General features: G+C 63.4%; 49 protein-coding genes, 1 tRNA gene and 2 riboswitches (1 of these 52 only partly in view). Of the genes, 28 read left to right on the top strand and 22 right to left on the bottom strand.

Annotated features, from left to right (window positions below; genetic code table 11):
* The 3 genes from M1D51_RS16995 to M1D51_RS16985 all read left to right on the top strand — a co-directional run.
* Positions 1-9, top strand: partial view of a cold-shock protein gene (locus M1D51_RS16995; protein WP_011773737.1) — the end only. It extends 195 nt beyond the left edge of the window; only the last 9 of its 204 coding nucleotides appear in the window; the start codon falls outside the window, past its left edge; it ends in the stop codon at positions 7-9.
* Positions 10-332: 323 nt separating this feature from the next.
* On the top strand, positions 333-1,958 hold the full coding sequence (gene groL / locus M1D51_RS16990; protein WP_172324129.1) for a chaperonin GroEL: 1,626 nt from the start codon (positions 333-335) through the stop codon (positions 1,956-1,958).
* 211 nt (positions 1,959-2,169) lie between these two features.
* The gene (locus M1D51_RS16985; protein ID WP_458107330.1) at positions 2,170-3,228 is read left to right on the top strand and encodes an RNase H family protein; all 1,059 of its coding nucleotides are present in this window, start codon (positions 2,170-2,172) and stop codon (positions 3,226-3,228) included.
* 221 nt (positions 3,229-3,449) lie between these two features.
* On the opposite strand, the gene M1D51_RS16980 is transcribed toward M1D51_RS16985, so the two are convergent.
* From M1D51_RS16980 to M1D51_RS16965, 4 genes are all read right to left on the bottom strand, one after another.
* A complete protein-coding gene (locus M1D51_RS16980) occupies positions 3,450-3,740 on the bottom strand; it encodes a WXG100 family type VII secretion target (RefSeq protein WP_458107329.1) in 291 nt (96 codons plus the stop codon).
* A 207-nt stretch (positions 3,741-3,947) separates the two neighbouring features.
* Positions 3,948-5,414, bottom strand: a complete 1,467-nt coding sequence (locus tag M1D51_RS16975) for an ATP-binding protein (RefSeq protein WP_458107328.1) — start codon at positions 5,412-5,414, stop codon at positions 3,948-3,950.
* 2 nt (positions 5,415-5,416) lie between these two features.
* The gene (locus tag M1D51_RS16970) at positions 5,417-6,127 is read right to left on the bottom strand and encodes a response regulator transcription factor (protein WP_026543233.1); all 711 of its coding nucleotides are present in this window, start codon (positions 6,125-6,127) and stop codon (positions 5,417-5,419) included.
* 87 nt (positions 6,128-6,214) lie between these two features.
* Positions 6,215-6,847 carry a LysE/ArgO family amino acid transporter gene (locus M1D51_RS16965; RefSeq protein WP_458107327.1) on the bottom strand — a complete coding sequence of 211 codons (633 nt, stop codon included), beginning with the start codon at positions 6,845-6,847 and terminating at the stop codon, positions 6,215-6,217.
* 69 nt (positions 6,848-6,916) lie between these two features.
* Here M1D51_RS16965 and M1D51_RS16960 point away from each other — a divergent pair, with 69 nt between their 5' ends.
* On the top strand, positions 6,917-7,840 hold the full coding sequence (locus M1D51_RS16960) for a LysR family transcriptional regulator ArgP (RefSeq protein WP_458107326.1): 924 nt from the start codon (positions 6,917-6,919) through the stop codon (positions 7,838-7,840).
* An 86-nt stretch (positions 7,841-7,926) separates the two neighbouring features.
* Complete coding sequence (locus M1D51_RS16955) at positions 7,927-8,151, top strand: hypothetical protein (protein WP_458107325.1); 225 nt, start codon at positions 7,927-7,929, stop codon at positions 8,149-8,151.
* A gap of 13 nt (positions 8,152-8,164) precedes the next feature.
* Here the strand turns inward: M1D51_RS16955 and M1D51_RS16950 are convergent, their stop codons facing one another.
* The 3 genes from M1D51_RS16950 to M1D51_RS16940 form a co-directional block, all read right to left on the bottom strand.
* Positions 8,165-9,823 (bottom strand): DNA repair helicase XPB, encoded by a 1,659-nt coding sequence (locus M1D51_RS16950; RefSeq protein ID WP_458107324.1) that lies wholly within the window; start codon positions 9,821-9,823, stop codon positions 8,165-8,167.
* A 13-nt stretch (positions 9,824-9,836) separates the two neighbouring features.
* The gene (locus M1D51_RS16945; RefSeq protein ID WP_458107323.1) at positions 9,837-12,302 is read right to left on the bottom strand and encodes a helicase-associated domain-containing protein; all 2,466 of its coding nucleotides are present in this window, start codon (positions 12,300-12,302) and stop codon (positions 9,837-9,839) included.
* A gap of 68 nt (positions 12,303-12,370) precedes the next feature.
* Positions 12,371-12,586 carry a hypothetical protein gene (locus tag M1D51_RS16940; protein WP_172323011.1) on the bottom strand — a complete coding sequence of 72 codons (216 nt, stop codon included), beginning with the start codon at positions 12,584-12,586 and terminating at the stop codon, positions 12,371-12,373.
* A gap of 216 nt (positions 12,587-12,802) precedes the next feature.
* On the opposite strand from M1D51_RS16940, the gene M1D51_RS16935 reads away from it, so the two are divergent.
* From M1D51_RS16935 to M1D51_RS16925, 3 genes are read left to right on the top strand one after another with little or no spacing between them, the layout of a single operon-like run.
* Positions 12,803-13,186: a cold-shock protein gene (locus M1D51_RS16935; RefSeq protein WP_026543217.1), complete on the top strand. Its 384-nt coding sequence runs from the start codon at positions 12,803-12,805 to the stop codon at positions 13,184-13,186.
* 8 nt (positions 13,187-13,194) lie between these two features.
* Entirely contained in the window at positions 13,195-13,833 is a 639-nt protein-coding gene (locus tag M1D51_RS16930; protein WP_458107322.1) for a DUF3027 domain-containing protein, read from the top strand.
* Between the two features lie 43 nt (positions 13,834-13,876).
* Positions 13,877-15,190, top strand: a complete 1,314-nt coding sequence (locus M1D51_RS16925; RefSeq protein ID WP_458107321.1) for an MFS transporter — start codon at positions 13,877-13,879, stop codon at positions 15,188-15,190.
* Between the two features lie 66 nt (positions 15,191-15,256).
* On the opposite strand, the gene serC is transcribed toward M1D51_RS16925, so the two are convergent.
* The gene (serC, locus tag M1D51_RS16920) at positions 15,257-16,387 is read right to left on the bottom strand and encodes a phosphoserine transaminase (RefSeq protein WP_172323008.1); all 1,131 of its coding nucleotides are present in this window, start codon (positions 16,385-16,387) and stop codon (positions 15,257-15,259) included.
* Between the two features lie 294 nt (positions 16,388-16,681).
* Here serC and M1D51_RS16915 point away from each other — a divergent pair, with 294 nt between their 5' ends.
* From M1D51_RS16915 to M1D51_RS16870, 10 genes are all read left to right on the top strand, one after another.
* Positions 16,682-17,377 (top strand): metal-dependent transcriptional regulator, encoded by a 696-nt coding sequence (locus tag M1D51_RS16915; protein WP_458107320.1) that lies wholly within the window; start codon positions 16,682-16,684, stop codon positions 17,375-17,377.
* 192 nt (positions 17,378-17,569) lie between these two features.
* Positions 17,570-17,799: riboswitch (cyclic di-AMP (ydaO/yuaA leader) on the top strand.
* Between the two features lie 6 nt (positions 17,800-17,805).
* Positions 17,806-18,636, top strand: a complete 831-nt coding sequence (locus tag M1D51_RS16910) for a M23 family metallopeptidase (RefSeq protein WP_172323006.1) — start codon at positions 17,806-17,808, stop codon at positions 18,634-18,636.
* 145 nt (positions 18,637-18,781) lie between these two features.
* Positions 18,782-18,943, top strand: a riboswitch (cyclic di-AMP (ydaO/yuaA leader).
* A 4-nt stretch (positions 18,944-18,947) separates the two neighbouring features.
* On the top strand, positions 18,948-19,694 hold the full coding sequence (locus tag M1D51_RS16905) for a C40 family peptidase (protein ID WP_458107319.1): 747 nt from the start codon (positions 18,948-18,950) through the stop codon (positions 19,692-19,694).
* Positions 19,695-19,792: 98 nt separating this feature from the next.
* Complete coding sequence (locus M1D51_RS16900) at positions 19,793-20,566, top strand: NlpC/P60 family protein (protein ID WP_458107318.1); 774 nt, start codon at positions 19,793-19,795, stop codon at positions 20,564-20,566.
* 252 nt (positions 20,567-20,818) lie between these two features.
* Positions 20,819-21,319 carry an HNH endonuclease gene (locus tag M1D51_RS16895; RefSeq protein ID WP_024819811.1) on the top strand — a complete coding sequence of 167 codons (501 nt, stop codon included), beginning with the start codon at positions 20,819-20,821 and terminating at the stop codon, positions 21,317-21,319.
* A 42-nt stretch (positions 21,320-21,361) separates the two neighbouring features.
* Positions 21,362-22,267, top strand: coding sequence for an NTP transferase domain-containing protein (locus M1D51_RS16890; RefSeq protein ID WP_458107317.1), 906 nt, complete (start codon positions 21,362-21,364; stop codon positions 22,265-22,267).
* Entirely contained in the window at positions 22,264-23,619 is a 1,356-nt protein-coding gene (locus tag M1D51_RS16885) for a molybdopterin molybdotransferase MoeA (RefSeq protein WP_458107316.1), read from the top strand. The genes M1D51_RS16890 and M1D51_RS16885 overlap by 4 nt, the downstream gene beginning before the upstream one ends.
* An 86-nt stretch (positions 23,620-23,705) precedes the next feature.
* Positions 23,706-26,012, top strand: a complete 2,307-nt coding sequence (locus M1D51_RS16880; protein WP_458107315.1) for an FdhF/YdeP family oxidoreductase — start codon at positions 23,706-23,708, stop codon at positions 26,010-26,012.
* Between the two features lies 1 nt (position 26,013).
* Entirely contained in the window at positions 26,014-26,925 is a 912-nt protein-coding gene (gene fdhD / locus M1D51_RS16875; RefSeq protein ID WP_458107314.1) for a formate dehydrogenase accessory sulfurtransferase FdhD, read from the top strand.
* Between the two features lie 123 nt (positions 26,926-27,048).
* Positions 27,049-30,078 carry an alpha-mannosidase gene (locus tag M1D51_RS16870; RefSeq protein WP_458107313.1) on the top strand — a complete coding sequence of 1,010 codons (3,030 nt, stop codon included), beginning with the start codon at positions 27,049-27,051 and terminating at the stop codon, positions 30,076-30,078.
* Between the two features lie 82 nt (positions 30,079-30,160).
* Here M1D51_RS16870 and M1D51_RS16865 read toward each other — a convergent pair whose 3' ends face one another.
* The 7 genes from M1D51_RS16865 to M1D51_RS16835 all read right to left on the bottom strand — a co-directional run bounded on the left by M1D51_RS16865 (position 30,161) and on the right by M1D51_RS16835 (position 36,058).
* Positions 30,161-31,213, bottom strand: coding sequence for a hypothetical protein (locus M1D51_RS16865; protein WP_458107312.1), 1,053 nt, complete (start codon positions 31,211-31,213; stop codon positions 30,161-30,163).
* Positions 31,214-31,216: 3 nt separating this feature from the next.
* A complete protein-coding gene (locus M1D51_RS16860; protein WP_458107311.1) occupies positions 31,217-32,125 on the bottom strand; it encodes a hypothetical protein in 909 nt (302 codons plus the stop codon).
* A gap of 14 nt (positions 32,126-32,139) precedes the next feature.
* On the bottom strand, positions 32,140-32,931 hold the full coding sequence (locus M1D51_RS16855) for an amino acid ABC transporter ATP-binding protein (protein WP_216659789.1): 792 nt from the start codon (positions 32,929-32,931) through the stop codon (positions 32,140-32,142).
* Positions 32,918-33,577, bottom strand: coding sequence for an amino acid ABC transporter permease (locus M1D51_RS16850; RefSeq protein WP_026548287.1), 660 nt, complete (start codon positions 33,575-33,577; stop codon positions 32,918-32,920). Before M1D51_RS16850 ends, M1D51_RS16855 begins: the two co-directional genes overlap by 14 nt.
* On the bottom strand, positions 33,578-34,393 hold the full coding sequence (locus M1D51_RS16845) for an amino acid ABC transporter substrate-binding protein (RefSeq protein WP_458107310.1): 816 nt from the start codon (positions 34,391-34,393) through the stop codon (positions 33,578-33,580).
* 238 nt (positions 34,394-34,631) lie between these two features.
* Positions 34,632-35,339: a hypothetical protein gene (locus tag M1D51_RS16840; protein ID WP_458107309.1), complete on the bottom strand. Its 708-nt coding sequence runs from the start codon at positions 35,337-35,339 to the stop codon at positions 34,632-34,634.
* On the bottom strand, positions 35,336-36,058 hold the full coding sequence (locus tag M1D51_RS16835) for a hypothetical protein (protein ID WP_458107308.1): 723 nt from the start codon (positions 36,056-36,058) through the stop codon (positions 35,336-35,338). Before M1D51_RS16835 ends, M1D51_RS16840 begins: the two co-directional genes overlap by 4 nt.
* A 210-nt stretch (positions 36,059-36,268) precedes the next feature.
* Between M1D51_RS16835 and M1D51_RS16830 the strand changes: the two genes are divergently transcribed.
* Positions 36,269-37,930 (top strand): ABC-F family ATP-binding cassette domain-containing protein, encoded by a 1,662-nt coding sequence (locus tag M1D51_RS16830; RefSeq protein ID WP_458107307.1) that lies wholly within the window; start codon positions 36,269-36,271, stop codon positions 37,928-37,930.
* A gap of 3 nt (positions 37,931-37,933) precedes the next feature.
* Positions 37,934-39,847, top strand: a complete 1,914-nt coding sequence (locus M1D51_RS16825) for an ABC transporter ATP-binding protein (RefSeq protein WP_458107306.1) — start codon at positions 37,934-37,936, stop codon at positions 39,845-39,847.
* Here the strand turns inward: M1D51_RS16825 and M1D51_RS16820 are convergent, their stop codons facing one another.
* The 3 genes from M1D51_RS16820 to M1D51_RS16810 all read right to left on the bottom strand — a co-directional run bounded on the left by M1D51_RS16820 (position 39,848) and on the right by M1D51_RS16810 (position 40,781).
* Positions 39,848-40,252, bottom strand: a complete 405-nt coding sequence (locus M1D51_RS16820; protein ID WP_172324630.1) for an NUDIX hydrolase — start codon at positions 40,250-40,252, stop codon at positions 39,848-39,850.
* Entirely contained in the window at positions 40,249-40,707 is a 459-nt protein-coding gene (locus tag M1D51_RS16815) for a DUF6314 family protein (RefSeq protein WP_458107305.1), read from the bottom strand. Before M1D51_RS16815 ends, M1D51_RS16820 begins: the two co-directional genes overlap by 4 nt.
* 1 nt (position 40,708) lies before the next feature.
* Positions 40,709-40,781 (bottom strand) — tRNA-Arg (locus M1D51_RS16810).
* Positions 40,782-40,890: 109 nt separating this feature from the next.
* On the opposite strand from M1D51_RS16810, the gene M1D51_RS16805 reads away from it, so the two are divergent.
* The gene (locus M1D51_RS16805; protein ID WP_458107304.1) at positions 40,891-41,718 is read left to right on the top strand and encodes a hypothetical protein; all 828 of its coding nucleotides are present in this window, start codon (positions 40,891-40,893) and stop codon (positions 41,716-41,718) included.
* Positions 41,719-42,174: 456 nt separating this feature from the next.
* Here the strand turns inward: M1D51_RS16805 and M1D51_RS16800 are convergent, their stop codons facing one another.
* On the bottom strand, positions 42,175-42,801 hold the full coding sequence (locus tag M1D51_RS16800; protein ID WP_458107303.1) for a hypothetical protein: 627 nt from the start codon (positions 42,799-42,801) through the stop codon (positions 42,175-42,177).
* A gap of 33 nt (positions 42,802-42,834) precedes the next feature.
* Here M1D51_RS16800 and M1D51_RS16795 point away from each other — a divergent pair, with 33 nt between their 5' ends.
* The 6 genes from M1D51_RS16795 (at position 42,835) to sucD (ending at position 50,946) form a co-directional block, all read left to right on the top strand.
* Entirely contained in the window at positions 42,835-43,680 is an 846-nt protein-coding gene (locus tag M1D51_RS16795; RefSeq protein ID WP_172324634.1) for an inositol monophosphatase family protein, read from the top strand.
* 95 nt (positions 43,681-43,775) lie between these two features.
* On the top strand, positions 43,776-46,319 hold the full coding sequence (pcrA, locus tag M1D51_RS16790) for a DNA helicase PcrA (RefSeq protein ID WP_458107302.1): 2,544 nt from the start codon (positions 43,776-43,778) through the stop codon (positions 46,317-46,319).
* A gap of 137 nt (positions 46,320-46,456) precedes the next feature.
* On the top strand, positions 46,457-47,896 hold the full coding sequence (locus M1D51_RS16785) for an Ig domain-containing protein (RefSeq protein WP_458107301.1): 1,440 nt from the start codon (positions 46,457-46,459) through the stop codon (positions 47,894-47,896).
* Positions 47,897-47,909: 13 nt separating this feature from the next.
* Positions 47,910-48,608, top strand: a complete 699-nt coding sequence (locus M1D51_RS16780; RefSeq protein WP_458107300.1) for a hypothetical protein — start codon at positions 47,910-47,912, stop codon at positions 48,606-48,608.
* Positions 48,609-48,861: 253 nt separating this feature from the next.
* Positions 48,862-50,031, top strand: a complete 1,170-nt coding sequence (gene sucC, locus M1D51_RS16775; protein WP_089593935.1) for an ADP-forming succinate--CoA ligase subunit beta — start codon at positions 48,862-48,864, stop codon at positions 50,029-50,031.
* 12 nt (positions 50,032-50,043) lie between these two features.
* On the top strand, positions 50,044-50,946 hold the full coding sequence (sucD, locus tag M1D51_RS16770; protein ID WP_105691564.1) for a succinate--CoA ligase subunit alpha: 903 nt from the start codon (positions 50,044-50,046) through the stop codon (positions 50,944-50,946).
* Between the two features lie 166 nt (positions 50,947-51,112).
* On the opposite strand, the gene M1D51_RS16765 is transcribed toward sucD, so the two are convergent.
* Both M1D51_RS16765 and M1D51_RS16760 read right to left on the bottom strand, forming a co-directional pair.
* Positions 51,113-54,034 carry a chitobiase/beta-hexosaminidase C-terminal domain-containing protein gene (locus M1D51_RS16765; RefSeq protein WP_458107299.1) on the bottom strand — a complete coding sequence of 974 codons (2,922 nt, stop codon included), beginning with the start codon at positions 54,032-54,034 and terminating at the stop codon, positions 51,113-51,115.
* Positions 54,035-54,155: 121 nt separating this feature from the next.
* Positions 54,156-54,947, bottom strand: coding sequence for a gamma-glutamyl-gamma-aminobutyrate hydrolase family protein (locus M1D51_RS16760; RefSeq protein WP_458107298.1), 792 nt, complete (start codon positions 54,945-54,947; stop codon positions 54,156-54,158).
* A gap of 74 nt (positions 54,948-55,021) precedes the next feature.
* On the opposite strand from M1D51_RS16760, the gene M1D51_RS16755 reads away from it, so the two are divergent.
* Complete coding sequence (locus M1D51_RS16755; protein WP_458107297.1) at positions 55,022-56,161, top strand: LOG family protein; 1,140 nt, start codon at positions 55,022-55,024, stop codon at positions 56,159-56,161.
* A 7-nt stretch (positions 56,162-56,168) separates the two neighbouring features.
* On the opposite strand, the gene M1D51_RS16750 is transcribed toward M1D51_RS16755, so the two are convergent.
* The gene (locus M1D51_RS16750) at positions 56,169-56,966 is read right to left on the bottom strand and encodes a matrixin family metalloprotease (protein ID WP_458107296.1); all 798 of its coding nucleotides are present in this window, start codon (positions 56,964-56,966) and stop codon (positions 56,169-56,171) included.
* Between the last annotated feature and the right edge of the window lie 144 nt (positions 56,967-57,110).

Genomic DNA, 57,110 nt, shown 5'->3' with positions numbered 1-57,110 from the left:
GTCGCCTAGCTCTTTGCCTGGTTTCGGTTCATCTCCGTCAGCCCTCGGCTGAAAGCCCTTTGTTTATAGAGCAAAGTGGCATCTCTGCTTGCACTCTCCCCGGTCGAGTGCTAATTATTGATTTAGCACTCCTATGGTTCGACTGCTAAGTCCGGCCCGGCTAAACCCGGCGGCGGATAGGTGGCGGACCGGCGGAGGATCAAGAAACACCTTGGTGGGGTGAGGTCCGGAGCGCGGGGCATACAGAGGCCGCACGCAAAGGACCGTCCGTCGCGGGCACCCTATCTGACAGGTACCTTCTTAACGACTGTCCCGAAAGGACTACCGCCGTTATGGCCAAGATCATTGCATTTGATGAAGAGGCACGCCGCGGCCTCGAGCGGGGCCTGAACATCCTCGCAGACGCCGTCAAGGTCACCCTCGGCCCGCGTGGACGCAACGTCGTCCTCGAAAAGAAGTGGGGCGCCCCCACGATCACCAACGATGGCGTTTCCATCGCCAAGGAGATCGAGCTGGACGATCCTTACGAGAAGATCGGTGCAGAACTGGTCAAGGAAGTTGCCAAGAAGACGGATGACGTCGCTGGCGACGGTACTACCACTGCAACCGTTCTCGCCCAGGCACTGGTGAAGGAAGGCCTGCGCAACGTTGCCGCCGGCGCCGACCCGCTGTCCCTCAAGCGCGGTATCGAGAAGGCTGTTGAGGCAGTCATCAACGAACTGCTGGCTTCCGCCAAGGAAATCGAAACCAAGGAAGAGATCGCAGCCACGGCTTCCATCTCCGCCGGTGACCCGGAAATCGGCAGCCTGATCGCCGAAGCCCTGGACAAGGTGGGCAAGGAAGGCGTCATCACGGTCGAGGAATCCAACACCTTCGGCCTGGAGCTCGAACTCACCGAAGGCATGCGCTTCGACAAGGGTTACATCTCCGCTTACTTCGTCACCGACGCTGAGCGCCAGGAAACGGTCCTCGAAGACCCGTACATCCTGATCGTGAACTCCAAGATCTCCAACGTGAAGGAACTCGTCACGGTTCTGGAGAAGGTCATGCAGTCCAACAAGCCGCTGCTGATCATCGCCGAAGACATCGAGGGCGAGGCCCTGGCCACCCTGATCGTCAACAAGATCCGTGGCACCTTCAAGTCCGTTGCCGTCAAGGCTCCGGGCTTCGGTGACCGCCGCAAGGCACAGCTGGCCGACATCGCCATCCTCACCGGTGGCCAGGTCATCTCCGAAGAAGTTGGCCTCAAGCTTGAAAACGCTGGTCTGGAACTCCTCGGCACCGCCCGTAAGGTTGTTGTCACCAAGGACGAGACCACCATTGTTGAAGGTGCCGGCGACGCCGAGCAGATCGCAGGCCGTGTGGCCCAGATCCGCGCCGAGATCGAGAACTCCGATTCCGACTACGACCGCGAGAAGCTGCAGGAGCGCCTGGCCAAGCTGGCCGGCGGCGTTGCAGTCATCAAGGCCGGTGCCGCAACCGAAGTTGAGCTCAAGGAACGCAAGCACCGCATTGAGGACGCAGTCCGCAACGCCAAGGCTGCTGTTGAAGAAGGCATCGTTGCCGGTGGTGGCGTTGCCCTCATCCAGGCCGGCGCCAAGGCATTCGCCAACCTCACCCTGCAGGGTGACGAGGCAACCGGTGCCAACATCGTCAAGGTCGCCATCGACGCACCGCTGAAGCAGATTGCCTTCAACGCCGGCCTCGAGCCGGGCGTCGTAGTGGACAAGGTTCGCGGCCTGCCTTCGGGCCACGGCCTGAACGCTGCCACGGGCGTCTACGAAGACCTTCTGGCTGCCGGCGTCAACGACCCCGTAAAGGTCACCCGCTCGGCTCTCCAGAACGCTGCTTCCATCGCTGGTCTCTTCCTGACCACCGAGGCTGTAGTTGCCGACAAGCCTGAGAAGAACGCTCCGGCTCCCGGCGGCGACGACATGGGCGGCATGGGCGGCTTCTAAGCCCCTTTGCTGTAGCGATACAGCGCCCAAGCATCACGCTTTAGAGCAAACGACGGCGGCCCTCACCTTTTGGTGGGGGTCGCCGTTTTGCTGTGCACACCCAAGTAGGTAGCAGCAGATGCCGTTATGAGAGCTCACAACGGCAGCTATTGCTACCTACCTGGGTACGATCACGGATTCAGTGTCGGTGGGGTCTGGCAGGATTAACGTCATGACGATTATTGCTTCCGCCGATGGGTCCGCCCTCGGCAATCCTGGGCCGGCCGGTTGGGCCTGGTACGTTGATGACTCCTGTTGGCGCGCAGGGGGCTGGCCGCACGGCACCAACAATCAGGGTGAGCTCATGGCTGTCCTGGATCTGTTCCGCTCCACGGCACATGTGCCGGACGAAGAACTCCTGATTCTTTGCGACAGCCAGTACGTCATAAATTGCATCAGCAAGTGGATGCCGGGATGGAAACGTAAAGGATGGCGCAAAGCCGACGGCAAGCCTGTGCTGAACGTGGACCTGCTCAAGGAGATTGACCAAGCAATAGTTGGCCGCAAATACACGTTCGAATGGGTCAAGGGGCACGCTGGCCACGACCTCAACGAGGCTGCCGATGAGCGGGCACGCGCTGCAGCAACGGCCTTCCAACAGGGCGTAGCCCACCGGAGTGGTCCGGGGTTCCCCGGCGCGTCCGGGCAGGACCGCGCGCTGGTGAACACCTCGTCCCAGGGCGGAACACAGAACCTCGCCCAGACCATCACGTTGGAACCGGTGCAAGCAGAGATTCCTGCGCCAGCGCAAGCTAGGGTTGCCGCCACCACCCCGTCCCGGATGGAACGAAGCTCCCGCCCGCATTTTGAACCCACCCTCTTTGGGGAGTCCGGGATCTTTGGTCAGCCTGATCTTTTCAGTGAACTCGAGGACGCTTCCACCCAGGAGCTCTCCGCCGAAGAGACAGTGCTTGCCCTGGAACGGGAGCTCCTCCGACCCGATGTTCGCGCTGACATCGGCAGGATCGGAGTGCTGCTCCACCCGGACTTCGCCGAGATTGGCAGCTCGGGACGGTTCTGGACCCGGGACGCCATGATGATGGCCTTGGAGGAAGATCCCGGCGAACCCACCGACCTTGAACTGCTGAGTGCTGACCGCCTCAGCGAGAACACCATCCTGCTCACATACCGCAGCTTCGGCCATGCAGGCTCGGCTCTGCGCAGTTCTGTGTGGATGCTGGACCGCGGCCAATGGCGGCTTCGGTTCCACCAAGGAACGCTGGAGAGCTAGGGCTAGAGGGAGAGCTAGAGCTAGGGCTAGAGCTAGGGGGCCTGACAACGGGGGCTCTGGAAGTTCAGGGCTCCGGAAGTTCCGAGTCTCTGGAAGTTCAGGGCTCTGTAAGGCCGAGTCTCCGGAAGTTCAGAGACTCCTGCCCTTTGACTCATGACCTGCAGGGCCGGCATGCACAGGGGGAAGACAGCCGGCCCCGCAGGAGTTCATGGGACGGGTACTCAGTAGGCGAAGCGCTGGGTGTTGCCCTGCTCCACCTCGGAGTAACTGGCTGCCGCCGAGGACAATGCCAGGTTGATGGAGGCGAGCGAGGCCTCCACCTTGCTCTGGGTCAGTGACCATTCGAGGATCAAGGATTGGAAATTGGTGGCGGCGGATCCGCGCCATGTTGCCTCAAGTTCTTCCAAGCCCCGTCGCATGGCCTGGACATCGGAACTGATCCGATCCACGGTTCCTTTGACGTTGGCTGACTTGAGTTGAAGCAGTTCGGTATCGACGGTGATGACGCTCATGGATGGTGCCTTTCGACGAAGCTGTTCCGCAGGTTGCGGTGGGATGCGTGGGCCACATCATTGAGCCTAGGCACCGCCCCCCGGCCCCGAAACACAGCTTCGCCGCTATGTGGACAACACAGCTATGTGGACAACCCGGCTAAGTGGACAACGCCGCTAAGTGGACAGCCCCGCTACCCGCAGAACCTCGCTGGGTAGGCAATGCCGCTAGCTGGATACCAGCTCGGCCGGTTCTTCACGGAATGGCAGGCTGACAATCATGGTGGCACCGCCGCCGTCGGTCTCCGTGACCCGGACTGTACCGCCGTGCGAACCCACAATGGCAGCAACAATGGCCAGTCCCAGTCCGCTCCCGCCGGTCTCCCGGGTCCTGGAGGTATCCGCGCGGTAGAAGCGCTCGAAGATCTTGTTGGTCTCTGACTCCGGAATGCCCGGCCCGTGATCGCGGATCTCGATCACGGAAACCCGACCCGCGGGAGTGTCCCGAACACCGACAGCGAGTTCCATGGGGCTTCCCTCGGGGGTGTACCGCAGTGCGTTGCCCACCAGGTTGCCAATGACCTGGCGTAGTTTGGCCTCGTCACCTTGGACGGGAGCTGCAGCGGGGGAGTCTCCGTCGAGTCCTGTGAGGGTGATGTTCCGGTCTGCCGTTGATGCCTTGGTATCAACTACGGCATCGTGGGCAAGGAGTTGGAGGTCCACGGGCTTGAGTTGAAGGGGACGCTGCTCGTCCAGGCGGGCCAGCATCAACAGGTCCTCCACCATGGAGCCCATGCGCTTGGCTTCGCTCTCGATCCTGCCCATGGCCATTGCGACGTCTTCCTCGCTGGTCAGCGCACCGTGGCGGTAGAGCTCCGAGAAACCGCGGATGGTTACCAAGGGCGTGCGAAGCTCGTGGGAGGCGTCGGCGGCGAAGCGGCGCATGCGCCCCTCGGAAGCAGCGCGGGCCGCAAAGGAGGCCTCGATGTGCGCGAGCATGGCATTCAAGGAGCCGCCGAGTCTGCCGACTTCGGTGTGCGGGTTGTCGATTTCCACGCGGCGGGAGAGATCACCGGCGGCGATGGCAGCGGCCGTTTTTTCCACCTTGGCCAGTGGCCTGAAGGATCGGGCCACTGTCCAGGTGGCGATGAAGAAGGCAAGTACCAGGGTCAAGAGGCCAACGCCGACTACCACCAGGGCGGCATGTTCCATGACTTTGTCCACGGGCGTCAGCGGCAGTCCGATGATGACCACGCCGTTTTGTCCATCATTGGTTGCCACCCCCACGGCAACTACACGCCAGTCGGTCCCGCCTGTGCCCCTGACCTGGAAGGGGGTATTGCCACGCTGTTTCGCCTCAGCCAGGGTGATATTGGAAATCGCGGGACGATCAGTCTGGCTGCCGCCCAATTGGTAAGGATCAAAGCCGTCGACGTACAGCGTGAGCGAGTAGTCCGTGGGCACAGCGGAGTCGTTGGGCGCCGTGGGGTTCGGACTGGACAGATTGTTGAATCCGCCCTGCTGTTGCGCCAGCGCGACCGCAGCCTTGAGTTTGTCATCCACCTGGCCTTGCAGGTAGCTCTTGACCAGCGTGAGCGTTCCCGCACCCGTGGCGGCCAGGGCCAACAGCAGCAGGCCCATGATGATGGCGACGAGCTGCGACCTCAGAGACGCCGCTTTCCAGCGTTGCAGCAAGGTCAGCGCTTCTCTGCCGTCCGCAGCACGTAGCCCACGCCGCGCTTGGTCTGGATCAGGGCGGCGGCATCGGGATCGATGTCCACTTTGCGGCGCAGGTAGGAAATGTAGGACTCCACGATCGAGGCGTCACCGTTGAAGTCATATTCCCAAACGTGGTCCAGGATCTGTGCCTTGGACAGTACTCGGTTGGGGTTGAGCATGAGGTAGCGCAGGAGCTTGAACTCGGTGGGGGACAGCTCGATGACAGTTCCGCCGCGGCGGACCTCATGGGCGTCGTCGTCGAGTTCGAGGTCGTCGACGCGGATCACGGCGTCGTCGTCCTCCAGGGGTTGGGTGCGTCGGAGAACAGCGCGGATGCGGGCCACCACCTCGTCCAGGCTGAACGGCTTGGTGACGTAGTCGTCCCCGCCCACGGTCAGGCCGGTGACTTTGTCCTCGGTGTCGTCCTTCGCAGTGAGGAACAGGACGGGGAAGTGCTTGCCGGCTGCGCGGAGGCGGCGCGTCACGGTGAAACCATCCATGTCCGGGAGCATGACGTCCAGGACGGCGAGGTCCGGAGCATGCAGATCCGCTGCAGCGAGTGCTTCGCGGCCATTGGATGCGGCGACGACCTCGAAACCTGCAAAACGCAGGGACGTGGAGAGCAGCTCGCGGATGTTGGGTTCGTCATCGACGACAAGGAGCTTGGCTTCGGGGCCGTTCTTTTTCATGACACCCATAATGCTCCCAGAATCTGGGAGTTATCTGGACGCTGCATGTGAGCCATCTGCGTGCCGTTCACGTGCCACATGCATCGGTCAAGCCCCCAGTACCAGGCCCGCCCCTAACGCCACCATGGTCACGGCGATGCCACCGTCCAGGAACCGCCATGACAAAGGCCGGGCAAAGAAGCCTCGAAGGAAGCGTGCGCCAAATCCAAGGGAGCAGAACCATAAGATGCTGCCAAGCATGGCCCCGGCGCCGAACCACCATTGCAGGGGAGTGCCTTGGGCGTTGGCTATGGAACCGATCAAGGCGATGTCCAGGTACACATGGGGGTTGAGCCATGTCAGGGCCAGGACGGTGGTGATGGCCGCCGCGAGGCCGCGTTTCGCGCCGCCGTCGTGGCTTGGCTCTTGCGTCGTCAGCGATTGTGGACGCAGTGCGCGCCTGGCGGCCAGCAGGCCATACGTCACAAGGAAGGCGGCGCCTACGTAGCGGAGGACGACGACGGCGGCAGGGGCTGCCGTGATCAGCGCGCCGGTGCCTAGTACCCCGGCAGCGATCAGCACGGCGTCGGACAGGGCGCAAACAGCAACAATGGGCACGAGGTGTTCGCCTCGGATTCCTTGTCGCAGCACGAAGGCGTTCTGTGCGCCGATGGCAACGATCAAGGCCAGGCCTGTAGCAAGCCCCAGACCCGCGGATTGGAGGAAGTCGGTGTAGTTCACCCTTCCGAAATTACGGTGACCTGAATGTTTAGACCAGCTAATGATTCTGATGCAGCCTAAGATCTACTTATGTCGCACTTTCCATCCGAGCAACTGCTGACCTTTGCCACCGTGCTGTCCGAAGGCACGTTGGACTCTGCGGCGCGGGTTCTGCACATCACGCCCTCGGCGGTGTCCCAGCGCTTGAAGGCCCTTGAACAGACGGCCGGCCGGGTCTTGATGCAGCGGAGTAATCCGGCCAAGGCCACAGAAGCCGGGGAAGTGGTCCTTCGCCTGGCCCGCCAAGTCGCCCAACTGGAAGCTGATGCCGGAAGGGAACTTGGGCTGGGTACTGACGGTGCACATCTCGCCGTGCCGATCGTGGTCAACGCGGACTCCCTGGCTGTGTGGTTCCTGCAGGCCCTGGTGCGCATTCCCGGTGATCTGAACGTCACGTTCGATCTGCACAGGGATGATGAACAGCACTCCACGTCCTTACTGCGCTCGGGTACGGTCATGGCTGCGGTGACAGCCACCCCCGAGCCTGTCCAGGGCTGCCGGGTGGAGAGCCTCGGCATCATGCGGTATCGCGCTGTGGCGGCACCGGACTACGTGAAGCTGTGGTTCCCGGAGTTCCCCAAGGGACTGGACGGGGAAGCCCTCAACGCCGCTCCCACCGTGGACTTCGACCGCAAGGACACCTATCAGTGGGCCTTTGTGCAGTCGTGGCCGGGCGCGAACGGTCAGCCTGTGACAGAACGGCGCGGGCCTCGCCATTATGTTCCGGCCTCGCACGACTTTGGTGACGCGATCCGGCTTGGCTTGGGCTGGGGATTGATTCCGGAGATCCAGTGCCGGCCGGACATTGCCGAGGGGCGCCTCTTGGAGCTTGCCCCGGAGAAGCCCTTCGATGTCCCGCTCTATTGGCAGCGATGGAAGACGGCGTCCAGGGTTTTGGATGTTCTCAGCGATACGGTCCGGGAGGTGTCAGCGCGCTACCTCACCATCCCGTGAGCGGGACCATCCCTCAAACGGGGCTAAATCCGAACACGCCCATGGATGCTTCCAATAATGTCAGTGCCCCGTTCCACACTTAAACCATGGCAAACACAGCAGCTCCAGTCAGCATCCACCAGCACCAGGACACCGCGGACATTGAGTTCCACGTGACCTACCTCGACACTGAGACGGGCCGGGTGCGGCGTGAGGACTTCCATGACCTCGCAGCCGCGGAGCGCTTCGCCAGTGCCCAGCTCCGTGATGAGCACGGCTGGGCCGTGGTGGACCACGTCACCGTCCAGCAGAGCAGCCGAATGGTTGCCTAGGACCTAACCTGCACTATTCCGGCCGCCCGGCGTCCTTGCCCACATCCTTGGCATCCATGATCCGGTAGGCGTAGCCCTGTTCGGCGAGGAACCGCTGCCGTTTGGCGGCGAAGTCCTGGTCCAGGGTGTCTCGGGCCACCAAGGAGTAGAAGCGGGCCGCCCGGCCATCCTGCTTGGGGCGCAGGAGCCGGCCCAAACGCTGGGCTTCCTCCTGGCGTGAGCCAAAAGAACCCGAGACCTGGATGGCGACCGACGCTTCCGGAAGGTCGATCGAGAAGTTGGCCACCTTGGACACCACCAAGGTCTGGATCTCGCCTTTGCGGAAAGCATCGAAGAGTTTTTGCCGGGCCTTGACACTGGTTTCGCCCTTGATCAGGGGAGCATCCAGGCGTTCTGCGATCTCATCCAGTTGGTCAATGTACTGGCCAATGACCAGCAACTGTTCGCCCTTGTGGACTGCTACAAGGTCTTCCACCAGCTTGGTCTTGGTTTCCGAGGTGGCGCAGAGGCGGTACTTGTCGGCGTCGTCAGCCATGGCGTAAGCCACCCGCTCGTCCCGCGGGAGGTCCACCCGGAGTTCCACGCAGTCGGCGGGCGCTATGTAGCCCTGGGCCTCGATGTCTTTCCACGGGGCGTCGTACCGCTTGGGACCGATCAGGCTGAAGACCTCCCCTTCCCGGCCGTCTTCCCGCACCAGCGTTGCCGTGAGACCGAGCCGGCGCCTGGCTTGGAGGTCGGCGGTCATGCGGAAGATGGGAGCAGGCAGCAGATGGACCTCGTCATAGATAATGAGTCCCCAATCGTGCCCGTCCACCAGTTCAAGGTGCGGGTAAAGCCCGCCACGCTTGGTGGTCAGGACTTGGTAGGTGGCAATCGTGACTGGCCGGACTTCCTTGACCGCGCCGGAGTACTCGCCGATCTCGTCTTCTGTCAGGGATGTGCGCTTGAGGAGCTCATCCTTCCACTGCCGCGCCGAGACAGTGTTGGTGACCAGGATCAGGGTGGTGGTGGACGAGGTCGCCATCGCGGCCGCCCCCACCAGGGTTTTGCCTGCACCACAGGGAAGCACCACCACGCCGCTGCCGCCGGCCCAGAAGTTCTCCGTTGCCAGCTTCTGGTAAGGACGCAGTTCCCAGCCGCTTTCGTCCAGCATGATGAGGTGGGGTTGCCCGTCCACATAACCGGCCAGGTCCTCCGCGGGCCACCCCAGCTTGAGCAGCAGCTGCTTCAACTGTCCACGTTGGGAGGAATGGACCACCACAGTTTCGCCGTCGATGCGCGGCCCCAGCAGGGGAGCGATCTTTTTGGCACGGATGACTTCCTCCAATACGGGGTAGTCATCAGTCCGCATCACCAGCCCGTGCTGGGTGTCCTTCTCCAGGCGCAGCCGGCCATAGCGGGACATGGTCTCTTCAATGTCGATCAGCAGGGCGTGCGGCACTGGGAAGCGGGAGTACTTCAGCAGGGTGTCCAGCACCTGCTCCGCGTCCAGGCCAGCTGCCCGCGCGTTCCACAGTCCCAATGGCGTCAACCGGTAGCTGTGCATGTGCTCAGGGGCGCGTTCCAACTCCGCAAAGGCCGCAATGGCGTGCCGTGCCTCGGTGGCGAGTTCGTGGTCGACTTCCAGCAGGATGGTCTTATCACTTTGTACGATCAGCGGACCGTCGGTCACTATTGATTCCTCTTCATGAACGCAGGTCTCCTGCTGGTTCCACATCAATGATCCGGTGGATGGACAGCACCCGTTCGGTGTCTTTCGCGGGGTCGAACACCCTGACGCGTCCACCGGAGACGGATACAGGAACAACGGTTTCGGTGTTGGCATTCCCCAAACTGTCCACCACGTTCATGGTGACGGCCTGTTTGAGCCGGATGGCCGTTTGGAGGGTCTCCAGGCCCAGCTGGGTGGATGCTTCGCCGGCTGCTTCGGACCGCACCCCGCGGTGCTGCCGCAGGACCGACAACTGAGCGTCAACGTCGTCGTCCGGCGGAGCCGTTCGCGGAGCGGTGTAGACAGGGCGGGCACTGCCCGGCACCGCTGTTGTCCGTTTGAAACGCACGACGGCGGGTTCGGCCTCCTGCACGGCAGGCGATAGTCCCAGCTCGCGCAGCACACGCGCGGTTTCGCGGGGGCTGGCCGAAGAGGTCAGGACAGTCGGAGCGATACGCACCAAGCTCAAAACCGATGTACGGGCCTCGTTCAACAAATCGGTGATGGCGGTTTCGTCATCGCTTTGGATGAAGCTGGCACTGGTGCCGATCCGTAGGCGGCCATGGCGGGACGCTGTGTCCTGGACGAGGTACGCCAAAGGTTGGGGCACCTCCGTGGCCGAGTGCTCACGCAGGAACGCCAACAGCGATTCCGCGTCCTGTCCGGCGTCGAGCGCCCTGCGGATGGTGGCAGCGGAGAAACGGTAGATGGACGCCGGACCCTGGCCCTCGGCGTCGGCCATCAAGAGCAGGGTCTCGCTAAGCTCCGGCGCCAAGTAGCCCGGGGCCACCGCGGTGAGGTCGGCCTGGAGGAGGATGTGGTTCACTGCGGCGGGCAAATGCTCACCCAGGATGGTCATGGCCTGTTCGGGTTGGCCGTCTGCCATGGCGGCGCCCAGCTGGGTGAGGGCGCCGGATCCCATCAGGCCAAGGAGCGTGGCTTCCTCAAGGATGCCGCGAACCAGTGAACTGAAACGCCGGGACATCCGAGGTTGCGACCATTCAGCCCGCTGCATGACAGCCCGGGCATCCAGGACGGGTGCTTTGCCATCCGGTGCTGCAGCCTCGACGGTGAGTTCATTCAGGATCTCAAGGACCCGGCGTCGGACCACGGGGGCATCGGGCCGCTGCGCTTCGGCGGACAACGCGTTGATGGTGGTACCGGCGGCGCCTTGATGGGATGCCGAGGATGCCGGGCCGGTGAGCGGCTGGCCCACCAAGGAAGGGGCGCGCTCGCTGGCCAGCCAGGCGTTGACCAACCAAAGCCACTGTTCCTGCCGGGGCAGGTTGAGCCACTCCAGGGACGGCGGCTGCACCCAAGTGGAGCTGTCCACGTCCAAGCGGAGCAGCCCGGCCATGGCACACAACTCCAGCAGCACGGCGGTCTCATGGACCCCCATGCGGATGGACTCGGCAAGTCGCCGCAGCTCGCGAACGCCCACACCACCGCTGCGCAGGGTAGCCAGGGGTTGCTCCCGGACGGAGAACAGCAATTCACCGGTCAGGCGCAGGATCTCGGCGATGGCACCCATGGCGGCGTTGCGTCGCAGGGCAGCGCTGGTGTGGCCAAGTTCCGGCACCGGGGGCGAGAGCGTGAAGTCGTCCACGATGGCGCCGCCGCGGAGCGCAAGCCCCACGCTGTGGGGAAGTTCCACGTGGCCGGCATCCAGTGGGACCAGCAAGCCGCGCGCCAACAGCCAGTCGATAGGCCCAACGTCGTGACTTTCGTGGGTGACGGAGGCCCGCCGCTGCGCCTGGGGTACTGCACCCATGGCCCAGCTGCCGAACTTGTCTAGGAGGCCGATGGTCCGTTCCGGCGCAGTAGCCAGGATGGAGCGGAGGTTCTCCGGCGTGGAGGTCCAGCGCTGGAGCGCAAGAGCGGCATCCATGGGTGTGCTGGCGGGGTGAATGCCGGCGCCGCTCTGGTGGAGCTCGGCCACCAGTTGCACTGCGCGCTGGGCAAAGGCAGGTTGCAGCCGCACCAATTCCGTATAGCTCCGGCCCAGGCCCGCGGGGTAGATGCCAATAACGTCCTTGAGGCTGCCCACGGGAAGGTAGAAGCGCTGGCGCGAGGACGTGGCCGGGGAACCGGCCGGCGGATCCGCGCGATGGACGAGGGCCAACTCCTGCAGCTTGGCAAGAATGGGATCCAGCGCGGACAGAGTGGAGCCGGCAATGACCTTCTTCAGGCCCGCCGCGGAGATACTATGGCCGGTGTCGGCATTGGTGCAGAGATGGAGCGCCTCCAGCACCTGCATCTCGGGCTTGTTCAGGCGTTCCAAAGCCCGCTGCACGCTGACGCGGGCGCTCGCCCTGGCAGCCAGGGCCGCAAAGTCGGGGGCCATGGGGGAGATCAGGTCCGGTCGCGCAGCAAACAAGGCCCGCAGCGAATCGTCGCTGCGCGCTTCCAGTTCCTTGCTGAGCGCGCGTATGAGGGACATCAATCCAACGTTACCGCCCCCGGGGCGTTGCTGCCTGTCAGCAGGTCAGTTGCTTGCAGGTGGGGCGATTATTGCCGGCGGCGCTGACGGACGGCGTCCAGCACCAGGACCACCGCAAGCATGAAGGCTGCCGGCAGGCCATAAAGGGCCGTTGACGTAATCCATACCGGGGCCGTGCTGCCGTTGTAGGCGATCGCCATGACAGCGCCAACGGCGGCCAGGGAGGCCACCGCGATGACGGCGGCAATGATCATGAGGGGGCGGCGGTAACCCGGGGAAGTCATGTCCTCAACGCTAGCAGCAGCGCCGTAACGGGTGGTATTGGTCCTGATCCTGTCCTCCGTGATCGCGGCAAAGCGGGAATAGCGGGCCGGGCAGGATAACCTTGAAGGAACAGACCAACACGGACCGGGCTGCCACCCTCGATCCCGCAGAACCCTGCGGATGCGGTGTTTGGCCCGACGTGTCTCCCACAGCAAGAAACGAAGAAGGTTGATTACGTGCCTACCGGCAAGGTCAAGTGGTATGACAAGGAAAAAGGCTTCGGATTCCTCGCGGCTGAGGACGGTCAGGAAGTCTTCCTGCCCAAGACGTCCCTGCCTGCGGGCGTAACGGAGCTCAAAGCCGGAACCCGTGTGGAGTTCGGCGTGGCCGACGGCCGCCGTGGAGCTCAGGCCCTGGGTTTGCGCGTCTTGGAAAAGACGCCTTCCATCGCCAAGGCCAAGCGGATGAATGCCAAGGACCTCGCCCCCATGGTGCAGGACCTTGTCACGGTTCTGGACAACCTGTCCGGCTCGTTGTCCTCCGGCAAGTACCCGGACGGTAACAAGGCCAAGGCCATCAGCCTGGCGCTGCGCAAGGTTGCCGACGAGCTGGAAGCCTAGGACCGGCCATGACATCGGAATCCGCACAGGATACAAAGGCCGGAAGGAACGCCCAGGCAAGCCCTGTGGGCGGCCCTGACGCTGCCCAGGCTCCTGGCACCGGGGGAGCCCCCGCGCGGAAGCCGGTTGCGGACAAGCCGCGCGCCGGTCTGCCCGTGTGGCGCACCGGCAAGCCGGACGCCTTCCTGGCTGCCGCCGTCGAGGTTGCCCGTGAAGCCGTGGAAGGTATTGCCAACCCCGGCGAGGTGGGCTCGCACCTGGGTGCCAAGTCCGAGGGTGACCGGGTGGTGACCCACCTGTTTGAATCACGACTTGCCGGCTACGGCGGGTGGCAGTGGTACGCCGTGGTGACCCGTAACTCGCGGTCCAAGATCGTCACCGTGAGCGAACTTGGCCTCTTGCCCTCAGAGGACTCCATCCTGGCCCCTGAATGGGTGCCGTGGGCCAAGCGGGTCCGTCCGGAGGACGAGACGCCGTTGGTGGAAGAAACCGTGGAGGATGTCACGGAAGAGTCGGTCCAGGCTGACGAAGACGAGGCCACTGAGCCCGTTGAGGAAGTTGAAGAACCCGAAGAGGCTGAAGAATTCGAAGAGGCTGAAGAGCCCGAGGACTCCGACGACGACTACCACGAACCCGGGGCTGAATAGGCGTTGCGGAAACCCGGGGTGACCACAGTGAAGGCGGACGCTGATGTCCACCTTTAGGTCACTGGGAATCCTCAATTACCGCATCTGGTTCTTCGGTGCCCTGATCTCCAACATCGGTACGTGGATGCAACGTACCGCACAGGACTGGCTGGTTTTTGACCACCTGACCGCACACGACGCCGGGGCCATGGGGATCACTTTGGCCCTCCAGCTGGGTCCCCAATTGTTCCTTGCCCCGTGGGCCGGGCTGCTGGCTGACCGGTACAGTCGGCGGAAACTGCTCCTCATCACCCTCGTAGCCATGGCACTTCTCAGCACGGGCCTGGGCATCCTGGTGTTGCTCGGAGTGGCTGAACTCTGGCACGTCTATATCTTCGCCTTGCTGCTGGGCATCGTGACCGCCCTCGACGCTCCCGTCCGTCAAACCTTTGTCTCCGAGCTGGTCAGCGACGAATACCTGCCCAATGCAGTGGCCCTCAACAGCGCCTCCTTCAACGTCGCACGAATGATCGGCCCGGCGGTCTCGGGTGTGCTGACGGTGGTGGTGGGCCCGGGCTGGGTGTTCCTCATCAACACGGTGTCCTTCGTAGCCATGCTCTGGGCACTGAAGCTCATCCCGGTGTCCTCGCTCCGGATCCAGCCCCGCGCCGCCGCGGGCAAAGGGCGGATCCGGGAGGGCCTCCGCTACGTCCGCAACAGACCCGATATCCAAGTTGTCCTGGTGGCCATCTTCATCGTGGGTACCTTCGGGCTGAACTTCCCCCTCTTCATCGCAGCCATGGTGGGTACTCAGTTCGGCATGGACGCCGGAGCATTCGGACTCCTGAACTCCGTCATGGCCATAGGATCCGTGACCGGCGCCCTCCTGGCTGCCCGACGCGGACGGCCCCGCTTGAGGTTGATCTTCGCGGCGGCAGGTGGTTTCGGTGTCGCCAGCGCCTTGGCAGCACTGGCTCCCAACGCCGTGCTCTTTGGCCTGGCCCTGATTCCTTGCGGCCTGTTCGCACTGACCCTGATCACCAGCGCCAACGGCTATGTCCAATCCACCACCGAGGCTGTCATGAGGGGGCGCGTCATGTCCTTGTACATGGCCATCTTCATGGGCGGTACTCCCATCGGAGCGCCGCTGGTGGGATGGGTGGCCAACGTTGGCGGGCCGCGATGGTCCGTCGGCGTCGCTGCGCTGGCCGGCGTCAGCACCGCCGTCGTGGGATTGGTATGGATCATCCGGGCGAAGCAGCTGCGCCTCCGCTTTGATCGCCGGGCCCGCGGGCTGAAGCATTTCCGGGTGGAGTCGCTGCTGGCCCGCCCGTTAATTGACGAGCACGACGACGACGCGAGGCGGCAGGGCGGATAAGGAGCTTTAAACGGCGGCGGCGCCGTTCGGGACCATCCGAACGACGCCGACTGGCAGCCGGTGCTGCTACTTCTTCAGCTCTCCCACCACGTAGTCGATGCTGGCCAGCAGGGCCGAAACGTCGTCTGGCTCAATGGCAACAAACGTAGCAATGCGCAGCTGGTTGCGGCCCAGCTTGCGGTAGGGCTCGGTATCCACCACGCCGTTGGCACGCAGCACCTTGGCGATCGCCGAGGCATCAATGGAGTCATCAAAATCGATGGTGGCGATCACGTTGGAACGGTCTTCAGCGTTTGTGACAAAGGGGGTGGCGTACTCTGAGGCCTCGGCCCAGGAGTAGATGCGGTTGGCGGAGTCGGCCGTGCGCTTGCTCGCAAAGTCCAAGCCACCGTTGCTGTTGAGCCACTGCACCTGGGCGTCCAGGGTTACCAGCGTGGACAGCGAAGGGGTGTTGTAGGTCTGGTTGAGCTTTGAGTTATCGATGGCGGTCTGCAGGTCCAGGAAGTCCGGGATCCAGCGGCCGGACGCCTTGATACGTGCCGCACGCTCCAGGGCGGCGGGGGAGAAGAGGCCCAACCAGAGGCCACCGTCAGAGGCGAAGTTCTTCTGAGGGGCGAAGTAGTAGACGTCGGACTCGGCGACGTCCACGTCCAACCCGCCTGCAGCGGAGGTGGCATCGACCAGGACCAGGGAGCCTTCGTCGGCGCCCTGGACCCGCTTGACGGGAGCGGCTACGCCCGTGGAGGTCTCGTTCTGGGGCCAGGCATAGACGTCGACGCCGGCCTCGGCTTGGGACACCGGGCGGGTGCCCGGCTCGGCCTTGATGATAGAGGAAGCGTCCAGGAACGGCGCCTTGTTGGTGGCGGCAGCAAACTTCGAACCGAACTCACCGAACGAGAGGTGCTGTGCTTTTTTCTCGACCAGGCCGAATGCGGCAACATCCCAAAAAGCTGTGGAACCGCCAACGCCGAGGACGACTTCGTAGCCCTCGGGCGCACGGAAGAACTGGCTGAGTCCTTCACGAACAGAACCCACGAGGTTCTTGACCGGAGCCTGGCGGTGGGACGTGCCCAGGATGGTGGACGAAGCGGCAGACAGTGCCTCGATCTGTTCCGGACGGACCTTGGAGGGTCCTGCGCCGAAGCGTCCGTCCTTGGGCAGCAGATCTGCGGGAATGGTGATGCTGTTGTCGCTCACGTGTGGCTCCAATGGGTATCGGCTAGAGATGGGTCGTGGCAGGTGGCATCAACTGCCCCTTCGACACCCCCAATTCTGCCTGACCCGGTGCGGAGGCAGGAACCTGCAGCCGTCATAGTCCGCCACGTGGAATGCCGGCCAACCATATGCGACCGGAATTATCCAGAGTAATTCCAAATAAGCTAGGCTGGTGGTTGGCGTCCATGGGGCGGCGGTGCACACCGGCCACCCTGGCAAGGGACGCTGTACGGTGGAGATTACGCAAGGAACTGCGTTCGAGGAGAGCTGAGCTGGATGACGGATCTGATCGATACCACTGAGATGTATCTTCGGACCATTTTGGAGCTTGAAGAAGAGAACATCGTGGCTCTCAGGGCCCGCATCGCCGAGCGGTTGCGGCACTCCGGTCCCACGGTTTCCCAGACCATCGGACGCATGGAGCGCGACGGCTTGGTGATTGTTTCCAACGACCGCCACCTGGAACTGACCGAGGTGGGACGCAAGCGAGCCACCGAGGTCATGCGCAAGCACCGCCTTGCCGAGCGGCTCCTGGCTGATGTCATCGGCCTGGACTGGGCTTATGTCCACGACGAAGCGTGTCGCTGGGAACACGTGATGAGCGAGCGTGTGGAACGGCGGCTGTACGAACTCCTGGAACACCCGACCGAATCTCCTTATGGCAACCCCATCCCGGGCCTCGAAGCGCTCGGTGGCCTTGCAAGTCAGCCTTTCCCCCGCCTCGATGTCAACCTCCTCCAGGCGATGGACGGGTATGCGGCCAATTCCCACGTGGCGGTCACCCGTTTGGCGGAGCCCATCCAGGTTGAGCCTGAACTCCTCACCCAGCTGGATGAAGGCGGGATCCGTCCCGGAGCAGCTGTGTCACTCGAGCGCGTTGGCGAATACATCTCCGTCCGGGTCCCCGGTATTGAGGGAGCCCTGGAGCTCCCGCCCGAGGTGGCGGCGCACGTCTTTGTCACCGTCGGCTGACACGCCTTTCCTGACGCGGTGTCATATCTCACTTTTGAGCTGATGGCGCGCGTGTGACCTGCGGTTTTCCGCAATTAGTGATAAGGGGCCGGCTCATCATGCCTCTTCCTGTTGATAACGAATTTATTACTGCGGGCCTTAATCCCCTATAGTTATCTACTAGCGCTGATACCAAAGCGTTACCTGTTCCGGAGCCGAGCTCTGCCAGCGGAACAGGTGTGTCATCCACCACTGGCAGAGGCGGGGGAACCACAAGCGGCTGTCTAAAGAAGCAGCCTTGGGGTGAAGTCCGCAGCAGAAGTGCCCATTTACGCAAGTCCCTCTTGGGATACCTGTGTGCCGTGAGCGCTTCGTGCGGACCGGGTCTTTGAACTCTCTGACCCGAATCCGACAGCTAACTTCGCAGGCTTTTGAGAGAGGAACAGAGTTTGACAACGCAGAACGTCAGGGGCCGCCGCCGCGCGTCGGGCCCCGCTGCTGAGCTGCGGCCAGCCCGCGTCGTATCGGAGATCCGGCCACGCGACACCGAACGCCAGGTGCGCCGCCGTAAGAGCCCGTTACGCCAGGTAGCCGACTTCGCCGCAGCCAGTGGTGTCGGGCAGAAGGCCGGAGTTGCGCTTGCCGCCACCGGACTTGCCCTGACTGTAGGTCTGCCGGCCACCAGCCCGGTCATGGCAACTTCCGAATCAGGCCAAACCGAGGCAGCCCTGGCTGTCACCGGTGGCAGCCAGCCCGAAGTGTCGGCTGCTGCATCGGCAAAAATCGACTTCAGCCGCGCCGCAGTTGCCACCGCCGCCGATCCTGATGGCAAGCTGAAGCAATTGCTCAGTGCGCAGTCCGCCGGAAGCATCCAGCGCGCCTCGTCCACGGGCACCATGGCCAGCCCCCTCGATACACTGACCACTGCTTCCCCCTTTGGCTACCGCATCAGCCCCCTCACGGGTGGTTCCGGTGACTTTCACCGCGGTCAGGACTTCGTAGCCCAGTGCGGCACGGCAGTCCATGCCGCAGCCAGCGGCAAGGTTACCTTTGCCGGGTGGCACGAGTACGGCGGAGGCAACCGCGTGGTGGTAGACCACGGAAACGGCCTTGAGACCACGTATAACCACCTGTCCTCCTTCACCGTCAAGGTGGGCCAGACTGTCAGTCGCGGCGACACTGTTGCGCTGAGCGGCACCACGGGCGCCTCCACTGGCTGCCACCTCCACTTTGAAGTACAGGTCAACGGTGAAGTTGTTGACCCCATGGGCTGGCTTTAGTCCATTTGATGGTCGTCTCTCGCATTCGTGACACACCCCGTGACCTGAATGTGACATTCACGTTCAACTGTTGTACCGTACAAAGCGCATCGGCTTTTTAGGGGGCCGGTGCACTTGAGTGGATTGCCTAGCTCTGCCACCGCTCAAGGTCCGTTCGCATAAATCGTCTGGCAGGGGCGGGGGAACCACTTCTGGTCTTCGTAAGAAGGCCTTGGGGTTAAGTCGCAAAAGCTTCCTTGAAGCAGCGCGGCCGGATGACTCCCATCCGAATCCGACAGCTCACCTCGCAGGCATTGGGAGAGGCTACCTACGTGTCATCACGCACTACCCCTGCGCGCCATCGCGCCGAATCGGTTCGTACGAACCCTTTGAACACGCTTTCCAAGGCTGTTTCATCCAACGCCGGTACCGTTGGCCGTCAGGCCGTCGTTCTGGCAGCAGCCTCAGGCCTCGTCCTTAGCGTCGGTCTGCCGGCCCAGGCAGCAGACACCGACGTTTCCAAGTCGGAAGCCTCCAGCACCCAGCAGATGGTCACCACTGCAGTAGTCACAGCAGAGCCCACCGCTACTGTCTCCTTCGAAAGCCCCGTCGTGGCCACCAAGGAAGCTCCCAAGGTTGTCCAGCGCGCTTCGCAGGCCACCCAGCGGACCGCGGCCAACGGCAACCAGACCACCGCAGGCGCCGTGACCGCGAAGTCCTCCGAAGCCAAGGACGCTGCTTCCAGCGCCGCCGCTTCCGGCCTCGCTGCGATCGCCTACACCGGCATCGGCCACCCGTACGTTTGGGGCGGCACCACGCCCAACGGCTGGGACTGCTCCGGCTTCACCCAGTGGGTTTACGCCCAGGCCGGGATCAGCATTCCCCGCGTCAACGCCTGGACGGCCATGAAGCCCACCAGCACCCCTGCTCCCGGTGACCTGGTCATGCAGAACGGTGGAGCACACGTTGGCATCTACGTCGGCAACGGCATGATGATCAGCGCTTTGAACCCTGGACAGGGCACGCTCCTGCACTCGGCTGCCTCCACGGGCACCTCCTCCTTCTTTACCCTCCGCTAGAAATAATCCAGTTCGGGGTTCGCCGGCATGCCCCACGTGCCGTCGCACCAATGAGCCGCGTGTACCCCAACTGCACGCGGATACGAAAAGAGAAAACCATGACCAGTGCACCAAAGGTTGCACGGCATCGCGCTGAGGCCCCCAAGACCAGCTCGCTTGCCGTGATCGCCAAGGCCGTCAGTGAAAACGCCGGTGGCGTGGGCCGCCAGGCAGCCGTCATTGCCGCAGCTTCGGGTTTGGTCCTGACGGGCAGCGTGGCCGCCAACGCAGCAGACACCAACGTTGACCGCGAGTCCACCTCGACCTCCACCCTCGACGTCCAGTCGGTAGTGCAGGCGACCATCGCTGCGGACTCCACGGTTGCCATCTCTTACGAACGCCCCGTGGTCACCACGGTGCAGGCCCCGGTTCCTGTGGAGAAGAAGGCTCCTGCCAAGGTTGAAACCAAGAAGACAGCAGAAGTCACGGCCACTGCCGGTAAAGCCACGCTGGCGGTCAACACCGCGGCTCCTGCAGCAAAGGCTCCGGCCGCTGCCAGTGGCCTTGGTGCGGCAATCGCTGCTGCTGCCTACGCACAGCTCGGTGTGACCCAGGACTGCACCATGCTGGTGACCAATTCCCTGGCAGCCGTTGGCATCAACTTCCACGACTGGCCGGCCGGCTACCTCTCCCTTGGCCGCACCGTCAGCGCAGCGGAAGCACAGCCCGGCGATCTCGCTTACTACGCCAACGGTGGTCTGGCCGGACAGGCACACATTGCTGTGTACGTCGGCAACGGCAAGGCAGTCCATGGTGGATGGAACGGATCCACCACGGCACTGTTCAGCGTCAACGTCGGCTCCGGCCCGGTCTTCATCCGTGTGAACGGCTGACCCGGACTTACGCAAGGCAGCAACACCCCTCAGGCTTCGGCCCGCGGGGTGTTTTGCTTTAAGGCACTGGAACCGGTCCTCCTACCCTTAACCCGGCATGAACTTTTGCCGACACTGCACGGGAATCGACAGAAAGATTCGTTGATACGGCATATAAGTGCTTACCCTTATCTTGTCGATCCACAGCCCGTACAAGCAGAGGGCAGCCGGCCCTCGTGCCCCTGACGGGTGCGGCCGTGAAGAGGTACGTGCATGCGCACACTCGTTCTGAATGCTGGATATGAACCGCTGGCGGTAATAACATTCCGCCGGGCGCTGGTCCTTGTGTTGACTGGGAAAGCTAGCGTAGTGGCCGAAGGCGACGAGCCTGTCGTCGGGCCACAGGAGATTCTCGGACGCCCCTCCGTGATCCTCCTCAACCGCTACATCCGTCCCCGGTACAACAGGATTACTGCCGTGAGCCGCCGCGGGGTCCTTCGCCGCGACGGCCATCGCTGCGCCTACTGCGGGAAAACAGCCCACACCATAGACCACGTCCACCCCAAATCCAGGGGCGGCGCGGATTCCTGGGAAAACCTGGTTGCGGCGTGCTTGAAATGCAACAACGCCAAGAGCGACCATACGCTGGCTGAAATGGGCTGGAAGCTCCGTTTCACGCCAGGGGTTCCCCAGGGAACCATGTGGCAGATCAAGGAACTCGAGAAACCTGCGCCGGACTGGGACCCGTTCCTGTTGCCGGAATCCGCTGCCTGATCGATTTCTGCTGAACTCCGGCCGCCCCGGTAATCTGGGCGGATGGAGTTCAATGCCGTGATTTTGGCGGGTGGCAGGGCCACCCGCCTCGGTGGCGTGCCCAAGCCATCGCTGATGTACGACGGCGACACCCTCCTTTCGCATGCCCTGCAGGCGGCCCGGGGTGCTGCAGCGGTGGTGGTGGTGGGTCCGGAAGCTTCAGGACCGGGTGGTATGCCGTTGCCGGACGGGGTGCTGCGTGCACGGGAGGAGCCGGCATTTGCAGGTCCGGCTGCGGCCATCGCTGCCGGGTTGGCAGCACTGGAACGCAGGGGTACCGAGGCTCCGTGGACCTTGGTTCTGGCCTGCGACATGCCTTTTGCTTCCCGTGGGGTTGCTGATCTGTGGAGGGCGCTGGCGGCTCATCCTGGCGTGGAGGGTGCCATGGCAGTATCCGTCGATGGGCGCAAGCAACCTCTTCTGGGGGCCTACAACACCGCCGCTTTGGTCCGCGAGGTGGCCGTAGCTTCCCAAGGTTCCGGGTTAACGAACTCTTCGGTGTTCCGCCTGCTTGCTAGGCTGAACCTGCTGGACGTTGCCGTCCCCGCAGGCTCCACGGAGGACGTGGATACGTGGGAGGACGCTGCGGCCTTGGGCATTGACTACAAGTTGGAGGCGGACGTGAAGAGCCAGGAAGAGACGCTCGAGGAATGGTGCCGCACACTGCTGCAGGCATTTGAGCTTGAAGGCGTTGAAGTGGACATCAATGAAGTGCTTGCCGTCGCCGGAGTGGCGGCACATTCAGTGGTTCGTCCCGCCGCACCCCTCACCACATTCATTGCCGGTTACGCGGCGGGCATGGCCCGCGGCATTGGCCAGGCAAGCGATGACGCGTCCATGAACGCGGCGTTGGAACTGGCCCGCAACGTTGCCAAGGAGTACTCGGAGTCCGAGGCAGACACCGAATGACGGAGGCCCCCGCGGAGGGCCATCACGCAGCGCACACCTGGCAGGAGGCCCGGCAGCGCGCGTTCGAATGCGCCACGCCCATCCCGCCCGGCCCGGTGCCGCTCAGATCAGCCCTGGGCCGCACGCTCGCTGCCGACGCCCGGGCGGTGCAGGATATGCCGCACTACGCTTCCTCCGCCATGGACGGCTGGGCCGTTAACGGAAGTGGTCCCTGGATACTGAGCGAGCCGGGCCAGAGGCTCGCGCCGCACCAGGCAAGTCCCATTGTCACCGGTGGTCTGATACCACCCGGGGCCAAGGCAGTACTGCGCAGCGAGAGCGGAGTGATCACCACCGACGACGACGGACTGCCGGTCCTTGCGTTGGGCGGCGCCGCCAAACCGGGAGAACCCCGTAACGGCCAGCACATCCGCAAAGCCGCAGAAGAGGCAGCCGAGGGCGAGGTCCTGCTCGCCGCCGGAACCGTGCTCAACCCGGCCCACGTTGCCCTGGCTGCGCTGGCCGGCCTGGACCATCTGGAGGTTCTTGGCAAGCCGCTGGTCAGGTTCCTGCTGACAGGTTCCGAGGTTGTGGAACAGGGAATCCCGCAGCCCGGACAGGTCCGCGATACCTTCGGCCCGCAATTGGGTGCCGTGGTAGAGCTCCTGGGCGGCATTGCAGGGGACCGGCTCAGAGTGGGGGACAACTACGAAGAGTGGATTGCCGCCCTCCAGGACACTGAGCCGGCCATGGACGAGCTCGCAGCCGGTCCCTACGAGGAGACTGAACCTCCGGCCGACGTCGTCATCACTACTGGCGGGACGGGCCGTTCGGGGACTGACCACTTCAGGCGGGCGGTGGCAGAACTTGGCGGCCGGCTGCTGATCGATGGCATCGCCATGCGTCCTGGCCATCCTGCCGTCCTGGCTGAACTGCCCGATGGCCGCTTTATCCTGGGCCTGCCGGGAAATCCGCTGGCGGCAATGATGGCCTTGTTGACAGTTGGTGCGCCGTTGCTGGCGGCATTGGGGCATGGTCAGTTGCCCGAAGTGGGCGAGGTTCCGTGCGGCGCAATGATCGAGGCAGATCCCGGCCGGACGCGACTGACGCCGTTCAAGCTGGTGTACGGCCTGGCCTCGCCGGCGCAGCACGCTGGTCCCGGGATGATGCGGGGCCTGGCAGGCGCGGACGGGGTGATGGTGGTTCCGCCCCATGGAGTCCAACTCGGTGAGTTGGTCCCGGCGTTTGCGTTGCCCTGGGGCAAACCGTTGCCTGCGCCCGCGTCCGCGGAAGACAAGCCTCGCAAGGCCCCGGCACGGCAGGCAAAAAAGGCACCCTCCGGCCCCGTGGACTGGAGTGCGCTGGACGCCTGAGCAGTGGCCTCCCGTGGCCCGCGGTGAACCTCCTGTGCGCTGCAGCGAACCAGGAAAGGACGCCCACAAAGTGCAATGATGGACTCATGAACAGGCATGCTCCCGAACAGGACATCAATGAAGATGACCTGCAAATCCACCCGCCCAAGCAAGCCGCCGCCGGACTTAAGGCTGTCACGGTGGCCCTTGAACGCGGATACGCCCAGGCCGGAGTAGGCCGCACGGTCCGTTCCATGCTCAGGGTCAACCAGCACGATGGCTTTGACTGCCCGGGATGTGCGTGGCCGGAATCCATCACGGGCAGGCGCAGTCCCGCCGAGTTCTGCGAGAACGGCGCCAAGGCGATCGCCGAGGAAAGTACCACCCGCACAGTGGGCGCAGAGTTCTGGGCCAAGCACTCCCTGGCCGATCTTGAAGGCAAGACCGAATACTGGCTGGGGAGCCAGGGAAGATTGTCCGAGCCTGTGGTCATCAAGCCCGGAGACACCCACTACAAACCCATCAGCTGGACCGAGGCCTTCGCCCTGATCGGTGAGCACATCAACGCCACCACTCCGGAGAAGTGCGTTTTCTATACCTCCGGCCGGACGGCCAATGAGACCGCCTTCATGTATCAGTTGTTCGCCCGAAGCCTGGGCACCAACAACCTTCCGGACTGCTCCAACATGTGCCATGAATCGTCCGGCAGCGCACTGAATCCCACCATTGGAATCGGCAAAGGCACAGTTTCGCTGGAGGATATCCACCACGCCGAACTGGTCCTGGTGGTGGGACAGAATCCGGGAACCAACCATCCCCGGATGCTGTCTGCACTGCGGGACTGCAAGAACAACGGCGGAAAGATCGTCGCTGTGAATCCGCTTCCCGAAGCCGGCCTCCTGAACTTCAAGGACCCTCAGTCCCTCAACGGCGTCATCGGCGGCGGCACCACCATCGCGGACGAATTTTTGCAGATCAAGGTCGGTGGCGACCTCGCGTTGTTCCAGGCCTTGGGCCACCTGCTCCTGGAGGAAGAGGAGCGCAACCCGGGCACCGTCGTCGACCATTCTTTTATTGAGCAGCAGACCGAAGGGTTCGCCGCTTACAAGGAAGCGCGTACAACACTGGACTGGGCTGAGACGGAGCGGGCCACCGGCCTGACCCGGCGGCAGATCACCAAGGCCGCGGAGATGATGGCTGCCTCCAAGGCAACCATCATCTGCTGGGCCCTTGGACTGACACAGCAGCCGCATTCGGTGGACACGCTGCGCGAAATCATCAACCTGTTGCTGTTGCAAGGGAACTTCGGCAAGCGCGGCGCCGGAGCCTGCCCTGTCCGTGGACACTCCAATGTGCAGGGTGACCGCACCATGGGCATCTGGGAGAAACCCAAGGAATCCTTCCTGGCGGCGTTGGACAAGGAATTCGGCTTCCACATGCCGCGGGACCACGGCTATGACTCGGTGGAAACCCAGCACGCCCTGGAAAAGGGTGAGGTTGATGTTTTCGTCTCCATGGGTGGGAACTTCGCAGCGGCCGGCTCCGACACCGCAGCCTTGGAAGAAGGCTTGAAGAAGGCAGGGCTGACGGTCCACATCTCCACCAAGCCGAACCGCGCCCACGTGGTCCGTGGCAAAACGTCGCTGATCCTGCCCACGCTGGGCAGGACCGATACCGATGACAAACACCCCACAGGCAAGCAGTTCCTGTCCGTGGAAGACTCCATGTCCGTCATCCACAAAACACAGGGAAGGCTGGAGCCGGTCTCCGAACACCTGCTCAGTGAGCCGGTGATCGTGGCCCGCATGGCCCAAGCCACCCTGGGTGATGACCACAGCGTGGACTGGCGGGCCATGGCCGAGGATTACGACGTGATCCGGGACCATATCTCCCGGGTGATTCCAGGCTTTGAGGACTTCAATGCCAGGGTTCGTACCAAGAACGGTTTCGTCCTTCCCAATCCGCCCCGGGATACCCGCACGTTCGCCACGGACATCGGCAAGGGACGCTTCTCGGTGCGTCCGCTGGAGTACCTCGAAGCGCCGGCGGGCCACCTGATCCTCCAGACGGTCCGCAGCCACGATCAGTACAACACCACGTTCTATGGCCTCGATGACCGGTACCGTGGCGTTTCTGACGGCCGCAGGGTCATCCTGGTCCATCCGGACGACTTGGCGGAACTCGGTTTCCAGGACCGCGATCTTGTGGATGTCATCTCCACGTTTGCCGGAACGGAGCGACGTGCCAACAAGTTTCGGCTGATCGGTTACCCCACGGCCAAGGGTTGCGCCGCAGCGTACTTCCCTGAGGCCAACGCCTTGGTGCACCGCGAACTGGTGGCACGGGAATCCAATACGCCCGGCTACAAAGCCATGACGGTAAGATTTATCAAGCATGAGGAGGACGGATCCTGACATGGGACGGGTAACCCAGCGACGCAAGGTACATAAGTTTGTCCTGGACGGCTCGCCGCAAGCGCTGGAGCATCCCGTCCGCTTCAAAGAAGACGTCCTCGCGGTGGAGGAGCCCCTGGAGATCCGGTTGGGGGAGATGTCCTTCTCCGTCACCATGCGGACCCCGGGAGACGATTTTGACCTCGTTGCGGGATTCCTTGTCTCCGAGGGAATCGTGTGGGAACCTGCCCAGCTGATCTCCGAGCGTTTCTGCGCGGGGGAGAACGAGGACGGGGTGCAGACCTTCAACGTGGTGGATGCGCAGCTTCGGCCCGACGTGGAACGGCCTGACACCGGCCGCAATGTCTACACGTCCAGCTCATGCGGAATCTGCGGGACGGACTCCATTGACGCCGTCCGCAAGGCCTCCCACCACAGCCCCAAGGAAGACACCCTCACAGTCCCGATACGGGCCCTTGCGTCCTTGCCGGACCGCCTCCGGGAGGCCCAGGCGGTCTTCGATAAAACAGGTGGCGTCCATGCTGCAGGTCTTTTCCGGATCCACGACGACGGCACCACCGAGCTGTTGTGCCTCAGGGAAGACGTTGGAAGGCACAACGCCGTGGACAAAGTAGTGGGCTGGGCTTTGCGGGCCGGCATGCTGCCGCTGCGTGGGACAGTCCTCCAGGTCTCCGGCAGGGCGTCCTTCGAACTGGTCCAGAAAGCGGCAATGGCGGGCATTCCCGTGCTGTCGGCGGTCAGTGCACCCTCCAGCCTCGCGGCCGAACTGGCCGAAGAGACGGGGATTACTTTGGCCGGGTTCAGTCGTGGGCACAGCCTCAACGTCTATGCCGGACGGGACAGGATTGTTGCGGAACCGCTCCAGGCCGATGCACTGTCCATGGGGGATAGCCGTCAATCACTTGGCTATTGAGCTGGAACAACGTAGATTTTATCCATCGATTGGAAGCGCGGCGAACCCAGAATTGCCGTCGCAACGCGCACCCCGGTGCGTGTGCCAAGCGTGATACCCAGCTAAAGCCCAAAGGGGAATTAATTGCACGACGACCGCCGGATTACTGAACAGCGCCTCGATCGATTCGTTCGGGAACGCATTCTTCCGGCCATTTACGGCAGAGCCATACCGCTGGAATTGAGCAGTTGGGAGGTTCCCGGCGAGCCCGTGCCGGCGGCCGAAGCCGTGCGCCAGCTGTTCGTCCCGCAGGAGCACGGTGCCCCGTGGGGAAAGGCCTGGAGTACCAAGTGGCTGCACCTGCAGGGTGAAGTCCCGCAGGACTGGGGCATGGCTGAAGCTACCTCGGTGGAAGTCATTGTGGATCTCGGATTCAACAGCGACGTCCCCGGTTTCCAGTGCGAAGGCACTGCCTGGCGCGCCGACGGCAGCATCATCAAGGCGATCTCGCCCCGGAATTATCACGTCCCCCTCAAACTGCTCGGCGGCGGACACTCCGTTGATTTCTATGTTGAAGCTGCAGCGAACCCGGACGTCGCCCAAGGCTGGTCCTTCGCTCCCACCCCGCTCGGAGACAAAGCTACCTCAGGCGAGGAGCCACGGTACCGCCTGGGTCGCATCGCCATGGCTGAACTCAACGAGACCGTGTGGGAACTCAACCAGGACATCTGGACACTGAGCGGCCTCATGCATGAACTTCCCATGGAACTTCCCCGCCGCCACGAAATCCTCAGGGCGCTCGAACGCATGCTGGACATCATGGACCCGGACGATGTCCCCGGGACTGCCGCTGCCGGTCGCGAAGCGTTGAAGGAAGTGTTGGGACGGCCCGCCTACGCTTCCGCCCACCAGCTCCTGGCCACAGGCCATGCCCACATCGACTCCGCATGGTTGTGGCCGGTCCGGGAGACCATCCGTAAATGTGCCAGGACGTTCTCCAACGTGGTGGCCCTCATGGATGAAGATCCCGACTTTGTGTTTTCCTGCTCTTCAGCCCAGCAGATGGCGTGGATCAAGGAGTACTTCCCTGAGCTCTTTGTCCGCATCCGGGAGAAGGTCAAGGCCGGCCAGTTCATCCCCGTGGGTGGCATGTGGGTGGAATCGGACACCAATATGCCGGGCGGAGAGGCCATGGCCCGCCAGTTCGTGGAAGGCAAGAGCTTCTTCCTGAAGGAATTCGACGTCGAATGCCGGGAGGCCTGGCTGCCGGACTCCTTCGGCTATTCCGGTGCCATCCCGCAGATCGTGAAGGAGGCCGGTTCCCGCTGGTTCCTGACGCAGAAGATTTCCTGGAACAAGGTCAACCGCATGCCGCACCACACCTTTACGTGGGAGGGCATCGACGGAACCCGGCTGTTCACCCACTTCCCGCCAGTGGATACCTACAATGCTGAGCTGCACGCCCGGGAACTGGCCCATGCCGAACGCAACTACCGCGACCACGGCCGCGGAACCATGTCCCTGGTGCCGTTCGGGTACGGCGACGGCGGTGGCGGACCTACGCGTGAGATGGTGGCCGCAGCACACCGCACGGCGGACCTGGAGGGCTCCCCGAGGGTCCGGATGGGCACAGCAGAGGACTTTTTCACCAAGGCCGAGGCGGAGTACACCAACCTGCCGGTCTGGGTGGGCGAGATGTATCTGGAAATGCACCGCGGAACCTACACCAGCCAGGCCAAGACCAAGCTGGGCAACCGTCGCAGCGAACACCTGCTGCGTGAGGCCGAGCTGTGGTGCTCCACCGCAGCAGTCCGGCTGGGGGCCGGCTACACCTACCCCCGGGAGGAGCTGAAGCGGCTCTGGCAGTTGGTCCTCCTGCAACAGTTCCACGACATCCTGCCGGGCAGCTCCATCGCCTGGGTGCACCAGGACGCAGAGCGCAACTACGAGGCCATTGCCCGTGACCTCGAGGCCATCATCGCCGAGGCTGCCCAGGCTTTGGTGGGTACCGGCGGCACCAGCTACCTGCTGAACGCCGCACCCCATCAGCGCAGTGGCGTGCAGGCTTTGGCGATCGCCGAGGCCAGCGGACCCGGCACCGGTGTCCAGGTGGAAGAACCGGGCGAGGGCTTCGTGCTGGACAACGGCATCATTCGTGCAGTCCTGGACGGGAACGGCTTGCTCACCTCCTTGGTGGACCATGCCAGCGGCCGCGAGGCCATTGCTCCCGGGCAGGCCGGCAACCTGCTGGAGTTGTTCAGGGATACTCCCAACGAATGGGATGCGTGGGACATCGAAGAGTTCTACCGCAGGAACGTCACCCAACTGACCGACGCAGACACCATCGACCTCGAGCGCACGCCGGCCGGCGTCGTCGTGATGGTTCAACGGAAGGTGGGCGCCTCCACCATCACCCAGCGAATCACGCTCGACGCCGGTGCCAAATCCCTGGGGATTGCCACCACGGTGGACTGGCAGGAACGCGAAAAGATGCTGAAGATCGCCTTCCCGCTGGACGTGAGGGCGGATCGTTCGGCGTCCGAAACGCAGTTCGGCCACGTGTTCCGGCCCACGCACACCAACACGTCCTGGGAAGCTGCCAAGTTCGAAATCTGCGCGCATCGCTGGATCCATGTTGCCGAGCCCGGCTACGGTGTGGCCGTCAGCAATTCCTCCAGCTATGGACACGACGTCACCAGGGCGGTCCGCACCGATGGCGGAACCACGACGACGGTCCGCACCTCGCTGCTGCGCTCGGCGCGGTTCCCGGATCCTGAAGCAGACAGGGGAGAGCACATCTTGGAGGTTTCCATCAGGCCAGGTGCTGCGATCGCTGACGCTGTTGAAGAGGGGTACCGGACCAACCTGAAGCCACGGTTCGTGACCGGTGGCCGAGGAGTGGAGCCTTTGGTGTCGGTCTCGAACCCGGCCATTGTGGTCGAAGCCGTGAAGCTGGCCGAGGATGGATCGGATGATGTGATCGTCAGGCTCTACGAGTCGCTGGGAGAACGCTCTGTTGCCACGCTGCGGCCCGGTTTCGAGGCCGTTGGAGCCACAGCCACGGACCTGCTGGAACGGGCTGTAGAAGCTCCTGGCGTGACTGCAGGGGAGGACTCAGTGGTGGAGTTGGTGCTCCGGCCGTTCCAATTGGTCACACTGCGCTTCGCACGCTGAGCTGCAAAGCACCACATACGCCGACGCCGTTGGACGGGAAACCCGTCCAACGGCGTCGGCGTTTGCAGTGGTACCGGGGTGGTTATTCGACCAGCTCGACGTCTACTGCATCTTTGAGAATCTGGACCCGCAGGGGGATCACCGAATCGTAGCTCTTGATTTCGGCTGCGATTTTTTTGGAGAACACTTCCTCCACGAGATCGGGCATGTCCCTGACCCCCGACAGGTAGCGCTTGGCAGCGAAGTCGAACTCTGACCTGTTGTTCCTGATACGGGTGTTGAGGACCTTGAGCTCGTCGGCAATCTTAAGGAATTCCTCTTCGGAAGCATTGCGCGCAGTGGCTTCGTCGACCTTCCGGGTCATCTGATCCTTGATCTTCACGAACTCGTTGTAGTTCTCTTCGGACTTTGCCGTGATCTCGGCGTTTGATTCAAGCTGGGCGATCCGGTTGTCCAACGTGCGGGCGAACTCGACGTAGGCCACGTTCTTGGATTGCTTGAGCTGGCCCACCGCTTCCCGGCAGGGAGCCGCGGCCTGTCCTAGCAGGGTTTGGCGTTCCCGGAGGGTGGCGGCTTTGGAGCCAACAAACAAGCCGTTGCAGCCGGCTCCGTCCTCCCTGAAGAGACCTTCAAACTGAGGGTATGACTCCACCAGTCCCTCCATGTGGTCAACGAAGCCCTGGTAGGACTCTTCGAGTTGCGCCACGGCGATTCCGATCCCGTCGTCACCGGATGTGTGGGCGGCCTTTACCGTCGCCAGTGCCGCGCGTGCGTCCTTGGCTGCCTGCTGGAACTCATCGCGCTCTTTTGCGGAATTCTTCTCCGCCTCCTCCTGGGAGGCAGGGGCGTTCCGGGCTTTCTTGTAAGCGGCGAGGTAGGCGTTGGCCGCGGGTTGGAGCTTGCCCCGCGTGTCCACCAGCGCTGTGAGGTGGCCTTCTTTCAGGGTCTGCAGGTTTTCCTTGCGTTGCTGCCCGGAGAACTGCGTCACAGCCACCACAGCCGCCACGGCAATGATCACCAGGACAACTGCACTGGAAATCAGGACCAGTGCAAGCTTGCGCTTTTTAGGAGCGGGTTGCTGCCCGGGCATGGCCCCGGGAGCAGGCTGCTGCGTGGGGACAGGTTCATGTGTCATGGCTTATTCCCCGTCCTTGGCCGCAGCATCAAACTGGTCCGTTCGTTTTTTGAGGGCACTTTCCAGCGCTTTGTTGGAGTCATTGGCATTGGTCACCAACTGGTTGTATTTCTCCTTGGCGGCGCCCTCATACTTGGTCTGTGCAGCTGACAGGGCATCATTGATGTCCAGCATGGCCACTCCGGCCAGAGTCCGCTTTGCAAGTCGCTCAAGATCGTCCTTGGCGTCCAGGACTTCCTGCTGTTTGTCCCGCTGTCCGCGGATGACACCCTCAACGGCGGTCAGGAGTTCGGTTGTTTCGGCATCCGTGCCGTCCTTGGCCGTCCCAATTGCTGCCAGGCAGGCGTCGGCACCCTTGACGTAATCCTCGGAATACGACTCCGCGCCAACGTTCAAAGTTGAATGCAGAGGCGCGCAGGGACCGCCAATGGATTCATTGATGTTTGAGGTGTTCACAACCAATTGGTCGTTGTAGGCGATCACGGCACTGTACTGCTCCTTGAAGCGGTTGTAGGCCTCGCCGATTTCCTGTTCCTGTACGGCCGGCGATGATCCCATCCGATCCAGCCGGTCCAGGTTGGTCCGGGTTTCCCGTTTAAGGCGCTCGCCATCGCGGTTGAGGACCTGGTCCTTCTCCTGCTGCCCGGCCTTCTCGGTCATCACGCTCGAATAGCGGAGCGAAAACTGGTTGAACAATGGATCGTAGAGATTCATCGAGTTGTCCAGTATTGCCCGCTCTTTGTCCATGCGGACTACATCTGCGCGCTGCACGCCGGCCGGGCGGGAGAGGGCAAACCACGTACCCAGCCCTCCTGCCAGAACCACCGCGGCAACCACCGCGGCAATGATGATGGTACGCCTGGACTTACTGCGGCCGGTTTCGGCTGCTGGATCCAAAGTCTGTTCCCCCATTTCCCGTAAATCTCCTAGACGTCGTGCTGAAGCCGTTTCACAAAAAGCTTGGTCCGTTCCTGCGTGGGTGCCCGCAGGACTTCGGCGGCAGGGCCGCGTTCCACCACAACACCGCCGTCCATGAAAATGACCTCGTCCGCTACATGCTGGGCGAAGGCGAGCTCATGGGTCACGATCACCATGGTCCAGCCCTCCTCAGCCAGTTCCTTGATGACTCCCAGGACTTCACCCACCAGCTCCGGATCCAGGGCAGAGGTAGGCTCATCGAACAGCAGCAGCTGGGGCTTCAGTGCCAGGGCCCGGACGATGCCTACGCGTTGCTGCTGGCCGCCGGAAAGTTCAAAGGGGTAGGCATCGCGCTTATCCGCCAGCCCAACCCGTTCCAAAAGCCGCTCCGCCTCCGCGATGGCTTCAGCCCGAGGCCTCTTCTGGACCTGGATGGGGCCCTCGGTGATGTTCTTCAGGACCGTCATGTGCGGGAACAGGTTGTAGTGCTGGAAGACCATGGCGCTGCGGTCACGCAACTGGGCGATCTCCTTCTTGCCCACCTTTCCGTTGAAATCGATGGAAAGGCCCCCGACGACGTCGCCGTCCCCGAAGGTGACGGTACCGGCGTCGGGAATTTCAAGGCCATTCAACGAACGCAGGACGGTGGTCTTTCCCGAGCCTGAGGGACCGATCAGGGCAACCACCTGGCCGCGGCGGATATCGATGTCGATGTCACGCAGCACCACGTTGCTGCCGAACGCCTTGGCGAGGTTCCGGGCTTTGAGCACCGTGGCGGAAGATTCGTTAGTGGGCGACATAGCGGTCCAATCTCCTTTCCACGGCGGACTGCGCGGTGGAAAGGACCAGGCAGATGACCCAGTACACCAAGGCGGCCTGCAGGTACAGGGCCATGAACTCCTGGCTGAAAGCAGCGATCTGCTGGGCATTGCGGAACAGTTCGGTCACCAGGATCAGGGATGCCAGCGAGGTGTCCTTCACCAGCGATATGAAGGTGTTGGACAACGGGGGAACGGATACCCGGGCTGCCTGGGGGAGGATGATGCGCACGAGGGTCTGCGGCCGGGACATGCCGATGGTGTGACCGGCTTCCCACTGCCCCTTGGGCACGGACAGGATGGCTGCGCGGATGATCTCCGCCGCGTAACCGCCCACGTTCAGCGAGAACGCGATGATCGCGCTGGGCCAGGGATCAAGCCTGACGCCGATGCTGGGGAGGCCGAAGAAAATCACGAACAGCTGGACCAGCAGGGGAGTGCCACGGATGACGGAGACGTAGAAACGGCCGATTCCCGAGAGCAGCCAGTTGGGGCTCAGCCTCATCAGTGCCACCACCAAGGCGAGCACCAGGCCGAAGGCGAATGAGGCGAGGGTCAGGGGAATGGTCCCCGTGACGGCCCCGGTGATCAGTGGGCCGAAGGAACTCCAGATGAGGTCCCAGTTCATCTATTTGGTGACGTCCGCGCCGAAGTACTTTTCGGAGATCTTGGCCAGGGTTCCATCTGCCTGGAGGTCGGCCAGCGCCTTGTCCACGGCAGCGGTGAGCTCGGTTGAACCCTTACGGAAGACGAACGCGCTTTCGGTCTTATCCGGTGCCTCCGCAGCGACCTTCAGACCGGAATCCGGGGTGTTCTTGGCGTAATCCAGGTACGTGAGTTTGTCATTGACGGTCGCGTCCACGCGGCCCTGCTGGACCAACGTAGCGGACTGCGCCCAGCCTTCCACGGCCTGGACGTTGGCGCCGGCTTCCACAGCCATCTTGTAGAAGTTGCTGGTCAGTGACTGGGCCGTCGTTTTGCCCTTGAGGTCCGCGAAGCTGTTGATGCTGGAGTTGTCCGACTTGGTCACCACTACTCCCGTGGAGACGGTGTACGGAGTGGAGAACTCGTACTTCGCCTTGCGTTCGTCGTTGATGGAAATCTGGTTGGCAATGGTGTCGAAGCGCTTGGAGTCCAAGCCGGCGAAGATGCCATCGAACTGTGTCTCCTGGAAGGCAGCCTTGACGCCGAGCTTTCCGGCTACTGCCTGGGCCACTTCGACGTCGAAGCCGGTGAGGTCGCCGGCGCCTTCTGCATGGAAGCTGAAGGGGCGGTACGTGCCTTCGGTGGCGATGACCAGCTCACCCTTGGACTTGACGTCCGAAAGGGATGTATCTCCGCCTGACTGCGCGGGAGTTGAACCTCCACCGCACGCTGTGAGCACGAGGGCGGCCGAGGCCAAAGTGGCGGCGATGATGGAGCGGCGGGTGCGAAGGCTGTTCATGGAGCCATCTTAGCCACCGTAAGGAGCCTTGCTGGGTGTGGGCTTCCGGTGGGCCGCAACAGGGGGTTAAAAAGGCTGAGTGGGGGCGGTCCCCAACAGCCCGCCACCACTCATCCCCCCAATTGTGATCCCATGGGCGCCACATCCACCGGAAACCCGTTCTCTGATTCCGGTGTCAGGCTGCAACCGCGTTCACACATTCATGATTGTGCCACGATCTAATGCTTTTGTGAAAGTCTTACGCTGCGAGACGTCGTTTTCTTCGCGAATACGCCTTGGAGAACCAGATCCCGGCCAGCCCAAGGGCCGTGGCCATGGCTGCGGAGTAGTTGATCAGGACCCGAAGCCAGGCCTCCGAGAAGGGGATCAACGGGAACAGTTGGGAGAGCAGGAGCAGGCAAAGTCCCAGGAGCAGCAGGGCCGAAGCCACCCGGAGCAACACCGGGGCGGCGCTGACCACGGTCCGCCAAATTGCGGGGACCAGACAGGCAGCGACGAAACCGGGGTAGAAGCGGCCCATGAAGGCATAGGCCTCCAGGGAGGGGCCCCACGTCAAACCGCTCATGCCGGCCGAAGAACCCTGGGTGTCCGTGACAACGAAGAAGTAGACGGTCAGGACGGCCACGATTGCCGCGACCGTGAGGCCAACCGGACCCCTGATGGCACGGACTGCGGCCGGCGATCCGAAAGCGGTGGCGATCTTGATGCCCATGAGGAAGAACGTCGCATACAGCAGGAAGCGCAGGACCAGGTTGCCTACGTTCATCCCGCCAAGCCAGCCGTCAAGGACCAGGTATGGCGCTTCAATGCTGATGAAGATGCTCAAGGAGATCAGGGCGAAAATATAGAAGACCACCCTGTTCTCCCCGCGCAGTGCACTGGGTATCCGCGCCACAGTGATGGCCAGGCAGACAACCAGCGTTATCCAGGGCAGGACGGCCGTCATCCGAGGTTCTCCCAAATTCGTTCTGTACGTTCGTGGTCTTGTTCCTGGCGTTTGAGGGTCTTTCCCATGGCCAGGAGCCGCTCGCCGGCCAGGGTGACCAGCGCGCTTTGGCTCATTCGGTCCAGCGCTTCCCGGCGGGCATTCGGTGCCCACCCGGCTTCTGCCTCAGTGATCAGGCCTCCGGCCACCAGTCCTCCTGCGGGCCCGACGCCGGCAGCCCGGGAGGTGGCGATGGCCAGTTCAGGAGGAAGCCTGTTGGCCGTCAGATGCGCTGAGAAGTTCTGCGGCGCGATCCCGGTGGCTTCGCTGACCCGGTGCCGCAACTCGCCGTCGTCGATTGCGTCCACCCAGTTCCGCACAGAGGTGGGGTGCGGCGGTTCGGAAAGCGGGGCGGCGGGGGCCGAACCCGGCTCGCTGCGTTCCACCACTGCCCGGAGCAGATCGATGGTGGCCACCTGGCTGACCAGCTCACAGGGCGTGGGCGCTACGGGGGCACCCCTGAGGTCGGCGTAAAGGTCGAAGGTGGACAGGGCCTGCACTGGATCGACGTGGAATCCACGGCTGATGCTCACCAGCGTTGATTCAGCAACCTTGCCGCGGACCAGTTGCTGGGCCAGCGTTGTCCGTTTGATGCCGGCAATCCGGCAGACATCAGCTGTGCTGGCATCGGGCGCGACGCCGTGAAGCCAGCGCTGGAACGCCTTGGACGGTAAGGGCATGGGGAACTTTCCGGGACGGGTCGCGGGGCAGGACAGGAGGAAGCCGTAAGTGGGAGTACGAAACGATTTTACGCTGACGCCACATTGAATTATGCTTGATGCTTGAACCCGTTGGTCCGTACACCCCCCAAGTCCGGACCAACGGGTTTTTCCATGCCTGCGGGAATCGCGGCCTGAATTCCTGCGTTGTCCCTGCTGGAGGATAGACACATGACAGCAACCTTGGTGGCCAAGGATCTTGCCGGTGGCCACGGCCATCGCACGCTTTTTTCCAACCTTTCCCTGACTGTGGCGCCGGGCGATGTTGTGGGCGTCGTCGGCGCGAACGGTGCCGGGAAATCCACGCTGCTCCGCATTCTTGCCGGAGTGGACCAGTCCCAGGACGGCAGCGTCAGCCTTGCGCCGTCTGACGCTTTTGTGGGCTTTCTTCCCCAGGAACATGAGCGGACTGCCGGCGAGAGCATTGCGGCCTACATTGCGCGCCGGACAGGCTGCGCCCAGGCCACAGTGGACATGGAAGCCACCGCCGAAGCCCTCGGCTCCGGGGCTCCCGGAGCCGATGACGCCTACTCGCTGGCCTTCGACCGTTGGATGGCCTCCGGTGCCGCGGACCTTGAGGACCGCATTCCGGCTGTGCTGTCCGATCTCGGCTTGGAACTGGGCGCCGACGCCCTCATGACCGGGCTCTCCGGCGGGCAGGCAGCACGTGTTGCCTTGGCAGCCCTGCTGCTCAGCCGCTTCGACGTGGTGCTCCTCGATGAACCCACCAACGATCTTGACCTTGACGGCCTGGCCCGGCTGGAAGCTTTCGTCCAAGGCCTTCGCGGCGGCGTGGTGCTGGTATCCCACGACCGCGAATTCCTGGCCCGCTGCGTCACTACCGTGGTGGAACTGGACCTGGCCCAAAACTCGGTGGCGGTGTACGACGGCGGCTACGAGGCATTCCTCGAAGAGCGTGCCGTCGCCAAACGCCACGCCCGTGAACGGTACGACGAGTTCGCCAACACCAAGGCGGACCTCATCTCGCGCGCACGCACCCAGCGGGAGTGGAGCTCCCAGGGCGTCCGGAACGCCATGAAGAAAAACCCGGACAATGACAAAATCCGCCGGGCTGCGAGCAGCGAGTCGTCGGAGAAACAGGCCCAGAAGGTCCGCCAGATGGAGTCCCGGATCGCCCGCCTCACAGAGGTGGAGGAACCGCGCAAGGAATGGCAACTGCAATTCAGCATCGGCCAGGCACCCCGCTCAAGCGCCGTCGTCGCCACCTTGCGTGACGTCGTCGCGCGTCAAGGCGACTTCACGCTGGGACCGGTGAACCTCCAGCTCAACGGCGGCGAACGCATCGGCATCACCGGACCCAACGGCGCCGGAAAGTCGACACTGCTGCGGCTGCTGCTCGGAACCCAAACACCGGACGACGGCGATGCCTCCATGGGTGCCTCAGTCGCCATCGGCGAAATTGACCAGGCACGTGGACTGCTCGACGGCGGGCAGCCGCTTGGCGACGCCGTCGAAGCGGTGCTGGTGGACTGGAACAGCGCCGATGTCCGGACGCTTCTGGCGAAGTTCGGGCTGAAGGCCGACCATACCTCGCGCACGGTGGACTCGTTGTCCCCGGGGGAACGGACACGTGCCGCACTGGCGCTCCTGCAGGCCCGCGGCGTGAACCTGCTGGTGCTGGACGAGCCCACCAACCACTTGGACCTTCCGGCGATCGAGCAACTTGAAGAGGCGCTGGAGAGTTACGAGGGCGCCCTGCTGCTGGTCACCCACGACCGTAGGCTGCTGGAAAACGTGCGGCTTGATTCACGCTGGCACCTTGAGAACGGCCGGGTGCAGGAACTGCACCACACCCCCAGCCAGGAGAAGTAACCCATGAGCATGGACCGCGTGGCCTGGAGCTCGCTGTACAACATCACCACTGCCAAGAGCGGATCGAAGCCGTTCTCCAAGGAAACCCTGAAACGGGTCATGGCTTTCGCTGCCCCGCACAAGGGCAAACTCATTGCCTTCGTGATCGCCTCCATCGCCGGTGCTTTCCTGGCTGTGGCCACTCCCGTGTTGGCCGGCCAGGTGGTGGATGCCATCATCGCTAATGCCGGCGTGGGCACGGTCATCTGGCTGGCGGTCCTGATCGCCATCGTCGCCGTGGGTGAGGCGGGCGTGGGCTTGTTGACCCGTTGGTTGTCCTCGATCATCGGCGAGGGCGTCATTGTGGACCTCCGGACCCGGGTGTTTGACCACGTCCAGCGCATGCCCATCGCATTCTTCACCCGGACCCGGACCGGCGCCCTGGTCAGCCGCCTGAACAACGACGTCATCGGAGCGCAGTCCGCATTTGCCGGCACGCTCTCCGGTGTGGTCAGCAACGTGGTGGCCCTTGCGCTGACTCTTGTGGTCATGTTGAACACCTCCTGGCTGGTGACCGTACTGGCCATGGTGTTGCTGCCGATCTTCCTGATTCCGGCCCGGCGCATGGGTTCCAAATTGGCGGACCTCCGCCGCGAAGCTGCCGCGCACAACGCTGCCATGGGCACGCAAATGACCGAGAGGTTCTCCGCCCCGGGCGCCACACTGGTGAAGTTGTTCGGCCGCCCGGATGAAGAATCCCGTGAGTTTGCTGACCGGGCAGGCCGGGTCCGGGACATTGGCATCCGGACCGCCATGCTGCAGTTCACGTTCGTCACGGCCCTGACCCTGGTCTCAGCTCTGGCTTTGGCTTTGGTGTACGGCTTGGGCGGCTGGCTGGCGATCGGCGGGCAACTGGCGCCCGGTGACGTGGTGGTACTCGCGCTTCTTCTGACCCGGCTCTACGCTCCACTGACGGCGCTGTCCAACGCCCGTGTGGAGATCATGAGTGCCTTGGTCAGCTTTGAGAGGGTCTTTGAAATCCTCGACCTCAAGCCGCTGATCACTGAGAAGCCGGACGCCGTTTCCGTGCCTCACGGACCTGTCGCAGTGGAATTCGACGACGTCCGCTTCTCCTACCCCTCCGCGGAGAAGGTGTCGCTGGCTTCCCTCGAAGACGTAGCCACGCTGGATACCCGTGGCGGGGAGGAAGTCCTGCACTCAGTGAGCTTCAGGGTTGAACCAGGGCAGACTGTGGCGTTGGTGGGTTCCTCCGGTGCAGGCAAGTCCACAGTGGCCCAGTTGCTCTCGCGCTTGTACGACGTCGACTCCGGGGCTGTGCGGCTTGGCGGCCAGCAACCCGGAACTGGCGTGGACGTGCGCGATCTCAGCTTCGATTCCCTCCGCGACACCATGGGCATGGTGACCCAGGACGGCCACCTGTTCCATGAAACCATCGCCTCCAACCTCCGGCTCGCCCGGCCCGATGCTACCGAAGCGGACATGTGGGATGTGCTCCGGCGGGCCCGCCTGGAGCCCATGATCCGGTCCCTGCCTGACGGCCTGGAAACCGTGGTGGGGGAGCGCGGCTACCGGCTCTCCGGCGGTGAACGCCAACGTCTCACCATTGCCCGCCTGCTGATTAAGCAGCCTCGGGTTGTGATTCTTGATGAAGCCACGGCAGCGCTGGATTCCACCAACGAAGCCGCCGTCCAAGCGGCCCTTGGCGAGGCGCTCGAGGGGCGCACCGCCGTCGTGATTGCCCACCGGCTCTCCACTATCCGCGCCGCCGACGCCATCCTGGTGGTGGAGGACGGCCGGATCGTGGAGCGCGGCACGCACACCGAGCTGCTGGCCGCGGATGGACGCTACGCCGAGCTCTACCAGACCCAATTCGCGGAGGCCACGGCAGTGGCGCAGGAAGCAGTCCCGGAACTGTAGCTACTTCAGCAGCGGGATGACGTGCTCCGTCAGCAGTGGCGCCAGGTCTGCGGGCAGGGGACCGTTGAGGTCCAGCCACCGGATCTCGGCGATCTCTGCCGAGGGGTGCGCCTCCCAGGTTCCAGGAGCGGTGAAAACGGTGGCCTCGATGTTCGTGGCTGCTTCATTGGCAGCCACGGCGAGCCATACGCCCAGCAACTCCAACTGGTCAGGGCTCACCTCGATGCCCACTTCTTCGTGCAGCTCCCGGGAAGCGGCTTCCGCGGCGGTTTCGCCGGGCTCGGGCTTCCCGCCCGGGTGCATGAACTTGTCCGTGCCGCGCTTCCGGACAGTTAACAGCTGGCCTTCGGCGTTGTAAACACACACAGCGCTGACCACGATCAGGTCAGTCGCGGTTTCCTTCATATTTGCCTCCCGGCGTCGATCCGGACCAGGCGGGATTCCAGGAGGAGATCCTTCGCGGGCCCGTGCACATCCCAGGTAAAACTGAACGAGTCCGGGCCTAGATAGAGGTAGCTGACGCGGTAATCATCGGGGTCGCACCAGTGCTTGTCCTGGTGGCCTCGTTCGGAGAAGCTCATGGTGTGGAAGGGCCTGCCGTCCGGGAAAAACACCTCCATCGAATCCGCTGAGGCACCAGTCTTGAGGACATACTCACGGAAAGCCGGCCCTGAATGGGTGGGCCAATGCATGGTTCCGTCTTCGCGGTAGTCCAGGCCGCCGTCGGGATTCTGGGAATAACGCACGACGCCGGTAAAGGTTCCGTTGGTGCCGGAGGCACGGTCCAGGAGTGTCCGCTCCACGCTCCAGCTGCCGGCCAGGTAGGCCTGCAAGTCCTGGGTGGGCTGCTGGTGGTTCAAGTGCCCTCGATTGGAATCGAACCAACGACACCGGCTTTAGGAGAGCCGTGCTCTATCCACTGAGCTACGAGGGCCTGTATGTCCATGACTCTAAAATCCCACTGCTGGAGCTCGAGGGCCCGGACACGACTACAAGCATACAAGCTGACGGGGTGCTGCCCGAACACCGCTAGGCTGGCGAGCATGACAGGGCCCTCCACTGCACCGGCGCAGGCCGGATCCTTCTTTCCCGACCTCCGTAACATCCGGGCCACGATCGGTGGCTGGGCGCAGCTGAGCGTTGTCCAGTACTTCGTGGCCGAGGCCGCCGTCATCCAAGCCTGGGCCGGTCCCGAGCCCTACAGCCGGGCCACCGGATACATCAGTGATCTCGGAGCGGTATCGTGCGGCGTGTACGAGGACCGGGCCGTGTGCTCGCCGTTGCATGTGCTGATGAATGCCTCGTTCGTGGTCCAGGGACTGGCGTTGGTCCTGGGTGCGCTGTTCCTGACCGCAGGTCTCCTTTGCGTTGCGGCACAACCCGGCGTTCCTGCCCGCCGGCTGCGGTCCGTTACGGCTGATTCTGCTGCGGCTGCTTCCGGTGGCTTAGTGCGGACCCGGGTGCTGACCGTGCCGTGGATCCTGGCGGTGGCCATTCGGATCCTTACCGGAGTGGCCGGTGCGGGGACTGTCATAGTTGGCTTGGTGCCCGAAGACCTCGACTCGCCGTGGCATTTTGCGGGTGCCCTGATGTTCTTCATCGGCGGAGGATTCGCACTGCTGCTGCTGGGCATCCTGTGGTTCCGGCAAACCCCGATGAGTTGGTTCCTGGGCGTGTGCGGCCTGCTTTGTATTGGAGCGCTCATCATCGGCGGGATCACCGGAATGGACGTGCCCCTGCCGGGCCTTTTGGAGCGGTTCATGGGGTATCCGGTGACTATCGGCCTGGCTGCGGCCGGATTGGTGATTGCCCAGCGGGTGCACACGGAGCGGAAAGCCCACACAGCACGGTTGCGGGTGGGCTCGCGCTGAGGTTCGGGTCCGTCCTGCACCCTTTGCCGCGGATCGCGCCCGTAAGCTCTGGTGCGCCGGGCGGGTACGGGTGCGGTGCTGGCGAACAAGTGGTGCGTCGGGCGGGTACGGGTGCGGTGCTGGCGGAGTTTGGGGTGCTGCACCCTTTTGCCGCGGATCGCGCCCGTAAGCTCTGGTGCGCCGGGCGGGTTGGGGTGCGGTGCTGGCGAACAAGTGGTGCGTCGGGCGGGTAGGGGTGCGGTGCCGGCGACCAAGTGGTGCGCCGGGCGGGTAGGGGTGCGGTGGCGGCGAACAAGTGGTGCGTCGGGCGGGTACGGGTGCTGTGCTGGCGGAGTTTGGGGTGCTGCACCCTTTGCCGCGGATCGCGCCCGTAAGCTCTGGTGCGCCGGGCGGGTTGGGGTGCGGTACCGGCGAACAAGTGGTGCGTCGGGCGGGTACGGGTGCGGGGACTACGTGTCAGGAGGGCTTTGCGCTTTTCCGACCCACAAATACAGCCAGTACTCCGCACAGGAGACTGATCAGGAACAGCACCCAGGACGCAACGGTCAGCGACGACGCCGAGGCCACCGAACCGGCGTCGGGCGTTTCGGCAGCCAGCACCGAATCAATGGCCACATTGGACCACAGGTGGGCCACGGCGAACAGCAGGGGCGCAGCCCACATGGCCCATCGCCAGGACTTCCGCGCCACATTGGTGCCGATCAACAAGAGCCAACTGAAGCCGAAGATCAGGGGGAACAGAGTGCCCGCGGTCTTGTGCACGTAGTTGAGTTGGCCACGTGCGGACTCGTCCATGGCGGCTCGAAGCTGGCTGATGTAGTCCTGCGAGAAGCCGCCAATCAGGGAATCCGGCATCGCCAGGCCACCGGAGAGCTGCGTCATCTGGTTCAGGGTGAGCAGGTGCAGGTACCAGAACAGGAACAAGCTGGCCACGACTCCCGCGATCACAATGAGCTTGGAGTTGCTCTGCGCCTTTTGCGGTGTGCGCCCGGTGGTGGTGTTGATCACGGGCGGCAGCGTGTGATCGGGAACCACTGCCTTTGCTCCGTGCTTCTTGATGCGCTGGGCTGGTGTCTTGGCCATGCCATTCATTATCCCGCCACATAAGCTGGAACCATGACCACCGGCAGGCACACAGCAACTGAACTCGATCCCACACTCGATGACTACCAACTGGCAAGCGCCTTGGTCCGCGAGGCAGGCCAACTGGCGCTGCTCATGCGCATGGGCGGACTGCAGGGCGAACGCAAGACCTCAGTGTCCGACGTCGTCACGGCGGCCGATCACGCAGCCGAGGCTTACGTCCTGGAACAGTTGCGGCGCTGCCGGCCGGAAGACGGCATCCTCGGCGAAGAGGGTGCCTCGGTAGCGGGAACCAGCGGCCGGACCTGGGTGATCGATCCGGTGGACGGCACCTACAACTTCCTGCACGGCTCCACGTACTGGTGCTCGGCGATTGCCCTCAAACGCGACGATTCAGACCACGGAACCAGCCCGGTATCCGATCCTGAGGTGCTGCTCGGCGCCATCTACCAGCCTGAACTGGACAAGCTGTGGCTCGGCGGAGAAGGACACCCAGCGACGTTGAACGGGGAACCGATCTCCGGCTCGGGTGACCGCGCCGTGGGTGAAATCAGTGCGGCCACCTACATCCACCCCACCTGGCTGGCCGATCCCCGCACGGCCATGCCGTGGCACGCTGCGGCGATCACCGCTGCTTCGCTGCGCATGTTCGGCTCCGGTTCCTGCGACCTCGGCCGGGTAGCGGACGGTGAACTCGGTTGCTGGTTCCAGCACAGCTGCCCGGAGTGGGACTGGCTGCCCGGCAAGGCGATTGTCCGCGCAGCAGGCGGGGACACCGCCGTCGTGAAGGTCAACGGACTGAACTGGTTCGTCGCCGGAGGCCCGACGGCGGTACGTGAGTTGAGCGCTGCCCTCACCTCCGTTCCGCAGTTTGCCTAGGAGCTGAAGCGGCAGAACCCTTTTGGCCCCAACATGTGGGGCCGGACACCCGGCGCCTTATAGTGTCAGGGCCACCGCCTAGACTGGTAGGCACCATGGATATGTTGTTTGACCCCTACGCAGACGGACCCTTCAAAGCAGGCACCAAAGCCGCAGTCAAGGCTGCCCCGGAGCTTTCCCACCCCGGGGGAGGCGCTGCCGGCGCCCGCCTCCAAGGGAGCAGCGGCGGGTCGTCGGACACTGCCGGAGGGCCGTCCGGGGGGTGGGGCAACACAGGGGGATCGGGACTTCCCTCTGCAGATGCACTCCTTCAAGGGTTGAACCCGCAGCAGGAAGAAGCCGTCAAGCACGCGGGCACTCCCTTGCTGATCGTGGCCGGTGCGGGGTCCGGCAAGACCCGTGTCCTCAGTAACAGGATCGCCTACCTGATCGCCACCAAGCGCGCCCACCATGGCGAGATCCTGGCCATCACCTTCACCAACAAGGCTGCAGCTGAAATGCGGGAACGCATCGAAGCCCTTGTCGGCGGGCGGGCCAAGGCCATGTGGATCTCCACCTTCCACTCCTCCTGCGTCCGGATCCTGCGGAGGGAAGCCACCACGGTGGGGCTGAACTCGAACTTCTCCATCTATGACTCAGCGGACTCCTTGCGCCTGATCACCCTGGTGTCCAAGAACCTGGACCTGGATCCCAAGAAGTTCGCACCCAAGGCCATCCAGCACAAGATCTCAGCACTCAAGAATGAGCTGATCGACGCTGATTCGTATGCCTCCACCGCGAACTATAACGACCCCTTCGATACCGCCGTTGCCGAAGTTTTCAAGGGCTACACCCAGCGCCTCCGCCAAGCGAACGCAATGGACTTCGACGATCTCATTGCCGAGACCGTCTACATGTTCCGGGCCTTCCCGGCGCTCGCGGAGTCCTACAGGCGCCGCTTCCGCCACGTCCTGGTGGACGAATACCAGGACACCAACCACGCCCAGTACGCTTTGGTCCGGGAAATCGTGGGGGTGGGAACGGACACCAGTGTCCAGCCGAGCGAGCTGACAGTGGTGGGCGATTCGGACCAGTCCATCTACGCCTTCCGTGGCGCGGACATCCGCAACATCGTGGAGTTCGAGGCCGACTACCCCAACGCCCGCACCATCAAGCTGGAGCAGAACTACCGCTCCACCCAGAACATCCTTAGCGCGGCCAACTCGGTGATCTCACGGAACCCCAACCGCCAGGAGAAGCGTCTGTGGACGGCGGAGGGCGATGGCGAAAAGATCATCGGCTACGTGGGCGAGAACGAGCACGACGAAGCCCAATTCATCGCCAAGGAGATAGACCGGCTGCAGGACGAGGAAGGATTGCGTCCCGGTGACGTCGCCATCTTCTACCGCACCAACGCCCAGTCCCGTTCCATCGAAGACGTTCTGGTTCGCGTCGGTTTGCCGTACAAGGTTGTGGGCGGCACCCGGTTCTATGAGCGCAAGGAAATCAAGGACGCTTTGGCGTACCTTCGCGTCCTGGTGAACCCGGATGACGACGTCAACCTGCGCCGCATCCTTAACGAACCCAAGCGGGGAATCGGTGATCGGGCCGAAGGCGCCGTTGCAGCCTTGGCCGAGCGGGAACGGTCCTCGTTCATGGCTGCCGCGCGCCGCGCTGACCAAGCACCTGGAATGGCCAGCCGCTCGGTCAACCTGGTCCTTGGCTTCGTGAAACTGATGGATGACCTCGCCGAGGTTGCTACAGGTTCCGGCGCAGCCGCCGCCTTGGAAGCGGTGCTGGAGCAAACCGGCTACCTCGCCGGGCTGCGGGCCAGCACGGACCCGCAAGACGAATCCCGGGTGGAAAACCTGGCGGAACTGGTAGCCGTGGTCCGTGAGTACGAACGCGACAACCCGGAAGGTTCCCTGGGGGAGTTCCTTGAACAGGTCTCCCTGGTAGCTGATGCCGACCAGATTCCGGATGCGCCAGGTGCTGACATCGACGCCGCTGTGGCAGAGGCAAAGCGCATGGGCGTAGTCACGCTCATGACCCTGCATACAGCCAAAGGCCTGGAATTCCCGGTGGTCTTCCTGACCGGCATGGAACACGGAATCTTCCCGCACCAGCGCTCGGCCACGGACCCCAAGGAGCTAGCGGAGGAGCGGCGCCTTGCCTACGTGGGCCTGACCCGCGCCCGCAAGCGCCTCTACGTTACGCGTTCCGAAGTCCGAAGCATGTGGGGCCAAAGCCAGTACAACCCCGCCAGCCAGTTCCTGGAGGAAATCCCCTCCGAGTTGGTGGAATGGAAGCGCGAAGGGATGAGCCGCCAGGCCGCAGGTGGCTGGGGGAGTGCCCCCATCGGCTCCAACCGTTACGGTGGTTCGTTCTGGGGAGCGGGCACTTCACGCGGTGCTGCCGCAAGCCCCACCGCAGGGTTCGACGCCGACGTTCCTGCCGCCGTCGCACGCAACAGGGTGCAGCCGCAGAAAGAAGTCATTTCCGTGGTGGTGGGGGACAAGGTCAACCACACGAGCTTCGGCAACGGCGTGGTGCTGGGCGTCGAGGGCGCAGGAGACAAAACAGTGGCCAAGGTGAAGTTCGACGTCGGCGAGAAGCGCCTGCTGCTGAGGTACGCGCCGCTGACCAAACTTGATGCCTGAGCTTCGCAGCGCTTCATACCCATTGTCCTGAACTCCTTCCCGGCCTAGACTGACCGGGCGTTGCACTGGGGCTGACGCCGGTTTGCTGCCCCACCTTGCAACGCCAAAAGGTTGCATTCCTGTGGGGGAGGACGCGCGTGGGCGCTTTTGTTGGGGAACGTCGTTTGCGGGGCAAGGCCGCGAGGCTGCTGCTGGTGGGGGCCGTGGCGAGCGCCCTGGCGCTTCAGTTCGCCCCGCCTGGAATAGCCGATGCGGAGCCCCCAGCGTCTCCCAGCGCGTCGGCAAGCGCGAGTCCGACGCCGACGCCGACGACCAGTCCGACGCCGACGACCAGTCCGACGGCAAGCGCGGGCCCAACTGCCAGCGCGAGCCCCTCAACCCCCGACGCCTCGCTGGCGACCCCGTCACCGTCCGTCAGCCCTACAGGGGCCCGGGCAACCGAGGTCGAAAAGGCCATCATTGAAACAACCCCGTTGTCGGTCAAGATCAGCGAGAACCTCGCTTTCGTGGGAAAACCGTTTGAGGCTCAGCTCCAGATTATTGGCGGCACCGCCCCGTACACCGTTGTGGCCACCGATATCCCGGCAGGTTTGGTTTTCGACCCCGCGACCCTGAGCATCACAGGAACACCTACCGGGTTGTACAGCCCAGCGCCGTCCGTCACTGTTTCGGATTCCTCGGATCCCCGTCAAACACTGACTGAACAGATCAACATCGATATCAAAAACTACTACCCACCCAACGTTCACGTATCCGATGATGAGTCGTACCCGGGAATGGGCTCGTTTGACGATGGCGTGGTGGGAAGGAACTACGACGAGGGCCTCGGTTTTTATCGTTCAGACCCTGAACACACCAAAATTTCAGTCGTTTCCGGGCAACTGCCGCCCGGTCTTGAGCTCCGCGAGTCATCAGTTTCCGGGGTGCCGAGCACTCCGGGTACGTATGGATTCACCTTTCGCGTCCAAGACCGTTTCGGCTACACGGACAAGAAGTACAGCATCATCGTCCATGCCTTGGGAATGCAGACCACTGGTTTCCAGGTTCCGGCAGCTGTGTTGGGTGAGCCCTACTCGGCCAAGATCGCAGAGGCCACCGGCGGGGTAGCTCCCTACGTCTTTGGTTATTCCACGCGAAGGCACTTTGCCGGTGGTCTGTCATCCAGCGATCCGGGGCCTGATGGTTTGGAGGTGGATGCGAACGGGTTCCTCACGGGGATACCCACCAGCGTTGGCAGCTTCAGCATTGCTGTGTGGGTCCGCGACTCTGATCAGCTGAAGCAGCGCATTTTCTGGACAACCGTGACAGTCCTGGCCACCCGGCCACCCGCGGAGAACCCGCCGCCAGCTGCCGAGGCGCCAGCACCTCCGGCGGCGGTGACTCCGGCAGGAGCGGTGGTCCCGGCGTCGAGCGCTGAATACGGCAGCGCTGAACTCACCAGCGCCGAACTGGCGGCGACCGGCCTGGAGACCGGAAGGCTGCACACCATGCTGTGGGCTGCCGCGGGTCTGCTGGCCGCGGGCGCCGCATTGGTGCTCTTCAACAGCCTCTGGCGCCGGCGAAGCAGCCCTGCGTGAGGTAACCGGCATAATGGGTGGCATGCGACGGACTGTTCTGGGGATTCTTGCTGCCGTGCTCTTGATTTTGGCCACGGGGTGCTCCTTCGCCACGAAGGATCCGGACTACGTTCCGCCGGCCCCTTTGGCACCCCTTGAGCAACTGAAGCAGGTTCCTGTCACGGAGCAGACCACTCTGGCCGCCGGGGAGGATGTCACTGCCTTCGTCACCCGGGACAAGGGCATTGTGTGCGCACTGACGTCCTCCAAGGGCGGCCACCTGAACCTGCCTTACGAGGCAAATTCCTACTCGGATGCGGCCAACAACAAGTTCCCGGTGGTACCCGTGGCTCACTGCGAACTGGCGAAGTATGCCAAGCCGGAGCTGACCGACATCGCCGATGACTGCGCCGGAACAGGCTTGGGATACCTCGGCGGCACGGTTCTGCTCTCTCCGGACAAAGCCGTCTACGGCTCGTGTCGTTCCGGCGTAACACAAATGGAGTCCGAGTTCGGGCCCAAGGGCACGCGCAACGGGCCCATCTCCAAGCTGCGGGAACTGGCAGATGGTCAGAACATTGAGCGCAACGGGCTGCGGTGTTCGGCCTATAACGGCGGCGTTGCCTGCGGAAACGTCTCGGGTGGCGTGGCCTTCTTCGTCACTCCCGAGGGGTACCAGTTGATTTCCGACGGCGGCAAAACAGTCACGGGGAACCTGAAACAAGCGTCGTGACAACCTTTGGATGGCCCAAAAACCGCGTCATTCTGCGGGTTTTCTACAGCCCATAGAAGTGTAAGGTTACTCACTTAACAGGTAGTGTGTAGCTGGCGGGACTCCTCAAAGGGCTAAAGTTCCGAGAGGACCTTACGCAATGTGACCGGCTTCAATCCTGGTTGTTACCGCGTACTCTCCGCAGCTGGCTATCGCGGTCATCGCGGTTCCCGGCTGAACAGAAAACTACTTCGACGTAGAAGGACACTAAACCGTGGACCTGTTTGAATATCAGGCGCGCGATATGTTCGAAGCGCACGGTGTACCCGTGCTCGCCGGCATCGTGGCGCACACTCCTGAAGAAGCAAAGGCAGCTGCCGAGAAGATCGGCGGCGTAACTGTCGTCAAGGCACAGGTTAAGGTTGGTGGCCGCGGCAAGGCTGGCGGCGTCAAGGTTGCCAAGACCGCCGAAGAGGCACTTGAGCACTCCACCAACATCCTGGGCATGGATATCAAGGGCCACACCGTCAACAAGGTGATGATCGCCCAGGGCGCAGACATCGCCGAAGAGTTCTACTTCTCGGTCCTCCTGGACCGCGCCAACCGCAACTACCTGGCCATGTGCTCGGTTGAGGGCGGCATGGAGATCGAACAGCTTGCCGTTGAGCGTCCCGAGGCCCTGGCCAAGATCGCGATCGACCCCGCTGTGGGCATCGACCAGGCGAAGGCTGACGAGATCGTCGCAGCTGCCGGTTTCGCTGAAGAACTGCGCGGCAAAGTGGCCGACGTCATTCTGAAGCTCTGGGACGTCTTCAAGAAGGAAGACGCAACCCTGGTTGAGGTCAACCCGCTGGTCCGCACCGGCGCAGGCGAGATCGTTGCCCTCGACGGCAAGGTCTCCCTGGATGAGAATGCTGACTTCCGCCACGTGCACCACGCCACGTTGGAAGACAAGGACGCAGCTGACCCGCTCGAGGCCAAGGCCAAGGCCCAGGACCTCAACTACGTGAAGCTGGACGGCGAAGTGGGCATCATCGGCAACGGCGCCGGTCTTGTCATGTCCACCCTCGACGTCGTTGCTTACGCCGGCGAGAACCACGGCAACGTCAAGCCCGCGAACTTCCTGGACATCGGAGGTGGAGCTTCCGCCGAGGTCATGGCCAACGGTCTGGACGTCATCCTTGGCGATTCCCAGGTCAAGAGCGTGTTCGTGAACGTCTTCGGTGGCATCACCGCGTGCGACGCCGTGGCAAAGGGCATCGTGGGTGCGCTTGCTGAGCTCGGTTCCTCCGCGAACAAGCCGCTGGTAGTCCGCCTCGACGGCAACAACGTTGAGGAAGGCCGCCGCATCCTGACCGAGGCCAACCACCCGCTGGTTACCCTGGCCGCCACCATGGACGAGGGCGCCGACAAGGCTGCCGAGCTCGCCAACGCAGCTAAGTAAAGGGACGCGAGAATGTCTATCTACCTCAACAAGGACTCCAAGGTCATCGTTCAGGGCATCACCGGCGGCGAGGGCACCAAGCACACCGCCCTGATGCTCAAGGCCGGCACCAACATTGTTGGTGGCGTCAACGCCCGCAAGGCCGGCACCACGGTCCTGCACGGCGACAAGGAAATCAACGTCTTCGGCACCGTCAAGGAAGCCATCGCTGAAACCGGCGCAGACGTCTCCATCGTCTTCGTTCCGCCGGCATTCACCAAGGACGCCGTGGTTGAAGCAATCGAAGCCGGCATCGGCCTGGTTGTTGTCATCACCGAAGGCGTTCCGGTTCAGGACTCGGCCGAATTCTGGGCACTGGCCCAGTCCAAGGTTGACGCTGACGGCAAGCAGATCACCCGCATCATCGGGCCGAACTGCCCCGGCATCATCACCCCGGGTGAGGCACTGGTTGGCATCACCCCGGCGAACATCACGGGCAAGGGCCCCATCGGCCTCGTCTCCAAGTCCGGTACCTTGACCTACCAGATGATGTACGAACTCCGCGACCTCGGCTTCTCCACCGCGATCGGCATCGGTGGCGACCCCGTCATCGGCACCACGCACATCGACGCCCTGGCTGCGTTCGAAGCTGACCCCGAGACCAAGGCAATCGTCATGATCGGTGAAATCGGTGGTGACGCTGAAGAGCGCGCAGCCGACTTCATCAAGGCCAACGTCACCAAGCCGGTTGTTGGCTATGTTGCCGGCTTCACGGCTCCTGAGGGCAAGACCATGGGCCACGCAGGCGCCATCGTGTCCGGCTCCGCAGGTACCGCACAGGCCAAGAAGGAAGCCCTCGAAGCCGCAGGCGTGAAGGTCGGCAAGACGCCGTCCGAGACCGCTACGCTGCTGCGCGAAGTTTTCGCAACGCTCTAGTTTTACCGCCGAAAGGCAGAAGAAGTACGACGACGGCCCGGCGCCTTCCCCACGGAAGGTACCGGGCCGTCGTCGTACCCTAAGCCGTCGTCGTACTTTAACGCAGCTGACGCGGGCCGAAGAGTCTGGGGGAAAACTCCGACCCGCGCCAGGTTCAGGGGGTTGGCTAGGCGATGATCCTCATGGCCTGCCAGCCGGTGCCGAGGCTGATCGGCGGTACGTTGCTGAGCGTTCCGCCTCCCGATCCGGGATACAGCCACAAAGTGTCTGCGATGCGGCCCACGATGTCGTTTTTGCCGTCGCCGTTAAGGTCCCGCGGCCCGGCCATTGCAGTGCGGGTTCCCCAGCCCGTCCCGATCTGCGTCCATTGCAGCCAGCCCCCGGTGCCATTGCCCGGATATAGCCATAATGCGCCTGTGTCGGTCCGCCGCGCCAGTACATCTCCCTTGCCGTCGCCGTTGAAATCCCCAGTGCTGAAGATGGCGTTCATGACGTCCCAGCCCCAGCCGATGGTGTAGGGAGTCCGCTGTCCTCCGGTGCCGTTTCCTTCATAGAGCCGGAGCTCGCCGTTGCTTCGGCGTCCGATGAAATCGGGGATCCCATCGCCGCTGAAGTCTCCGGGAGAGAAGAGCTGCGTCATGGTGCTCCAGCCCGTGCTGACCTGTGTCCGTGTGCCGAAACTGCCCGTGCCGTTGCCAGGATAGAACCACAGGATGTCGCCCGCGCGTGCCAGCAGGTCCGGTTTGCCGTCCTGGTTGAAGTCGCCGGGTGTGACGGTATCGGTGATGCTGGACCAGGCCGGTGCGGCCAGGGCGATCTGCCGCGGGTCCAGCGTGCCGGAGGCATTGCCCGGGTAGAGGTAGAGATTGCCCGCGGTATCAGCGGCCAGCACGTCCGCCCGGCCATCACCGTTGTAGTCATGGGCCGATGGAGGTCCCGCTGCAGGCACCGTGTAGGTCTGGGTTCCTACCGCCGAGGTGTTGCCTGCAGTGTCTACGCCGATGTACTTGAGCACCAGGGTGGAACTGCCCATCACCACCGGATTGGCGGGGTTGTACTTGATATTGGTGGGTGATTCCGTAGCCGTTGGCGTGCTGCCGTTGGTGGTGTAGTAAATCGATGCAGGCTCATTGGCGGACAGGGTGACGGTGGCCCCGCTGGCCAACGCACGGCTGGTGGGGTTGGCCGTGACAGTGGGAGCCGCCGTGTCAGGGGGAACAGTGTAGCTCTGCGTGGCTACCTCGGAGACGTTGCCCGCTGTATCCCTGGCAAAGTACTTCAACGTCATGGGTCCGGGACCGTTGAAGGGGATTGCCGTTGTGTAGGGGAGCCCGGCCGTCAGGGGATCGGTGCCGTCCGTGGTGTACCGGATCTCGGCCGGTTCGTTTGCGGACAGTGTGATGGTGGTGCCCGCTGCGTATTGGCCGCCCACGGGGTTGGCCGTGACCACTGGCTTGGTGATGTCCGGACCTGTGGAGTAGGTCTGGGTCACTACGGCCGATGAATTGTTCGCACCGTCCACAGCGAAGTACTTCAAGGTCAGCGGACCGTTCAAGATCAGTGGAGCGGTGTACTTGCTGCTGGCCGTGGTGGGCGTACTTCCATTGGTGGTGTAGTAAATGGTGGATGTTTCATTGGCCGTAAGGGTGACGGCCTGGCCCGCGGCATAGGTGCCTCCCGGAGGTGCTGCGGTGACCACCGGGGCCACGGTGTCGGCACCCAGATAAGCCTCAAACTCGGCCAAGCCTGCATTGGTGGTGCCGGTGCTGACGGAGGTGATGTTGAGCCGAACAGAGCTCACGGTCTTGGCGGGAAACTTGATGGTGAGCCCGGATCCGTTATTGGGCAAGGACGGCACTGCCACAGTGCTTCCATCTGAGAACTGCAGGTTGCCACCGGTGATCTGATCGGTCAGGAGGGGCCGATCGGACAAGGTCACCGCATTGATGGTCCGGGTGGGGGTGAAGTTGTATTGAATCCAGCTGCCCGCTTTCTGCCCGGCGGAGACCCATTCACGGGTGGCATCCATCGGCGTGCCCCAGTGGTATCCGTCGCGGACCTTTTCCGCGCTCTGCGCTGCGGCCTTCTGGGAGGAAGCTGTGACGGTGGTACCCGCGGATTTGGCGGCATTGCCAACCCACTCTATGGCGGTGATGTATTGCCGTTTCAGCCATTCGTCATAAGGGGAATCGGGACAGCCCTCACCCGGGCTGCTGCAAACGTACATGTCGAAATCCGCGAACCTGACAAAGGTGTCCACCTTGGCGGTGAGCTCGGCCCCGGTCACGTTCTGGGCGTATTCATCAATGACATAGGCGTCGTAGGCCAGGGAGGTATGTGGGCCGGTGTAGCTGCGGGTGGCGAGCTGGGCGAACTTTGCGGTGGCCCAATGGTCGCTGTGGTCATAGGGGGTGGTGAAGTTCCCCGTCCAGTCCTGTGTGCGGAACGTGGTGGGCTGGAAGTTGGCCACGAGGCGGTTCAATGCCGACTGGAACTGGGACTTGGTGAAGGTTGCAGCGTTGTCCACCGGGCGGATGGAGGAAAGCCGGCCGTCCCAGAGTTTGAGGATGCTCTGGCTGCCGTATGCGGCACTGCCCAAGCCGTTGGGGAAACCATCCGGCAGCCGCATGTACACCACAGAGACATTGGGGGCGCCGTTGAGGGTCCGCATGGTCAGCGGGCGTCCAGGTACGCCGGCGTCGGACGTTGTCCAGCTGTTGGAGACGCCGGCCATTTTGGCGTAACTTGCCTGGATCCCGGATTCGAGGCTGCGCCAGTACGTGGCGCCTTCCCCGGCCTCGCCGGCGGTGGCAAACACGGTTTGGACGCAACGTTTGGCTTGGATATCGCGCATGAAGTCCGGGCTGAGGAAGAGCAGGTCGTCATCAGTGTGGGCAACAATTTGCATGGCGCCGCCCGTGCCTGCACACGGCGGTTCAGCAGCAGCTGCGGGAGCTGCAGTGGTCAGGGCGAATCCGCCCATGACCACAGCGGGGCCAAGGAGCAGGCCCAGCGCACGTTTGAGGAAGGAAATGCGGCTATGCGGGTGACGAGGACGACTGGCGTGTTTTGGACGGTCCACAACCATGCTCCTTTGAGCAGATGTTGGGCCCCCCAGCCGGCAAACTTACGACGCCCCCTGGACGTCATTGCGAATGAAGTTGGTACTGGCTGAACTTCCGGTGACGCTGAAAGCGATGCAGTGAGCGCTACTGTACCCCACCGGAACGAGCCTGGGTAGGGTGCCGGCACACTTCCACGAAGGACACGAAAGGTGCCAGCCGCTCTGAGCCGGCAAGCTGCGGAACTTCAGGATGCCACTGCACGGAGGCAACCCACCGGGACGGGTCCTCCAGCGCTTCCACGGTGCCGTCGTCGGCGATTGCCGTGACCACCAAGCCCTCGCCCACACGGTCCACCGCCTGGTGATGCCCGGAGGCGATCTTGATGGTTGACCCTTCGGCGGAACCGTACAGTGCCGCGGCTTTGGAGCCAGCGGTGAGCCGGACAGCATGCCAGGCCCAGTCGCTGGCCACGGGATCGTGGGGATCCAAGCTGCTGTGCGTCACCGAAGTCGGCGCCATGTCCTGGGTCAACGTACCGCCATACAGCACGTTCAGCAGTTGGTGGCCGCGGCAGATCCCCAGCAGCGGCAGGCCGGCATCGATGGTTGCCCGCGCTACGTCGACGTCCAGATGGTCCTGCTCCTGGTTCACGTCATACAGCGTGTCCTCGGGATCCTGGCCGTACAGGCGGGGATCGATGTCGCCGCCCCCGGGCAGCAGCACGCCGTCGAGCCTTTGCATTTCGGCAGCCAGACGGCCGGCGCTGTCCGCCGAAACCGGAGTCAGCAGCACCGGCTGCGCACCGGCCTCGCGCAACAGGTCAACAATGTAGGTGAAGAGCTGGTTGGCTTCGCCCACCCGGGCGTCCGGGGAGTCCGAACTGCTGAGACGAACCGGAACACCGATACGCGGACGCGCAACTTCTGAACTCTTCATGCTTCATGATGCACTGGACCGGAGCCCGGCGCGCAAACGCCCGCGTCACAGCGCGGTGATACTACGCTGAAACCATGAATCGCACCGGAGCCCTGAACCCGAGCCCGCGGACACTGGACATAGAAAGCGTGGTCCACTTCGACCACCTGGTGACCGCAGGCGCCGGGTCCATGAATGGCTGGCACGCACAATCCCTGGACCTCAGGGGCCACGCCCGGGAGCTAAAGGCCCTGGACGCCCAAGGCGCGATCTTCCTGGGATGCACCTTCGACGACGGCGTGGAAGAGAGCCTGCGGCGGCGCGGAGCGCTCATCTTTCCCAAGTTGCACGGCGTGCCGTTCGACCCCTACCGGAACAGCCTCTACACGGCCGAGGAGCTCTACCCGGACATCTCCTCCACCGAGTACGAGTCAACCCTGGACGCCCTGGTCTACCAGTGGAGCATCCTTCCCGGGCAGCGGGGAAGCCTGGACGCCACGCTCGCCGCGGCCCTGCACGACCACGCAATCGGTGACGCCTTGGACGAACTCCTGGAGCACGGAGCACTCTCCGGGACCAAAGTGGTGGGCGTCATGGGCGGGCACGCCGCCCAGCGCGGCACCAGCGACTTCGCCGACGCCGCACGGCTGGGCCGGCTGCTCGCCCAATCAGGCTTTGCCGTCGCCACCGGCGGAGGACCCGGGGCCATGGAGGCAGCCAACCTGGGTGCCTACCTGAGCAGAACGCCCGACGCCGACGCTGCAGCCGCCCTGGAAACCCTCGCCGCCGTCCCGGGGTTCAGGCCCTCGGTGACGGAGTGGGCGCGGCAAGCAGCCCGCGTCGTCGAAAGCTACCCGGAAGGCACGCCGACGCTCGGCATTCCCACTTGGTTCTACGGTCACGAGCCGCCGAACCTGTTCGCGACGCACATTGCCAAATACTTCGCCAATGCGGTGCGGGAAGCCATCTTGCTGGAGCTATGCACCGGCGGGATCGTCTTCCTTCCGGGCGCTGCAGGAACAGTGCAGGAGATCTTCCAGGACGCCTGCGAGAACTACTACGGTGCCCCCGAAACGATCAGCCCCATGGTGCTGGTGGGACGCGAACACTGGGAACGGACACTCCCCGCCTGGCCCATGCTCGAGAGCCTGGCCAAAGGAAAACCCATGGCAGAGAAGATCTTCCTGGTGGACACCGTGGAGGACGCGCTCGCAGTGGTGGCCGGCCAGGGGTGAGGCGCGCCTAGAAGTCCTTGCTGCAGGGACCCGTGCCGAGTTGGGCCAGGCCGGTCCTGTCCCCGGCTGCGTATTGACGGACCCAGGATGCCTGATCGAACATCAGCTGCCGGGGGTCCTCTACATGGTCCAGGCCCAGCAGGTGCCCCAGCTCGTGCATGATCACGGCAATGCCGATTTCCTTGCCCTCGGAGGTGTCCACAATGCCAGCGAATTGCGGGGCGTCAAGGGACACAGTGCCGGTGACATAGGCCTGGTAACCGTTGCTCAGGCCGATCGAGGAGCTCCCGCCCAAGCCCACAGTCTGGCCCGTCAGGCGCGGTACCTGCTCCGGGGTGCTCCACGCGATCAGGACGGGGGCCCACCGATCCCCGTATCTGGCGGGTTGGTATCCCTGCCTGTTGGTGGAAGGGACCTCGGAGCTGGGGCCGTCGTAAATGAACTTCAATCCCGTGGCCACGCTGGCTTGGCGGACAGCCTCGTCCACCAACTGCTGCCAGGAAGGATCCGCCAGGTCCGAGTTCACCACGTAGTGGATGGGCCTGCATGGTGAGTACGCCAGGGGAGTGCCGTCGTCTTTCACGGCAAGGAACTTGTAGGAACTGCTGGTGCGGTTCACAGGTGCGGGGGTTCCCAGGGGTGCATCGGCCTCTTCCAAGCCGGGCACAGGGTCCTGGCGTTGTCCGAACGGGACCAGCCCGGGCCGGGAGCCCTGGCTTTGGGTAGCCGATGAACCGTGCAACTGCAGGTCGCCGCTGAAGTAGGCCCCTGCGCACACCAGGCCGAGGATGCCGAGGAAGAACAAGATGGCGGCAATGCTGCTGTGCTTGACCTGTGGCGGAGGCGGCGTCGGAGGCGGTGGAGCTGGTGGCGGTGGCGTCGGAGGCGGAGGCGGAGGTGGTGGCGGCTGCGGCGGCGGAGGCGGAGGTGGTGGCGGCTGCGGCGGCAC

The organism is Arthrobacter sp. R3-55 (assembly GCF_054161505.1).
The sequence above is the reverse complement of the archived record's forward strand: the minus strand, read 5'-3'. Positions and strand labels throughout refer to the sequence as shown.

What these genes read in the sequence shown, in the direction of transcription:
- M1D51_RS16860 (WP_458107311.1), bottom strand. Translation starts at nt 32,125, where the DNA reads ATGGGGGAACAGACTTTGGATCCAGCAGCCGAAACCGGCCGCAGTAAG.
- M1D51_RS16960 (WP_458107326.1), top strand. Translation starts at nt 6,917, where the DNA reads ATGTCGCACTTTCCATCCGAGCAACTGCTGACCTTTGCCACCGTGCTG.
- M1D51_RS16885 (WP_458107316.1), top strand. Translation starts at nt 22,264, where the DNA reads ATGACGGAGGCCCCCGCGGAGGGCCATCACGCAGCGCACACCTGGCAG.
- sucD (WP_105691564.1), top strand. Translation starts at nt 50,044, where the DNA reads ATGTCTATCTACCTCAACAAGGACTCCAAGGTCATCGTTCAGGGCATC.
- M1D51_RS16985 (WP_458107330.1), top strand. Translation starts at nt 2,170, where the DNA reads ATGACGATTATTGCTTCCGCCGATGGGTCCGCCCTCGGCAATCCTGGG.
- M1D51_RS16915 (WP_458107320.1), top strand. Translation starts at nt 16,682, where the DNA reads ATGACGGATCTGATCGATACCACTGAGATGTATCTTCGGACCATTTTG.
- M1D51_RS16890 (WP_458107317.1), top strand. Translation starts at nt 21,362, where the DNA reads ATGGAGTTCAATGCCGTGATTTTGGCGGGTGGCAGGGCCACCCGCCTC.
- M1D51_RS16850 (WP_026548287.1), bottom strand. Translation starts at nt 33,577, where the DNA reads ATGAACTGGGACCTCATCTGGAGTTCCTTCGGCCCACTGATCACCGGG.
- M1D51_RS16980 (WP_458107329.1), bottom strand. Translation starts at nt 3,740, where the DNA reads ATGAGCGTCATCACCGTCGATACCGAACTGCTTCAACTCAAGTCAGCC.
- M1D51_RS16755 (WP_458107297.1), top strand. Translation starts at nt 55,022, where the DNA reads ATGAATCGCACCGGAGCCCTGAACCCGAGCCCGCGGACACTGGACATA.
- M1D51_RS16765 (WP_458107299.1), bottom strand. Translation starts at nt 54,034, where the DNA reads ATGGTTGTGGACCGTCCAAAACACGCCAGTCGTCCTCGTCACCCGCAT.
- pcrA (WP_458107302.1), top strand. Translation starts at nt 43,776, where the DNA reads ATGGATATGTTGTTTGACCCCTACGCAGACGGACCCTTCAAAGCAGGC.
- M1D51_RS16945 (WP_458107323.1), bottom strand. Translation starts at nt 12,302, where the DNA reads ATGTCCCTCATACGCGCGCTCAGCAAGGAACTGGAAGCGCGCAGCGAC.
- M1D51_RS16830 (WP_458107307.1), top strand. Translation starts at nt 36,269, where the DNA reads ATGACAGCAACCTTGGTGGCCAAGGATCTTGCCGGTGGCCACGGCCAT.
- M1D51_RS16820 (WP_172324630.1), bottom strand. Translation starts at nt 40,252, where the DNA reads ATGAAGGAAACCGCGACTGACCTGATCGTGGTCAGCGCTGTGTGTGTT.
- M1D51_RS16795 (WP_172324634.1), top strand. Translation starts at nt 42,835, where the DNA reads ATGACCACCGGCAGGCACACAGCAACTGAACTCGATCCCACACTCGAT.
- M1D51_RS16825 (WP_458107306.1), top strand. Translation starts at nt 37,934, where the DNA reads ATGAGCATGGACCGCGTGGCCTGGAGCTCGCTGTACAACATCACCACT.
- M1D51_RS16955 (WP_458107325.1), top strand. Translation starts at nt 7,927, where the DNA reads ATGGCAAACACAGCAGCTCCAGTCAGCATCCACCAGCACCAGGACACC.
- M1D51_RS16800 (WP_458107303.1), bottom strand. Translation starts at nt 42,801, where the DNA reads ATGGCCAAGACACCAGCCCAGCGCATCAAGAAGCACGGAGCAAAGGCA.
- M1D51_RS16840 (WP_458107309.1), bottom strand. Translation starts at nt 35,339, where the DNA reads ATGACGGCCGTCCTGCCCTGGATAACGCTGGTTGTCTGCCTGGCCATC.
- M1D51_RS16930 (WP_458107322.1), top strand. Translation starts at nt 13,195, where the DNA reads ATGACATCGGAATCCGCACAGGATACAAAGGCCGGAAGGAACGCCCAG.
- M1D51_RS16845 (WP_458107310.1), bottom strand. Translation starts at nt 34,393, where the DNA reads ATGAACAGCCTTCGCACCCGCCGCTCCATCATCGCCGCCACTTTGGCC.
- M1D51_RS16970 (WP_026543233.1), bottom strand. Translation starts at nt 6,127, where the DNA reads ATGAAAAAGAACGGCCCCGAAGCCAAGCTCCTTGTCGTCGATGACGAA.
- M1D51_RS16895 (WP_024819811.1), top strand. Translation starts at nt 20,819, where the DNA reads ATGCGCACACTCGTTCTGAATGCTGGATATGAACCGCTGGCGGTAATA.
- M1D51_RS16880 (WP_458107315.1), top strand. Translation starts at nt 23,706, where the DNA reads ATGAACAGGCATGCTCCCGAACAGGACATCAATGAAGATGACCTGCAA.
- M1D51_RS16925 (WP_458107321.1), top strand. Translation starts at nt 13,877, where the DNA reads ATGTCCACCTTTAGGTCACTGGGAATCCTCAATTACCGCATCTGGTTC.
- fdhD (WP_458107314.1), top strand. Translation starts at nt 26,014, where the DNA reads ATGGGACGGGTAACCCAGCGACGCAAGGTACATAAGTTTGTCCTGGAC.
- M1D51_RS16900 (WP_458107318.1), top strand. Translation starts at nt 19,793, where the DNA reads ATGACCAGTGCACCAAAGGTTGCACGGCATCGCGCTGAGGCCCCCAAG.
- groL (WP_172324129.1), top strand. Translation starts at nt 333, where the DNA reads ATGGCCAAGATCATTGCATTTGATGAAGAGGCACGCCGCGGCCTCGAG.
- M1D51_RS16940 (WP_172323011.1), bottom strand. Translation starts at nt 12,586, where the DNA reads ATGACTTCCCCGGGTTACCGCCGCCCCCTCATGATCATTGCCGCCGTC.
- M1D51_RS16805 (WP_458107304.1), top strand. Translation starts at nt 40,891, where the DNA reads ATGACAGGGCCCTCCACTGCACCGGCGCAGGCCGGATCCTTCTTTCCC.
- M1D51_RS16855 (WP_216659789.1), bottom strand. Translation starts at nt 32,931, where the DNA reads ATGTCGCCCACTAACGAATCTTCCGCCACGGTGCTCAAAGCCCGGAAC.
- M1D51_RS16865 (WP_458107312.1), bottom strand. Translation starts at nt 31,213, where the DNA reads ATGACACATGAACCTGTCCCCACGCAGCAGCCTGCTCCCGGGGCCATG.
- M1D51_RS16835 (WP_458107308.1), bottom strand. Translation starts at nt 36,058, where the DNA reads ATGCCCTTACCGTCCAAGGCGTTCCAGCGCTGGCTTCACGGCGTCGCG.
- M1D51_RS16760 (WP_458107298.1), bottom strand. Translation starts at nt 54,947, where the DNA reads ATGAAGAGTTCAGAAGTTGCGCGTCCGCGTATCGGTGTTCCGGTTCGT.
- M1D51_RS16780 (WP_458107300.1), top strand. Translation starts at nt 47,910, where the DNA reads ATGGGTGGCATGCGACGGACTGTTCTGGGGATTCTTGCTGCCGTGCTC.